General features: G+C 56.3%; 56 protein-coding genes (1 of these 56 only partly in view). 15 read left to right on the top strand and 41 right to left on the bottom strand.

Annotation, left to right across the window (positions count from 1 at the left end; genetic code table 11):
- The 11 genes from sseB to trmJ form a co-directional block, all read right to left on the bottom strand.
- Nucleotides 1-690: the 5' portion of an enhanced serine sensitivity protein SseB gene (gene sseB / locus E0L16_RS05435; RefSeq protein ID WP_131636477.1), read on the bottom strand. Its footprint begins 87 nt before the window's first position; 690 of the gene's 777 nt are visible here — the first part of the coding sequence; it begins with the start codon at nt 688-690; its stop codon lies off the left edge, out of view.
- Between the two features lie 97 nt (nt 691-787).
- The gene (pepB, locus tag E0L16_RS05430) at nt 788-2,074 is read right to left on the bottom strand and encodes an aminopeptidase PepB (RefSeq protein ID WP_063867996.1); all 1,287 of its coding nucleotides are present in this window, start codon (nt 2,072-2,074) and stop codon (nt 788-790) included.
- A gap of 60 nt (nt 2,075-2,134) precedes the next feature.
- The gene (gene iscX / locus E0L16_RS05425) at nt 2,135-2,335 is read right to left on the bottom strand and encodes a Fe-S cluster assembly protein IscX (protein ID WP_003860650.1); all 201 of its coding nucleotides are present in this window, start codon (nt 2,333-2,335) and stop codon (nt 2,135-2,137) included.
- A gap of 1 nt (nt 2,336) precedes the next feature.
- The gene (gene fdx, locus E0L16_RS05420) at nt 2,337-2,672 is read right to left on the bottom strand and encodes an ISC system 2Fe-2S type ferredoxin (protein WP_003860652.1); all 336 of its coding nucleotides are present in this window, start codon (nt 2,670-2,672) and stop codon (nt 2,337-2,339) included.
- Nucleotide 2,673: 1 nt separating this feature from the next.
- Complete coding sequence (gene hscA / locus E0L16_RS05415) at nt 2,674-4,524, bottom strand: Fe-S protein assembly chaperone HscA (RefSeq protein WP_131636476.1); 1,851 nt, start codon at nt 4,522-4,524, stop codon at nt 2,674-2,676.
- A 14-nt stretch (nt 4,525-4,538) separates the two neighbouring features.
- Nucleotides 4,539-5,054 carry a co-chaperone HscB gene (hscB, locus tag E0L16_RS05410; RefSeq protein WP_063867992.1) on the bottom strand — a complete coding sequence of 172 codons (516 nt, stop codon included), beginning with the start codon at nt 5,052-5,054 and terminating at the stop codon, nt 4,539-4,541.
- A gap of 76 nt (nt 5,055-5,130) precedes the next feature.
- Nucleotides 5,131-5,454 carry an iron-sulfur cluster assembly protein IscA gene (gene iscA / locus E0L16_RS05405; RefSeq protein WP_003860659.1) on the bottom strand — a complete coding sequence of 108 codons (324 nt, stop codon included), beginning with the start codon at nt 5,452-5,454 and terminating at the stop codon, nt 5,131-5,133.
- 13 nt (nt 5,455-5,467) lie between these two features.
- Nucleotides 5,468-5,854, bottom strand: coding sequence for a Fe-S cluster assembly scaffold IscU (iscU, locus tag E0L16_RS05400; RefSeq protein WP_015703172.1), 387 nt, complete (start codon nt 5,852-5,854; stop codon nt 5,468-5,470).
- A gap of 24 nt (nt 5,855-5,878) precedes the next feature.
- On the bottom strand, nt 5,879-7,093 hold the full coding sequence (gene iscS / locus E0L16_RS05395; RefSeq protein WP_003860663.1) for a cysteine desulfurase: 1,215 nt from the start codon (nt 7,091-7,093) through the stop codon (nt 5,879-5,881).
- Nucleotides 7,094-7,210: 117 nt separating this feature from the next.
- Nucleotides 7,211-7,702, bottom strand: a complete 492-nt coding sequence (gene iscR / locus E0L16_RS05390) for a Fe-S cluster assembly transcriptional regulator IscR (protein WP_022649018.1) — start codon at nt 7,700-7,702, stop codon at nt 7,211-7,213.
- Nucleotides 7,703-7,938: 236 nt separating this feature from the next.
- The gene (gene trmJ, locus E0L16_RS05385) at nt 7,939-8,664 is read right to left on the bottom strand and encodes a tRNA (cytosine(32)/uridine(32)-2'-O)-methyltransferase TrmJ (protein ID WP_063450562.1); all 726 of its coding nucleotides are present in this window, start codon (nt 8,662-8,664) and stop codon (nt 7,939-7,941) included.
- Nucleotides 8,665-8,796: 132 nt separating this feature from the next.
- Here trmJ and suhB point away from each other — a divergent pair, with 132 nt between their 5' ends.
- A complete protein-coding gene (suhB, locus tag E0L16_RS05380; RefSeq protein WP_003860668.1) occupies nt 8,797-9,600 on the top strand; it encodes an inositol-1-monophosphatase in 804 nt (267 codons plus the stop codon).
- Between the two features lie 60 nt (nt 9,601-9,660).
- Here suhB and E0L16_RS05375 read toward each other — a convergent pair whose 3' ends face one another.
- Nucleotides 9,661-10,641 (bottom strand): nickel/cobalt transporter, encoded by a 981-nt coding sequence (locus tag E0L16_RS05375; protein WP_131636475.1) that lies wholly within the window; start codon nt 10,639-10,641, stop codon nt 9,661-9,663.
- The gene (locus E0L16_RS05370) at nt 10,632-11,270 is read right to left on the bottom strand and encodes a DUF1007 family protein (RefSeq protein WP_107533530.1); all 639 of its coding nucleotides are present in this window, start codon (nt 11,268-11,270) and stop codon (nt 10,632-10,634) included. Before E0L16_RS05370 ends, E0L16_RS05375 begins: the two co-directional genes overlap by 10 nt.
- 128 nt (nt 11,271-11,398) lie before the next feature.
- Between E0L16_RS05370 and csiE the strand changes: the two genes are divergently transcribed.
- The gene (csiE, locus tag E0L16_RS05365) at nt 11,399-12,676 is read left to right on the top strand and encodes a stationary phase inducible protein CsiE (protein WP_107535612.1); all 1,278 of its coding nucleotides are present in this window, start codon (nt 11,399-11,401) and stop codon (nt 12,674-12,676) included.
- Here csiE and E0L16_RS05360 read toward each other — a convergent pair whose 3' ends face one another.
- On the bottom strand, nt 12,677-13,816 hold the full coding sequence (locus tag E0L16_RS05360; protein WP_131636474.1) for a 3-phenylpropionate MFS transporter: 1,140 nt from the start codon (nt 13,814-13,816) through the stop codon (nt 12,677-12,679).
- 172 nt (nt 13,817-13,988) lie between these two features.
- Between E0L16_RS05360 and E0L16_RS05355 the strand changes: the two genes are divergently transcribed.
- Nucleotides 13,989-14,411 (top strand): DoxX family protein, encoded by a 423-nt coding sequence (locus E0L16_RS05355; RefSeq protein ID WP_131636473.1) that lies wholly within the window; start codon nt 13,989-13,991, stop codon nt 14,409-14,411.
- A gap of 52 nt (nt 14,412-14,463) precedes the next feature.
- Here E0L16_RS05355 and glyA read toward each other — a convergent pair whose 3' ends face one another.
- Both glyA and E0L16_RS21995 read right to left on the bottom strand, forming a co-directional pair.
- Nucleotides 14,464-15,717 (bottom strand): serine hydroxymethyltransferase, encoded by a 1,254-nt coding sequence (gene glyA / locus E0L16_RS05350; protein ID WP_063450529.1) that lies wholly within the window; start codon nt 15,715-15,717, stop codon nt 14,464-14,466.
- Nucleotides 15,704-15,934, bottom strand: a complete 231-nt coding sequence (locus tag E0L16_RS21995; protein WP_139158016.1) for a hypothetical protein — start codon at nt 15,932-15,934, stop codon at nt 15,704-15,706. Before E0L16_RS21995 ends, glyA begins: the two co-directional genes overlap by 14 nt.
- 87 nt (nt 15,935-16,021) lie before the next feature.
- On the opposite strand from E0L16_RS21995, the gene hmpA reads away from it, so the two are divergent.
- A complete protein-coding gene (gene hmpA, locus E0L16_RS05345; protein WP_063450530.1) occupies nt 16,022-17,212 on the top strand; it encodes an NO-inducible flavohemoprotein in 1,191 nt (396 codons plus the stop codon).
- A gap of 80 nt (nt 17,213-17,292) precedes the next feature.
- Here hmpA and glnB read toward each other — a convergent pair whose 3' ends face one another.
- From glnB to purL, 5 genes are all read right to left on the bottom strand, one after another.
- Nucleotides 17,293-17,631 (bottom strand): nitrogen regulatory protein P-II, encoded by a 339-nt coding sequence (gene glnB / locus E0L16_RS05340; RefSeq protein ID WP_003860685.1) that lies wholly within the window; start codon nt 17,629-17,631, stop codon nt 17,293-17,295.
- An 80-nt stretch (nt 17,632-17,711) separates the two neighbouring features.
- Nucleotides 17,712-19,049, bottom strand: a complete 1,338-nt coding sequence (gene glrR, locus E0L16_RS05335) for a two-component system response regulator GlrR (RefSeq protein ID WP_063450531.1) — start codon at nt 19,047-19,049, stop codon at nt 17,712-17,714.
- Nucleotides 19,046-19,798 (bottom strand): two-component system QseEF-associated lipoprotein QseG, encoded by a 753-nt coding sequence (gene qseG, locus E0L16_RS05330; RefSeq protein WP_063867977.1) that lies wholly within the window; start codon nt 19,796-19,798, stop codon nt 19,046-19,048. Before qseG ends, glrR begins: the two co-directional genes overlap by 4 nt.
- Nucleotides 19,795-21,228: a two component system sensor histidine kinase QseE/GlrK gene (gene qseE / locus E0L16_RS05325; RefSeq protein ID WP_165498398.1), complete on the bottom strand. Its 1,434-nt coding sequence runs from the start codon at nt 21,226-21,228 to the stop codon at nt 19,795-19,797. The genes qseG and qseE overlap by 4 nt, the downstream gene beginning before the upstream one ends.
- Before the next feature lie 532 nt (nt 21,229-21,760).
- Nucleotides 21,761-25,648, bottom strand: a complete 3,888-nt coding sequence (purL, locus tag E0L16_RS05320) for a phosphoribosylformylglycinamidine synthase (RefSeq protein ID WP_131636472.1) — start codon at nt 25,646-25,648, stop codon at nt 21,761-21,763.
- A gap of 267 nt (nt 25,649-25,915) precedes the next feature.
- Between purL and mltF the strand changes: the two genes are divergently transcribed.
- Nucleotides 25,916-27,466, top strand: coding sequence for a membrane-bound lytic murein transglycosylase MltF (gene mltF / locus E0L16_RS05315; protein WP_131636471.1), 1,551 nt, complete (start codon nt 25,916-25,918; stop codon nt 27,464-27,466).
- Here mltF and tadA read toward each other — a convergent pair.
- Genes tadA through murQ form a run of 4 tightly spaced genes read right to left on the bottom strand, consistent with a single transcriptional unit; the run spans nt 27,354 to nt 30,827 of the window.
- Nucleotides 27,354-27,893 (bottom strand): tRNA adenosine(34) deaminase TadA, encoded by a 540-nt coding sequence (gene tadA / locus E0L16_RS05310; RefSeq protein ID WP_022651606.1) that lies wholly within the window; start codon nt 27,891-27,893, stop codon nt 27,354-27,356. The two genes, mltF and tadA, sit on opposite strands and share 113 nt — an antisense overlap.
- Before the next feature lie 24 nt (nt 27,894-27,917).
- Nucleotides 27,918-28,553 carry a phosphatidylglycerophosphatase C gene (gene yfhb / locus E0L16_RS05305; protein WP_063450537.1) on the bottom strand — a complete coding sequence of 212 codons (636 nt, stop codon included), beginning with the start codon at nt 28,551-28,553 and terminating at the stop codon, nt 27,918-27,920.
- Nucleotides 28,554-28,556: 3 nt separating this feature from the next.
- Nucleotides 28,557-29,921, bottom strand: coding sequence for a PTS transporter subunit EIIC (locus E0L16_RS05300; RefSeq protein ID WP_131636470.1), 1,365 nt, complete (start codon nt 29,919-29,921; stop codon nt 28,557-28,559).
- Nucleotides 29,922-29,930: 9 nt separating this feature from the next.
- Complete coding sequence (murQ, locus tag E0L16_RS05295) at nt 29,931-30,827, bottom strand: N-acetylmuramic acid 6-phosphate etherase (protein ID WP_131636469.1); 897 nt, start codon at nt 30,825-30,827, stop codon at nt 29,931-29,933.
- A gap of 118 nt (nt 30,828-30,945) precedes the next feature.
- Here murQ and E0L16_RS05290 point away from each other — a divergent pair, with 118 nt between their 5' ends.
- Together E0L16_RS05290 and E0L16_RS05285 are read left to right on the top strand one after the other, a co-directional pair.
- Complete coding sequence (locus tag E0L16_RS05290; protein WP_063450540.1) at nt 30,946-31,794, top strand: MurR/RpiR family transcriptional regulator; 849 nt, start codon at nt 30,946-30,948, stop codon at nt 31,792-31,794.
- 56 nt (nt 31,795-31,850) lie between these two features.
- Nucleotides 31,851-32,111, top strand: a complete 261-nt coding sequence (locus tag E0L16_RS05285) for a YfhL family 4Fe-4S dicluster ferredoxin (protein ID WP_023300734.1) — start codon at nt 31,851-31,853, stop codon at nt 32,109-32,111.
- Here the strand turns inward: E0L16_RS05285 and acpS are convergent.
- The 11 genes from acpS to rpoE all read right to left on the bottom strand — a co-directional run bounded on the left by acpS (nt 32,108) and on the right by rpoE (nt 41,448).
- Nucleotides 32,108-32,488, bottom strand: coding sequence for a holo-ACP synthase (gene acpS / locus E0L16_RS05280; RefSeq protein WP_063867967.1), 381 nt, complete (start codon nt 32,486-32,488; stop codon nt 32,108-32,110). The genes E0L16_RS05285 and acpS overlap by 4 nt on opposite strands.
- Nucleotides 32,488-33,219 carry a pyridoxine 5'-phosphate synthase gene (pdxJ, locus tag E0L16_RS05275; protein ID WP_107533537.1) on the bottom strand — a complete coding sequence of 244 codons (732 nt, stop codon included), beginning with the start codon at nt 33,217-33,219 and terminating at the stop codon, nt 32,488-32,490. Before pdxJ ends, acpS begins: the two co-directional genes overlap by 1 nt.
- 33 nt (nt 33,220-33,252) lie before the next feature.
- Complete coding sequence (gene recO / locus E0L16_RS05270; protein WP_063867962.1) at nt 33,253-33,960, bottom strand: DNA repair protein RecO; 708 nt, start codon at nt 33,958-33,960, stop codon at nt 33,253-33,255.
- A 17-nt stretch (nt 33,961-33,977) separates the two neighbouring features.
- Nucleotides 33,978-34,883: a GTPase Era gene (gene era / locus E0L16_RS05265; protein ID WP_003860709.1), complete on the bottom strand. Its 906-nt coding sequence runs from the start codon at nt 34,881-34,883 to the stop codon at nt 33,978-33,980.
- Nucleotides 34,880-35,560, bottom strand: coding sequence for a ribonuclease III (gene rnc, locus E0L16_RS05260; protein ID WP_003860711.1), 681 nt, complete (start codon nt 35,558-35,560; stop codon nt 34,880-34,882). Before rnc ends, era begins: the two co-directional genes overlap by 4 nt.
- 223 nt (nt 35,561-35,783) lie before the next feature.
- The gene (gene lepB / locus E0L16_RS05255; protein ID WP_063867958.1) at nt 35,784-36,758 is read right to left on the bottom strand and encodes a signal peptidase I; all 975 of its coding nucleotides are present in this window, start codon (nt 36,756-36,758) and stop codon (nt 35,784-35,786) included.
- 15 nt (nt 36,759-36,773) lie between these two features.
- Nucleotides 36,774-38,579 (bottom strand): translation elongation factor 4, encoded by a 1,806-nt coding sequence (gene lepA, locus E0L16_RS05250; RefSeq protein WP_131636468.1) that lies wholly within the window; start codon nt 38,577-38,579, stop codon nt 36,774-36,776.
- 185 nt (nt 38,580-38,764) lie between these two features.
- The gene (gene rseC, locus E0L16_RS05245) at nt 38,765-39,241 is read right to left on the bottom strand and encodes a SoxR-reducing system protein RseC (RefSeq protein ID WP_063450543.1); all 477 of its coding nucleotides are present in this window, start codon (nt 39,239-39,241) and stop codon (nt 38,765-38,767) included.
- Nucleotides 39,238-40,191: a sigma-E factor regulatory protein RseB gene (gene rseB / locus E0L16_RS05240; protein WP_131636467.1), complete on the bottom strand. Its 954-nt coding sequence runs from the start codon at nt 40,189-40,191 to the stop codon at nt 39,238-39,240. Before rseB ends, rseC begins: the two co-directional genes overlap by 4 nt.
- Complete coding sequence (rseA, locus tag E0L16_RS05235; RefSeq protein WP_063450544.1) at nt 40,191-40,841, bottom strand: anti-sigma-E factor RseA; 651 nt, start codon at nt 40,839-40,841, stop codon at nt 40,191-40,193. Before rseA ends, rseB begins: the two co-directional genes overlap by 1 nt.
- A 31-nt stretch (nt 40,842-40,872) precedes the next feature.
- Nucleotides 40,873-41,448, bottom strand: a complete 576-nt coding sequence (gene rpoE, locus E0L16_RS05230) for an RNA polymerase sigma factor RpoE (RefSeq protein ID WP_006176728.1) — start codon at nt 41,446-41,448, stop codon at nt 40,873-40,875.
- Nucleotides 41,449-41,873: 425 nt separating this feature from the next.
- On the opposite strand from rpoE, the gene nadB reads away from it, so the two are divergent.
- Nucleotides 41,874-43,493 (top strand): L-aspartate oxidase, encoded by a 1,620-nt coding sequence (nadB, locus tag E0L16_RS05225; RefSeq protein WP_131636466.1) that lies wholly within the window; start codon nt 41,874-41,876, stop codon nt 43,491-43,493.
- Here the strand turns inward: nadB and trmN are convergent.
- Nucleotides 43,478-44,215 carry a tRNA(1)(Val) (adenine(37)-N(6))-methyltransferase TrmN gene (gene trmN, locus E0L16_RS05220; RefSeq protein WP_063867952.1) on the bottom strand — a complete coding sequence of 246 codons (738 nt, stop codon included), beginning with the start codon at nt 44,213-44,215 and terminating at the stop codon, nt 43,478-43,480. The genes nadB and trmN overlap by 16 nt on opposite strands.
- Nucleotides 44,216-44,347: 132 nt before the next feature.
- Here trmN and srmB point away from each other — a divergent pair, with 132 nt between their 5' ends.
- Nucleotides 44,348-45,676 (top strand): ATP-dependent RNA helicase SrmB, encoded by a 1,329-nt coding sequence (srmB, locus tag E0L16_RS05215; protein WP_063450547.1) that lies wholly within the window; start codon nt 44,348-44,350, stop codon nt 45,674-45,676.
- A gap of 51 nt (nt 45,677-45,727) precedes the next feature.
- On the opposite strand, the gene grcA is transcribed toward srmB, so the two are convergent.
- A complete protein-coding gene (gene grcA / locus E0L16_RS05210) occupies nt 45,728-46,111 on the bottom strand; it encodes an autonomous glycyl radical cofactor GrcA (RefSeq protein ID WP_047652709.1) in 384 nt (127 codons plus the stop codon).
- Between the two features lie 315 nt (nt 46,112-46,426).
- On the opposite strand from grcA, the gene ung reads away from it, so the two are divergent.
- A complete protein-coding gene (gene ung, locus E0L16_RS05205) occupies nt 46,427-47,116 on the top strand; it encodes a uracil-DNA glycosylase (protein WP_003860729.1) in 690 nt (229 codons plus the stop codon).
- Nucleotides 47,117-47,164: 48 nt separating this feature from the next.
- Here the strand turns inward: ung and E0L16_RS05200 are convergent, their stop codons facing one another.
- A complete protein-coding gene (locus E0L16_RS05200) occupies nt 47,165-48,250 on the bottom strand; it encodes a tRNA/rRNA methyltransferase (protein ID WP_017383555.1) in 1,086 nt (361 codons plus the stop codon).
- 204 nt (nt 48,251-48,454) lie between these two features.
- On the opposite strand from E0L16_RS05200, the gene trxC reads away from it, so the two are divergent.
- From trxC to E0L16_RS05175, 5 genes are all read left to right on the top strand, one after another.
- Nucleotides 48,455-48,874: a thioredoxin TrxC gene (gene trxC, locus E0L16_RS05195; RefSeq protein WP_003860733.1), complete on the top strand. Its 420-nt coding sequence runs from the start codon at nt 48,455-48,457 to the stop codon at nt 48,872-48,874.
- Nucleotides 48,875-48,944: 70 nt separating this feature from the next.
- Nucleotides 48,945-49,643, top strand: a complete 699-nt coding sequence (tapT, locus tag E0L16_RS05190) for a tRNA-uridine aminocarboxypropyltransferase (protein WP_131636465.1) — start codon at nt 48,945-48,947, stop codon at nt 49,641-49,643.
- Nucleotides 49,644-49,678: 35 nt separating this feature from the next.
- Nucleotides 49,679-52,342 (top strand): bifunctional acetate--CoA ligase family protein/GNAT family N-acetyltransferase, encoded by a 2,664-nt coding sequence (locus tag E0L16_RS05185; RefSeq protein WP_131636464.1) that lies wholly within the window; start codon nt 49,679-49,681, stop codon nt 52,340-52,342.
- Between the two features lie 109 nt (nt 52,343-52,451).
- Nucleotides 52,452-53,807, top strand: a complete 1,356-nt coding sequence (gene pssA, locus E0L16_RS05180; RefSeq protein WP_063450550.1) for a CDP-diacylglycerol--serine O-phosphatidyltransferase — start codon at nt 52,452-52,454, stop codon at nt 53,805-53,807.
- A 45-nt stretch (nt 53,808-53,852) separates the two neighbouring features.
- On the top strand, nt 53,853-54,176 hold the full coding sequence (locus E0L16_RS05175) for a YfiM family lipoprotein (RefSeq protein ID WP_063450551.1): 324 nt from the start codon (nt 53,853-53,855) through the stop codon (nt 54,174-54,176).
- Here E0L16_RS05175 and E0L16_RS05170 read toward each other — a convergent pair.
- Complete coding sequence (locus E0L16_RS05170; RefSeq protein WP_131636463.1) at nt 54,173-55,480, bottom strand: MFS transporter; 1,308 nt, start codon at nt 55,478-55,480, stop codon at nt 54,173-54,175. The genes E0L16_RS05175 and E0L16_RS05170 overlap by 4 nt on opposite strands.
- Nucleotides 55,481-55,631: 151 nt before the next feature.
- Nucleotides 55,632-56,084 carry a DUF4385 domain-containing protein gene (locus E0L16_RS05165; protein ID WP_131636462.1) on the bottom strand — a complete coding sequence of 151 codons (453 nt, stop codon included), beginning with the start codon at nt 56,082-56,084 and terminating at the stop codon, nt 55,632-55,634.
- Nucleotides 56,085-56,163 lie beyond the last annotated feature (79 nt).

The raw sequence follows: 56,163 nt of genomic DNA, 5'->3' as shown, positions 1-56,163 counted from the left end.
GCTGATCCCCTTCTCGCCCTTCTTCACCTGACAGATATCGATCGGCTCATCGCCCGGCAGCGTGTCGGTCGCTACGCTTCCCGCCGCCTGAATGATCTCCTCAATATCGCCGTCCGCTTCAATACCAATCAGCAGCACGGGCTGTTCATCAGCCCCCTCTTTGATGGAGCAGAGGAAAGCGCGTTTCACCGGCTTGATGGTACTAAACAGCGTGGTCAGGGAGTCAATCATCTGCGCGGGCGGCTCGGCCACTTCAGAGAGCAGCAGCGTTTCTCCCCCTTCCAGCACCTCCTGGGTGCTAAGCGGGTTGCCCTCCTCACCAATCAGGTGGCTGATTTCGCGCGGGGTGAACTCTTTCCCTGTTGGCAGTTTGGCGTTGAGGAAAAGCGTCTGCCCCAGCGTCATTTCGAACAGCGTGCGCACCGGCATCACCACGAACGCCTGTTCGTCTTCTACCGCTTCCTGCAAGGCTTCCAGTGAGGTAAAGAACGGGATCACCGAGGTGCCGTCATCTTTCTCCCAGTGCAGCAGATCCAGCGCGCTGTCTTCCACTACCTGCTCCCCTTCTGCCGCCGTTCCCGGCACCCAGACGGTAGATTCCAGCAGCGTGCGGAAAAAGGCCGGACGGTGAGCGGGCTCGGTCGCCGCCTGCTCCAGCAGGGTCTCTAATTCGTTTTTAGTATCTGACATAGTTTCGCTACTTCAAAAAAACGCCGGGTGGCGCTTCGCTTACCCGGCCTACAAAACCGTAGGCCCGTGCAAGCGCAGCGCCGCCGGGCAAAAAAGATCACTCAGCCGTCAGCAGGTTCGCCACGGTACGCACGCCCAGACCGGTCGCACCCGCAGACCACTGTTCAACCGCCGCTTTACGGTAGGTTGCAGAGCAGTCGATGTGCAGCCAGCCTTCATGATAGTTCTCAACGAAGTGCGACAGGAAGCCCGCTGCGGTGCTTGCACCCGCCGGATACGCCGCGCTCGCGGTGTTGTTCAGCTCGGCAAAGTTAGACGGCAACTGGCTGCGGTGGAACTCGGCCAGCGGCAGGCGCCAGAACGGCTCGTTTTCCGCCGCGGCGCTTGCCAGCAGGCGAGCGGCCAGCTTGTCGTCGAAGCTGAACAGCGCGTGGTAGTCGTTACCCAGGGCCGTTTTCGCCGCGCCGGTCAGGGTCGCCATGTCGATAATGAGCTCTGGCTTCTGGGCAGAGGCGTCGATCAGGCCATCGGCCAGCACCAGACGGCCTTCGGCATCGGTGTTCATCACTTCAACATTTTTACCGTTGCGGTAGCGAATGATGTCGCCCAGCTTGAAGGCGTTACCGCTCACCATGTTATCCGCGCAGCACAGGTACAGCTTGACGCGCTTGTTCAGACCACGTGTGATGGCGAACGCCAGCGCGCCGGTGATGGTTGCCGCGCCGCCCATGTCGGACTTCATGGAGTCCATGAATGCGCTCTGCTTCAGGCTGTAGCCGCCGGTGTCGAAGGTAATGCCTTTCCCGACCAGGCAGGCAAAGACCGGCGCTTCTTTATTGCCGGTTGGGTTGTAATCCAGCGCCAGCAGGACCGGAGGACGCTCAGAACCACGGCCCACGGTATGAATGCCCATGTAGTTCTGCTCGCGCAGATCTTCGCCCTTGGTGATGCGGTAGGACATGTTATCCCCCGCCACGCCGGACAGCAGGTCAACGGCGCGCTGCGCCAGCTGCTCAGGGCCAAGCTCTTCCGCCGGGGCGTTAATGGTGTCGCGCACCCAGTCGATAATTTTCAGGCGGCTTTCCAGCTCTTTCTGACCAGCTTCGTCGAGGTTCGCCCACTCAATTTTACGGGTGCCTTTCGGGCCTTTGTATCCCGCCCAGAACGCCCAGCTGCGGTCAGTATCCCAGCCTTCACCTTCCAGCGACACATGCTTAATGCCCAGGCCGTCAATTTTACGCGCGGCGCGCTGGATCAGACCTAAATCATCGTTGCCCGTCAGGTGCAGGGTGATACCGTCGTTGTTGATGCTGTACGTGGCTTTTTCGCCCCAGCGCGCGTCAGCAGGCTGTGTGGCGAGCGTAATCTTCATCGCTTCGGTCATTTTATTTATCCTTATTAGCAACTAGCAAACGGGCCGCCTGAAGGCAGCCCGTTTTGTTATTTATTCTGCTTCATCTAACCAGACTAACAGAATCGCCTCCAGAATTTTTTCATTGGATGCGTTAGGATCGTCGTCGAAATCCTCTAAATCGCAGATCCACTGGTGCATGTCGGTGAATCGTACGGTTTTCGGATCGAGATCCGGGTTCGCGTCGTAGAGCGCTTCGCCGATTTCACGGCTGTCTGTCCACTTCAGTCCCATATTAATGCTCGCGTGCGTGGTTGATGGTGTAGCGCGGGAACTCCACGACCAGATCTTCATCGGTCACCGCGGCCTGGCAGCTCAGGCGGCTGTCTGGCTCCAGACCCCATGCTTTATCCAGCATGTCGTCTTCGTCTTCGGTGCTCTCGGCGAGAGAGTCGAAACCTTCACGCACGATGCAGTGGCAGGTGGTGCAGGCACAGGATTTTTCACAGGCGTGTTCCACTTCGATACCTGCACGCAGGGCAACATCGAGAATGGTTTCACCGGTCTTCGCTTCCAGAACAGCACCATCCGGACAGAGGTCCGCATGAGGCAAAATAACAATCTTTGGCATATTAAACCTCGTCCACGGACTGGCCTTTCAGCGCGACGCGGACAGATTTGTCCATGCGGCGAGCGGCGAAGTCCTGGGTTTGTTTATCAACGTTTTTAATGGCTTCTTCTATTGCGTCAGCGTCATTGCCTTCGGCGACTGCGCGTAAGCGCGCGGCAGCCTCGTCAATCACCTGGCGCTCGGCGGCGCTTAACAGCGCGGCATCGGCAGCGAGCGCCCCGTTCAGGCTTTCCAGCACGCGTGCGGCTTCAACTTTCTGTTCAGCCAGCATACGCGCCTTCACGTCCTGCTCGGCGTAGCTCATTGAATCCTGGATCATGGAGGCGATTTCGCCATCGGTCAGGCCGTAGGACGGCTTCACCTGGATGGACGATTCCACGCCGGTGGATTTTTCCATCGCCGTCACGCTCAGCAGGCCGTCGGCGTCCACCTGGAAGGTCACGCGAATATGCGCCCCGCCCGCCGGCAGCGCCGGGATACCGCGCAGCGCAAAGCGCGCCAGAGAGCGGCAGTCCTGCACCAGTTCGCGCTCGCCCTGCATCACGTGGATGGACATCGCGGTCTGGCCGTCTTTGAAGGTGGTGAACTCCTGCGCGCGCGCCACCGGAATGGTGGTATTACGCGGGATCACTTTCTCCACCAGGCCGCCCATGGTTTCTAAACCGAGAGACAGCGGGATGACGTCCAGCAACAGCATTTCGCTGTCCGGCTTGTTGCCAACCAGAATATCGGCCTGGATAGCGGCGCCGACGGCAACCACTTTATCCGGGTCGATGGAGGTCAGCGGCGTGCGGCCAAAGAATTCGCCCACGCGCTCGCGCACCAGCGGCACGCGCGTTGAGCCGCCTACCATGACCACTTCCAGCACCTCGTCAGCCTCCACGCCCGCATCCTTCAATGCGCGACGGCAGGCCAGCAGGGTGCGTTTAACCAGAGGCGCAATCAGCTCGCTGAACCGATCGCGGGTGATTTCACCCTGCCAGCCTGCGACATTTACGCTGACCGACTGCGCATCGCTCAGCGCAATTTTGGCGTCGATGGCCGCATCCAGCAGTTCGCGCTGAACGCGCGCATCGCTGCGATCGCTGATGCCCGCCTGCTCGCGGATGTAGTCCGCCAGCAGATGGTCGAAATCATCGCCGCCGAGCGCGGAATCCCCGCCGGTCGCCAGCACTTCGAACACGCCGCGGCTCAGGCGCAGGATAGAAATATCAAAGGTGCCGCCGCCCAGATCGTAGACCGCAATCACCCCTTCCTGACCGGAGTCGAGGCCGTAGGCAATCGCCGCCGCCGTCGGTTCGTTCAGCAGGCGCAGCACGTGCAGGCCCGCCAGACGCGCGGCGTCTTTGGTGCCCTGACGCTGTGCGTCGTCAAAATAGGCCGGAACGGTGATCACTACGCCGTCCAGATCGCCGCCGAGCGTCGCCGTCGCGCGCGCCGCCAGCGCTTTGAGGATGTCAGCGGAAACACGAATTGGGTTCAGCAGGCCGGCCGCAGTGGCAATCATCGGCAGGCCGTTTTCACTGGCCTGAAGCTGATACGGCAGGTGCGGGTAGCGGGTCTGGATATCAGCCAGTGAGCGGCCCATCATGCGCTTTACGGAACTGATGGTGTTGGCCGGATCGCGCGCGGCGTTGGCGCGGGCGTCGTAGCCAACCGCGTGCCCCTGCGGCTGATAGTGGACCACGGAAGGCAGCAGATGGCGGCCCTGCTCGTCAGCCAGCGTTTCCGCCTGGCCGCTGCGCACGGTCGCCACGAGGGAATTGGTGGTGCCCAGGTCAATACCGACCGCCAGACGACGCTGGTGAGGTGCGGCGCTTAAGCCAGGCTCACTAATTTGTAATAAGGCCATAATTGCTTCCGAAATTAAAAATCGAGCAGCTTTTCTTCGAGTTGTTCAGCACTGCTTCGCAGTTTATCGAGAAAACGGAGTTTGCGCACAGTGTCTGCCGCGACGTCCCAGGTCTCGTTGTTCAGTTGCTCCACCATCTGCTGATGGCGGGTATCGAACATGCCCTTCACGCGCGTGATAAAACGTTCCAGACGCGCTTCATCTTTGGCCTGTTCAATCTCATCCAGCTCTTCGCGAAGCGTAAGCTGTTCCATCAGAAAGGCGGTGTCACGCACGGTATGCTGTTCGCTCGCCAGATCGAAGCCGTGGAGCGAAAGCAGATATTCGGCACGCGTCAGCGGATGACGCAGCGTTTGCCAGGCCTGATTGATGGTTGCGGAGTGCGATACCGCAGCCAGTTGCTCTGCCTGCGTCCCGCTGGCGAATTTATCCGGATGGTACTGACGCTGTAGATCCTGGAAACGGATCGTCAGTGCCTGAAGATCGATCGGGTATTGAGCGGGTAGTCCGAAGAGAGTGAAGTAATCCATAACAATCTCAGGGGTAGCCTGTTAGAACAAACCCCACGCGCAGCAAAGCCACGGTGGGGTTTCGGATGACGCGCGGTTAAACGTGGAAGCTTTCGCCGCAACCACACTCGTCTTTGACGTTCGGGTTCGTGAATTTGAACCCTTCGTTCAGGCCTTCTTTTACGAAGTCCAGCTGAGTGCCGTTGAGAAATTGCAGGCTTTTGCCATCGACCACCACCTTCACGCCCTTGTCTTCAAACACGGTATCATCAGACGCCGGCTCGTCAACAAACTCCAGTACGTAAGCCATACCAGAACAGCCGGAGGTACGTACGCCCAGTCGCAGGCCAAAGCCTTTACCACGGTTCGCCAGAAAAGAGCTTACTCGCGCGGCAGCGCTGTCGCTAAGGGTAATCGACATACTCAAACCTCAATTATTTTGCTTCACGTTTGCTTTTGTAATCCGCAATGGCGGCTTTGATCGCGTCTTCTGCCAGAATAGAACAGTGAATTTTCACCGGTGGCAGTTCGAGTTCTTCAGCAATATCCGTGTTCTTGATTGCCTGTGCTTCGTCCAGAGACTTGCCCTTCACCCACTCGGTGACCAGGGAGCTGGAGGCGATAGCAGAACCGCAGCCGTAGGTCTTGAAGCGCGCGTCTTCAATGATACCTTCATTGTTGACTTTAATCTGCAACTTCATCACGTCGCCACAAGCTGGCGCACCAACCATGCCGCTGCCGACAGAGTCGTCGCTGTTGTCAAAAGAGCCAACGTTGCGCGGGTTCTCGTAATGATCGATAACTTTTTCGCTGTATGCCATGATTGAATTCTCCTTATGTACCGATTAGTGATGTGACCATTCAATGCTGTTCAGATCCACGCCCTGCTTGAACATTTCCCACAGAGGAGAAAGGTCGCGCAGACGGCCAATGGAGTTACGAACAAGCTTGATGGTGTAGTCAATCTCTTCTTCGGTAGTGAAACGACCTAAAGAGAAACGGATTGAGCTGTGTGCCAGCTCGTCAGTCATGCCCAGCGCGCGCAGCACGTAGGATGGCTCCAGGCTTGCAGACGTACAGGCAGAGCCGGAAGAAACGGCCAGGTCTTTCAGCGCCATGATCAGCGATTCACCTTCAACATAGTTGAAGCTGACGTTGAGGATGTTTGGCGCGCCCTGCTCGAGATCGCCGTTCAGATACACTTCTTCCATATCTTTCACGCCGTCCCACAGACGGTTACGCAGCGTACGCAGGCGTGCCATCTCGGTTTCCATCTCTTCTTTCGCGATACGGTACGCTTCGCCCATGCCCACGATCTGGTGAACAGGCAGCGTACCGGAACGCATGCCGCGCTCGTGACCGCCGCCGTGCATCTGTGCTTCGATGCGGATGCGTGGCTTACGACGAACGTACAGCGCGCCGATACCTTTCGGGCCATAGATTTTGTGGCCGGAGAAGGACATCAGGTCCACCTTCAGCTGGCTCAGGTCGATAGGCAGTTTGCCCACGCTCTGGGTCGCATCCACGTGGTAGATGATGCCGCGCGCACGGCACATTTCGCCGATGGTCGCGATGTCCTGCACAACGCCGATTTCGTTGTTAACGTGCATGATGGAAACCAGAATGGTGTCGTCACGCATCGCCGCTTCGAGCTCTTTCAGGTCGATGATCCCGTTGCTCTGCGGCGCCAGGTAAGTCACCTCGAACCCTTCACGCTCCAGCTGACGGCAGGTGTCCAGCACGGCTTTGTGTTCGGTTTTGCTGGTGATGATGTGCTTGCCTTTTTTCTGATAAAAGTTGGCTGCACCTTTGATCGCCAGGTTGTCGGATTCGGTCGCACCGGAGGTGAAAACAATTTCACGCGGGTCGGCGCCAACCAGGTCAGCAATCTGATTACGGGCGATATCTACCGCCTCTTCAGCATGCCAGCCAAAACGGTGTGAACGGGAAGCTGGGTTACCAAAGTTTCCGTCCAGGGTCAGACACTGCATCATTTTCTCGGCAACACGCGGGTCCACCGGCGTGGTTGCGGAGTAATCGAGATAAATCGGTAATTTCATTGCTCTATAAACTCCGTACATCGCTTCAATGCAAGGAATCAGGCAACCGGCTGGATGTACGACCGAGTACGCGGGGTGTGACCACCCCGGCCTGATTCTGAATACTTATCTTTTTAATTACGCGCGCAGTTTAACGTCGATGGCGTCCTGCGAACGGGTGCTGCGTTGTGAATCCTGACTGTGCTGACGACCAGAAACGTCCAGAACTTCCTGGTTATTCACCAGTTCACCCAGGGTGATGTTGTTCAGGAAGCCGGTCAGACGGTCGCTCAGATCGCGCCACAGCGCGTGGGTCAGGCATTTATCGCCGCCCTGGCAGCCGCCTTTACCCTGGCAACGGGTTGCGTCAACGGATTCATCCACCGCGCTAATCACTTCGCCAACCGCAATACTGCCCGCGTCTTTACCCAGCAGATAACCGCCGCCCGGGCCACGAACGCTGGACACCAGTCCATTTTTACGCAGTCTGGAGAACAGCTGTTCCAGGTAAGAGAGGGAGATCCCTTGTCGTTCAGAAATATCAGCCAACGGAACCGGGCCCGCTTCGGAGTTGAGCGCAACGTCCAGCATCGCGGTCACGGCATAACGCCCTTTAGATGTCAGTCTCATGTCTTACTTAACCTCAAACTCGCCCCTGCCCGGGGTTTTTTATTGTAAAATGGGGGTATTGCATAGCAGGGCCAAGTCTGACATTCCTGACTAAATTGGTCAACTATTTACTTGACTGTTTTAGTCAGGTATTTAACCTTCTGTGCCGTATTTTTTGCCCGGCGGCGCTGCGCTTGCACGGGCCTACGGGCTTTGTAGGCCGGGTAAGCGAAGCGCCACCCGGCGAACACACGGCACTACTCTTTATTCTTCTGCTCAATCGACGCCAGGATCCCGCGCAGGATGTTAAGCTCCTGGCTTTCCGGACGGGCGCGGGTAAACATACGGCGCAGCTTGTTCATTACCTGGCCCGGGTGGCCTTCACGGATGAAGCCGGTAGAGAGCAGTGTCTGCTCCAGGTGGCCGTAGAAACGCTCAAGGTCGTCCACCAGCGGGTAGGCCGTCTCTTCTTTAGGTTCGACCTGTTTTTCCTGCGTCGCCAGCCATGCCATGCGCACTTCGTAGGCGATTACCTGCACCGCCATCGCCAGGTTAAGCGAGCTGTATTCCGGGTTGGCGGCAATCGCCACGTGGTAGTGGCACTTCTGTAGTTCCTCGTTGGTCAGGCCAACGCGTTCACGACCAAACACCAGCGCAACCGGCGCCTGCTCCGCTTCTGAGACGCTTTTCAGGCCGCATTCGCGCGGGTCCAGCATCGGCCACGGCAGCGTACGGGAGCGCGCACTGGTGCCCACCACCAGGCTGCAACCGGCCAGGGCTTCATCCAGCGTGTCCACGATCTGCGCATTACCGATCACGTCGCTGGCGCCGGCCGCCAGGGCAATAGCCTGAGAGTCTGGTTTCACCAGCGGATTAACCAGCCACAGGTTCGTTAAGCCCATGGTTTTCATAGCGCGGGCCACAGAGCCCATGTTGCCGGTGTGCGATGTTTCGACCAGCACGATTCGAATGTTTTGCAGCATAATTTTTAGATGTCTGGGTTCAGTGTCTGAAGAATATTCGGGCATATTATCATAAACGAGAGACATAATCCGATCCCGCTGCTATACTCTGCGCCGATTTTCCTGTTCTTTAACATCCAGTGAGAGAGACCGATGCATCCGATGCTGACCATCGCCGTGCGCGCAGCGCGCAAGGCGGGTAATGTAATTGCCAAACACTACGAAACTCCAGACTCCGTAGAAACCAGCCAGAAAGGCAGCAATGATTTCGTGACTAACGTCGATAAAGCCGCAGAAGCGATTATTATCGAAACGATCCGCAAATCTTACCCGCAGCACACCATCATCACCGAAGAAAGCGGTGAACATGAAGGTACCGATCAGGATGTTCAATGGGTTATCGATCCACTGGATGGCACAACCAACTTCGTTAAACGCCTGCCACACTTCTCAGTTTCTATCGCAGTACGCATCAAAGGCCGTACTGAAGTCGCCGTTGTCTACGATCCAATGCGTAACGAACTGTTCACCGCTACCCGCGGCCAGGGCGCGCAGCTGAACGGCTACCGTCTGCGTTGCAGCAATGCACGCGATCTGGACGGCACCATTCTGGCGACCGGCTTCCCGTTCAAGGCGAAGCAGCACGCAACCACCTATATGAATATCCTGGGCAAACTGTTCACCGAATGCGCGGACTTCCGTCGCACCGGCTCTGCTGCACTGGATCTGGCCTACGTGGCGACCGGACGCGTTGACGGTTACTTCGAGCTGTCCCTGAAGCCGTGGGACTTTGCAGCGGGCGAATTGATCGCACGTGAAGCAGGCGCCATCGTGTGCGACTTCACCGGCGGCCATAACTATATGTCTACCGGCAACATCGTTGCAGGTAACCCGCGCGTCGTTAAAGCCATGCTGGCAAACATGCGTGATGAACTGAGTGATGCGCTGAAGCGGTAATTCAGCATGTTAAGCCCGGTGGCGCTACGCTTACCGGGCCTACGAATCCCTCAGGTACGGCTAAAAAGGCCGCAGCCCCCTTCCCACTGGCACCGCGCTCATCCACATCGTGACCGCAGCCACCAGCAGAATCAACCCGCCCGCCAGCGCAAGCGTCGTCCAGCCAACCTGTCGCCACAGCACCGGCGTTTTATTGCCGCTGAGTTTTACCGCGAGCTGACGGAAGCTGTGCACCAGCAACGCTAACGAAGAGATAGTCAGAGATGTTCCCGCCGCCATCGCCAGCGCCGAGAGCATACCCCAGCCAAATACCCCAATCACTTTGCTGAACAACAGCACCATGATTGCTCCCGAGCACGGGCGCATCCCCATAGAGAGCACAATCATCAGCCGCGCGCGCCAGTCGTCACCGCTCTGTAATTGCGCCTGCGTCGGCAGATGCTGATGCCCACATCCGCAGTTTTCATGGTGAACGTGATGAGGCGTAAAGGCTCTGAATTTCGGTTTTTGCAGCAACGCGCGCAACTTTTTCAGCGCCCGCCAGCAGAGGATCAGCCCCAGCACGCCCACCAGCGCGTAACTCCCCTTCTCCAGCCAGAAGCTGCTCATATGCAGCTGACGGGCCGGCAGTTGCAACAGCGAAAGGACTATCACCACGAGCGCAATCGCCACAACGCCCTGAAGTAAAGAGGATGCCAGCGTCAGGCCAATGCTTGATTTCAGCTTCGACGGATGGGTGGCAAGCCAGGTGGTGATGACGATTTTGCCGTGCCCCGGCCCCAGCGCGTGCAGCACGCCATAGATAAAGCTGAACGCCAGAAGAGAACCGCCCGCTTTGGTCGGGTTCTCCGCCACGGCCTTCAGCAGCCCGCTCATCTGCTGGTTGACTTCACGCTGCCAGATAATGCTTTTTATTATCACCTGCGGCCAGGCCTGCCACAGCCAGAGCGCGCCGCAGATGGCTAACAGTAAAAAGAGCGCCAGAGGCCAGAGGTGCAGCCAGCGACGCGGCTTGCTGACGGGAGAGGAGATTACTGACATTGCAACGTCACCTCCTGCGCAAACTGTTTTCCTAATTCCATGTCTTCTGGGGGCGCATCTTCTTTATCAAGGGAAACGGCAAAATTCAGCGTCTCTTCGCTGGGCGTCGGCGTGTGCACGGCAATTTTGCAGTTTTTTTGCAAATTTTCCGGCAGCTGCACGTCGCTGTCCTGGGCGTAATGCATATCGACGTAGTAGGTTGGATCAAACGTAGAGAACGTGTACTTCTGCCCTGCCAGCGGCTGAGGGTGCGCCAGCGGAAGGATAAACGTCAGCACCGCCTGATGACCGTCGCGGGTCATGCCGTACTCCGTGGGACGATTAAGAAACTTCACCTTTTGTCCGTTGTGCCAGAACTCGGTGAAGTAGTGCTGACCCAGCACGTTGGCCATCACTTCTGCCGCCAGCTTTTTCCAGATCTCGTCGCCGGGCTTTGCGTTGCCGGCATCGTACAGCAGATCGGCGGAGGTGATTTCATCCATCGTCCAGCGCATTTTCAGGCCGCTGAGCTGCGTGCCGTCCGTCACCAGCTCGGTTTTCAGGCTGATAAAACTGTGAGGATGGGCGCCGGCGGCGAAAGTGAAAACCGCCAAAAATAACGCTACCGCGCTTTGTTTAACTATTTGCATCTGTTCCTCACGTCAAAAATTCTGTGATGTTCGCCAGCAATCCTGAGTGAAAGGCCTGCCGGCGCGCTTTTCAGCGCCCATCCTTTAGCTATTCTTATCAAACATTCACACTGGATACCCGACAGATGATGATGACGACGCTTGAAATTCCATCTGTGCTTTCCAGTTCGCAGCGCCGCTGCCAGGTGCTTTTGATGCTTTACCTGCCCGATGCTGCCGTCACCGCACAGAGCATAATCGCTGCCAACGGCGTGGACGACGCCCTGGCACGGCAAGATATAGCCGAGACGCGCGATGAAATCCAGCGCTATCATCGGCTTGATATCGTCACGCACCATGATGGCTGCTACCGAATTGAGGGTTCCGCCCTGAACCAGCGCTTGTGCCTGCTACACTGGCTGCGCAGGGCGCTCCGGTTGTGTCCGCATTTTGTCTCGCAACAGTTTACCCCGGCCTTAAAAACCGCGCTTAAACAGCACGGTATCGCCCGCCCTCTTTATGACGATGCGAATCTTCGGGCGCTTATCAGCTTTTGTTCGCGCAAGCTTCAGCGTCAGTTTGAGGCCCGCGACGTGCAGTTTTTACAGCTCTATCTGCAATACTGTCTGATTCAGCATCATCTGGGCAATACGCCACAGTTTTCTCCCGTTCAGCGCAGCTGGACGCAGTCGAGAGGGGAGTACTTTACGGCGCAGGAAATTGTTCGCCACTGGAAACGGCGCGTTCCACAGGGCACGCACGGCGATGAACAGCTGTTTCTGGCGCTGCTATTTATGATGCTCCGCACACCCGATCCGGTGCTGGATAAACATCAGCAGGATCAACGCCTGCGTCGCGCCATCGTGCGTATGATTGCCCGTTTCCGGACGCAAACCGGCATGAACTTCAGCGATGAGCAAGGGCTGACCGATCAGCTTTATGTTCATCTGGCTCAGGCGCTGGACCGCTCCTTATTTGACATTGGCATCGACAACAGCCTGCCGGAAGAGATCCACCGCCTTTACCCCCGGCTGCTGCGCACTACCAAAGAAGCGCTGTCTGAGCTGGAAGCCGAATTTGGCCTGCGATTCTCCGGTGAAGAGAGGGCTCTGGTGGCGGTGATTTTCGGTGCCTGGCTGATGCAGGAAACCGATCTGCATGAAAAACAGGTGGTGCTGTTAACGGGGGAAGATAAAGCCTGTGAGGAACTGATTGAGCAGCAGCTTCGCGAACTGACGCTGCTGCCGCTCAATATTCGATATCTCAGCCTGGAAGCGTTTAAGAAAGAGGGCGCTCCTCGCGAGGCAGCGCTGGTCATTACTCCCTATCCAACCGCCCTGCCGCTGTTCTCGCCGCCGCTCATTCATGCCGTTGAGACCCTGAACTCGCAGCAGCAGGAACATATTCGCGTTATGCTCGAATCATAGTCACGCGCGAGCAGCCACCTTCGGGCGGATGACGATGGCCGGTAAGGCCACCAGCGCCATCACCCAGAACACCCCGTGCCCGAGATGCTGATAGAGGAAACCGGCGAAGACGGTCATCACGGCGATACTGCCCCCCATCGCCACCGCTGAATAGACCGCCTGGAGACGAATAACGTCCCCACCCTCTCGCGCCGCGATGTAGCGCATCGCCGCCAGATGGCACACGGTGAAGGTTCCGCAGTGCAGAATTTGCGCCACAATCAGCCACGGCAGCTCCGTCGTCCAGCCCATGATGCCCCAGCGCGCCACGCCGCAGACGGCGGAAAGCAGCAGCAGATCCCGCGCACCGAAACGGCTGAACAGTTTTTTGCTGAGCGCAAAGATAATCACTTCAGCCACTACGCCAAGCGACCATAAATAGCCGACGGCGGAGGCGGAATATCCCGCGCCCTGCCAGTAGATGGCGCTGAAGCCGTAATAGGCCGCATGCGCGCCCTGAAGCAGGCAGACGCAGGCCAGAAAACGCCAGCTTTGCGCCACAAGGCTTCGCCAGGCGGGCCAGCCCGCGCTTTCCTGATGACGGCTTTCCCCTTGCGGCATTACCGACGGGCGCAGCAGCATCCCCAGAAGCATGGAGGCGATCCCGATACTCAGCAATGCCAGGATCGCGCGGTAATCGTAGAGGCTGACCAGTTTGCCCACCAGCGCAGAGCCGATGACGAAGGCAATCGATCCCCACAGGCGCACGCGGCCATAGTCCATGGTGATCTGCTTTTGCCAGGTGTTCGCCAGCGCATCCGTCAGCGGCACCAGCGGGGAGAAGAACAGGTTAAAGCCAACCATCACCACCATCAGCCAGGCAAACTGGTGGCTGACCCAGAAACAGGCCGCGAAGACCAGCGTCAGCAGGGCCAGAATGCGCACCGCTTTAATCAGTAAGGAGGGATCGCTGACGCGGGGGGCAATCAGCAGGCTACCGAGGAAACGCGCTACCAGCCCTGCGCCCAGCAGGATACCGATGGTTTCAGGCGTCAGACCAATTCCCTTGAGCCAGACGCTCCAGAAAGGCAAAAAAATACCGTAGCTAAAGAAATAGGTGAAATAGCTGAGCGCCAGCCAGCGCGTGGAATGCAAGACCATGAATCCCTCCCGAAATGGAGGCGATAGTCTGGCGTTTATCCTGTACTTTAGCAAGTCGTTAGCGCGCTATAAATTTACGAAAAATTAACATCATGCACAGCCGGTCGGCGTATGGCGAGAGCGGTAAAACTGTATTACGTTTAAAGGACATCGCCTGAAGAGGTCGTTTGCCATGAACAGCTTACGTTATTTTGATTTCGGCTCGTCCCGTTCGCTCCTGCTTTTAATTGCCCGCATTGCCATCGTGGTTCTGTTTATTATTTTCGGTTATCCAAAGCTGACGGGGTTTAGCAGCACCGTTCAGTACATGACGTCTCTCGGTGCGCCCATGCCCATGCTGGCGGCCATTATTGCCGTCGTGATGGAGATTCCCGCCGCGATACTGATTGTGCTTGGCTTTTTCACCCGCCCTCTCGCGGTCATCTTTGTCTTCTATACGCTGGGGACGGCGGTGATTGGTCATCACTACTGGGATATGACCGGGGATGCGGTCCTGCCCAATATGATTAACTTCTACAAAAATGTGAGTATCGCGGGCGCCTTTATTTTGCTGGCGATTACAGGGCCGGGGGCCATCTCCCTCGACCGACGTTAGCCCACAAAAAAGGCCGCATAAGCGGCCTTTTTCAGTTCTGCAACGCAGAGGATTAAGCGTACACCGGGAAGCGTGCGCAGATTTCCAGAACTTTACCCTTAACGCGCTCGATAACCGCGTCGTCATTGATGTTGTCCAGAACGTCACACATCCAGCCCGCCAGCTCTTTCACTTCCGCTTCTTTAAAGCCGCGACGCGTCACGGCCGGAGAACCGATACGGATACCGGAAGTCACGAACGGGCTCTTCGGATCGTTTGGCACGCTGTTTTTGTTCACGGTGATGTTGGCGCGGCCCAGGGCAGCGTCAGCTTCTTTACCGGTCAGGTTCTTATCAACCAGGTCCAGCAGGAACAGGTGGTTTTCCGTCCCGCCAGAAACCACTTTGTAGCCACGGTTCAGGAACACTTCCACCATCGCTTTGGCGTTCTTAGCAACCTGCTGCTGATAAACCTTAAACTCTGGCTCCATCGCTTCTTTCAGCGCCACCGCTTTAGCCGCGATAACGTGCATCAGCGGGCCGCCCTGCGCGCTTGGGAACACGGCAGAGTTCAGCTTTTTGTACAGCTCTTCGTCACCGCCTTTCGCCAGGATCAGGCCACCGCGTGGACCCGCCAGGGTTTTGTGGGTGGTGGTGGTCACAACGTGAGCGTGTGGAACCGGGTTCGGATAAACGCCTGCGGCAATCAGGCCAGCAACGTGCGCCATGTCGACAAACAGGTACGCGCCGATGCTGTCTGCGATTTCACGCATTTTGGCCCAGTCAACGATGCCGGAGTAAGCAGAGAAACCACCGATGATCATTTTCGGCTTGTGCTCTTTAGCCTGCTTCGCCATGTCTTCGTAGTCAATTTTACCGGACTCATCAATACCGTAAGGAATGATGTTGTACAGTTTACCGGAGAAGTTAACCGGGGAGCCGTGAGTCAGGTGGCCGCCCTGTGCCAGGTTCATACCCAGAACGGTATCGCCCGGCTGCAACAGCGCGGTGTAAACAGCGAAGTTAGCCTGAGAGCCAGAGTGCGGCTGGACGTTTGCGTAGTCAGCGCCAAAGAGTGCTTTCGCACGGTCAATTGCCAGCTGCTCAACGATATCAACGTACTCGCAGCCGCCGTAGTAGCGCTTGCCCGGGTAACCTTCAGCGTATTTGTTGGTCAGCTGAGAGCCCTGCGCCTGCATAACGCGCGGGCTGGTGTAGTTTTCGGAGGCGATCAGTTCGATGTGCTCTTCCTGACGTACTTTTTCCTGCTCCATAGCCTGCCACAGTTCGGCATCATAATCGGCAATGTTCATTTCACGCTTTAACATCCGCATCTCCTGACTCAGCTAACAAGTAAATTTTTGGCCTGAAAAGGCAGTCCTGTTGGACGACGGGCAACAGTATAACTGAATAGTTCTGCGATAACAGGTCTTGACAAACGATTTTACGCAAACGTTTACCTTCACGCCACGCAAGGGTTTGAGCGATAAAGCTCTCGCCATTTTCAACGGATTTCTTTTCAGCTTTGTGATGCATATTTTTCACGATGCAAAGAACCATTTACATTGCATGGGTATTTTTATAAGATGCATTTAAAATACATTATTAAAGTAACATCAGAAGGAAGCTGCTATGCTCGACGCTCAAACCATCGCTACCGTGAAGGCCACCATTCCCCTGCTGGTTGAAACGGGTCCTAAGCTGACCGCCCATTTCTACGATCGCATGTTCGCGCATAACCCGGAGCTCAAAGAAATTTTTAACATGAGCAACCAGCGTAACGGCGATCAGCGTGAAGCGCTGTTTAACGCTATCGCCGCGTATGCCAGCAACATCGAAAACCTGCCGGCTCTTCTGCCTGCGGTGGAAAAAATTGCCCAGAAGCACACCAGCTTCCAGATCAAACCTGAACAGTACAACATCGTCGGCAGCCATCTGCTGGCCACGCTGGACGAAATGTTCAGCCCGGGCCAGGAGGTGCTGGACGCGTGGGGTAAAGCCTACGGCGTACTGGCAAACGTGTTTATCAACCGTGAAGCGCAGATCTACAGCGAAAACGCCAGCAAGAACGGCGGCTGGGAAGGCACTCGCGCCTTCCGTATCGTTGAGAAAACCCCGCGCAGCGCGCTTATCACCAGTTTTGAATTTGAGCCGGTTGACGGCCAGCCGGTGGCGGATTATCAGCCTGGGCAGTATCTGGGCGTCTGGCTGAAGCCGGAAGGCTTCCCGCATCAGGAGATCCGCCAGTACTCCCTGACCCGCAAGCCAAACGGCAAAGGCTATCGCATTGCGGTTAAACGTGAGGAAGGCGGTCAGGTATCGACCTGGCTGCATAACGTCGCTAACGTGGGCGATATCGTTCATCTGGCCGCGCCGGCGGGTGACTTCTTTATGGCGGTGGAACCCGGCACGCCGGTGACGCTGATCTCCGCGGGCGTGGGTCAAACGCCAATGCTGGCGATGCTGGATACGCTGGCAAAATCCAGCCACAGCGCGCAGGTCAACTGGTTCCACGCGGCCGAAAACGGTGATGTCCACGCCTTTGCGGATGAAGTGAAAACGCTGGCGGCCAGTCTGCCGCACTTTACCGCGCATACCTGGTACCGTTTACCAACGGAAGCCGACCGCGCAGCGGCACGTTTTGACAGCGAAGGGCTGATGAATTTAGGGCAGCATGAAGGGGCGTTCAACGCACCGGGAATGCAGTTCTACGTTTGCGGACCGGTGGCGTTTATGCAGTATGCCGCGAAGCAGCTGGTAGACCTGGGTGTGGACAAGGACAACATTCATTACGAATGCTTCGGCCCGCATAAGGTGCTGTAATCGCCCGGCGGCGCTTCGCTTGTACGGGCCTACGAAGGATTTTGTAGGCCGGGTAAGCGCAGCGCCACCCGGCAAGCGTGTTAAATTGCCGCGTCGTCTTCTTCGCCGGTACGGATACGGATCACGCGCGCCACGTCAAAGACGAAGATTTTCCCGTCGCCAATTTTGCCGGTCTGTGCCGTGCGGATAATGGTATCCACACAGGTATCGACGATGTCATCGCTCACCACGATCTCGATTTTCACCTTCGGCAGAAAGTCCACCATGTACTCAGCGCCACGGTACAGCTCGGTGTGGCCCTTCTGACGACCAAAACCTTTCACTTCAGTTACGGTCATCCCGGTGATGCCCACTTCAGCCAGCGCTTCACGTACATCATCCAGTTTGAAAGGTTTAATAATCGCATCAATTTTTTTCATGGTCGGTCCTTAAACTCTTGCCTGTAAGCTGCCTCGTAATCGGTTGCTCACAGTATCATATTCAGGCGGATTTTGCGGTACTACTCTTTAAAATCGTTCGCTTCCAGCTCGTGGCGTGAGAGGAGTTTATAGAACTCGGTACGGTTACGCCCGGCCATGCGCGCCGCGTGGGTAACGTTGCCTTTGGTGATTTGCAGCAGCTTGCGCAGATAGTTCAGCTCGAACTGATTTCGCGCTTCCGCAAACGTCGGTAAGGCCGTGTTTTCCCCTTCCAGCGCCTGCTCCACCAGCGCATCGCTGATCACGGGCGATGAGGTCAGCGCCACGCACTGCTCAATCACGTTCACCAGCTGACGCACGTTGCCCGGCCAGCTTGCCGTCATCAGGCGCTTCATCGCATCGGTGGAGAACGCGCGCACAAACGGTTTGTGGCGGTCTGCGGCCTGTCGCAAAAGATGGTTTGCCAGCAGCGGAATATCTTCCGCGCGCTCGGCCAGCGCCGGAATTTTCAGGTTGACGACATTCAGTCGGTAGTAGAGATCTTCGCGGAACTCGTTGCGCGCCATCGCCTTGGGTAAATCACGGTGGGTGGCGGAAATAATACGCACGTTGATGTCAATATCGCGGTTGCTGCCGAGCGGACGCACTTTTCGCTCCTGCAACACGCGCAGCAGTTTGACCTGCAACGGCGCGGGCATATCGCCAATTTCATCGAGAAACAGCGTGCCGCCCTCAGCCGCCTGGAATAGCCCTTCACGGCTGCTCACCGCGCCGGTAAAGGCGCCGCGGGCGTGACCAAAGAGCTCAGACTCAAGCAGCTGTTCCGGCAACGCGCCACAGTTAATGGCAATGAAAGCATTTTTACTGCGCGGGCTGGCGTTGTGGATCGCCTGGGCGAGGATCTCTTTCCCGGTCCCGCTCTGGCCGTTGATCAACACGCTAACGTCTGATTGCGCCACCATCCGCGCCTGTTCCAGCAGGCGCAGCATAACCGGGCTTCGCGTTACGATGGATTCACGCCAGGCGTCGTCGCCAGAGGGCGCCGCGTGCTCAAGGGCGCTGTCGATCGCTTTGTAGAGGGCGTCTTTATCCACCGGTTTGGTGAGGAAGCTGAACACGCCCTGCTGCGTCGCGGCCACCGCATCCGGAATGGATCCGTGTGCGGTGAGGATAATGACCGGCATCCCGGGCTGCTGCTTCTGGATCTCCGCGAACAGTTGCAGGCCGTCCATTTCATCCATGCGTAAATCGCTGATCACCAGATCGATTTTCTCGCGGCTGAGCACTTTCAGCCCCTCCTGCCCGCTTTCAGCGGTGACCACGCTGTAGCCTTCGCTGACCAGACGCATCCCCAACAGCTTTAATAAACCGGGATCGTCATCCACCAGTAACAGATGGGCAGGTTTACGGCTTGTCATGGCTTCACATCCTCTTGTTTCGGCGTCTCACCGTCTGGCGTCGTGGCAGAGTTGCCTTTCGACCCGTCGGGCAGATAGCTGCCTGCCGGCTTACGCGTCGAGAGCTGTCTTTCGATATCGGTCAGATTCTCAAGCTTGCGCGTGGTGGTATCAAGCTGCTCGCGCAGCGACTCCTGCTGCTGGCGCAGCGCATCAAGCTCGCTGTCGCTCGACTGCTGCAATTTGCTGTAGCGGAAACGCTCTTCAGACAGCTGTAATTGCAGGGTTTGTCCGTCCCGCCAGAGCTGATAGACCGGGCGCACCTGCGAGGGAATATTGATTACGTAAGTATCGAGCCGCGTCACGTTGGCGCGGCGTTCGACGGGGGTGATTCTGGCATCGGCCATTACGATCCCACGTTTAAACGCGTCCTGCCAGGTGTCGTCCACCAGCATCGCCGCCTGCGCACGGGCCTCGGCGGGGGCCAGACGCTGGGCGCAGTCTATTCCCCGCAGCCAGAACAGCGGGTTGGATTCGACATCGTGTCCCGACAGGCTCCAGATATCATCGCAACGTGTTGAAAGGAAGTCGGCCAGCTGTTTTTGCGGCCATTTATCTTCCTGTTTGTGACTAATTGCACTTTTTGGTGCATGGGTGACACAGCCTGCCAGCAGCAGGCAGGGCAGGCTCAGGCGCATATTTTTGCTGGAAAACACCGCGCGCAGTGCGCGATAAAAGACGTGTGACATACTCACCAGGTTGTTATTCATTTCATTGATTTTTCCGGCTCAAGAGGCAGTTCGATACGAAAACAGACATCGGCGCGTTCATCACTCACGATGTTAAGCTCACCCTGCATGCGTCGTATGCAGTCGCGGGCAATACTCAGCCCCAGACCACTTCCTTTTACCGCACCTTTTCGCTGATGACTCCCCTGGAAGAAGGGTTCAAAGATCATCGTTTTTTCATCATCCGGAATCGGGCTTCCCGTATTCGCTACGTCAATAAATACCCGCGAACCGTTGTTATTGCTTCTGATATAAATGGTACCGGATTCAGTACCATAGTGCACCGCATTGGAATAAAGATTATCCAGCACGCTCATTAACAGCATCGGTTCTGCAAGACAGGCTGGCGCGTTGAGATCCACCTGGGTATGCATCATTTTAGCTCTTGCTGGCAGGCTATGGGCGGAGATAACCATATCCACCAGCGGTTCTATTTCAACCCTCTCGAGCACCACAGCACCATCCGCCAGCTTGCGGTTATAGTCCAGCAATTGTTCGATAAGTTTCTGTAAATTGCGGCTGCTGGCATCCAGAATCGCCACGATCTCTTTTTGCTCAGGCGTTAACGGCCCCGCCACTTCGTCGGCCAGCAGCTCCGTGCCTTCACGCATGCTGGCCAGCGGTGTTTTGAGTTCGTGTGAGATATGGCGCAGAAACTGGTGACGCTGGGATTCCAGCCACGCCAGACGCTCTGAGAGCCAGATAATGCGCTGGCCGACCGAGCGCAGCTCGCGCGGGCCTTTAAAAACGACGGTATCCCCGAGGGATTTTCCCTCTCCCAGGCGGTTAATCATCCGCTGGATCCCCTTCACGGGGCCGATGATCATGCGGGTAAAGAGCAGCACCAGCCCCAGGCTGACCAGAAACAGCACCAGCGCCTGCCAGCCAAAGAACTGGCCGCGCTCGGCAATCTCCTGCTGGAGCTGCTGTCCGCGGGAAAAGATTACCGTACGGGTGGACTGAACCATCTCCGTGTTGGCATTCGCGAAGGCTTCAAGCCGTGCGGCGGCGGCGGCATCAGGACCGCTGTTTTTGCACTGGAGCTGCGCCAGATCGTTCAGATCCTGACGCAGCGCCTGATAGAGTTTGTCATCCGGCAGCACCCCGGCATGGGCGTCCAGCATTTCGCTGTAGCGTTTACGCTGATTCTGATACACCCTTTCCAGCGTGCGGTCGTCCAGCACGCAGTACTGGCGATAGCTACGCTCCATCTCCAGCGCGGCGTTGGTCATCGCCTCGCTACGGCGCGCATCAATAAGCGTGGTGCGGTTAGTCAGCGCCGCCTGGGCGCTTAACGCGTTCAGGCTTTGCCAGGCCTGCCAGGCCAGCACCAGCAAAGGTAGCAGGATCAGCAGGAAGGCCATCATAACGAGCTGTCGCAGGGAGCGAGGGAAAGCGGGCCAGCGTTTCAACACATTACTCTCTTCATCCGGGTTTGAGGAGAGCGTAACTGAGTCTGCCCTTCAGATACAACAAAGCCGGGTAAAAACCCGGCTTTGTCATGGAAAAAGGCGGTGCCTAACTCGACGTTTCGCCCTGGCCTGATAAAGCATTGCAATAATCAGTAGTTGGACGGCAGGCACCTTTTTGTGCGTCATTCGAAGTTTATGTAGCACGTCCCGAAGGGGCTGACATAAGAAGGTGAATGAGCCACTGACTACTGTAATGCAACTCGCGTGCCAGAATGCAAAAAAATCGATTATCTTTATGATTACAAAAGATTTTATTACATAAGTGTATTGAAAGCGACGTGAATAGTTTTCAGCCTAAGTGTCGCTATTAAGCAACACCTTAACGGGAACCTGTCATGCCATATATAAATCAATAAGTTAAATGTCTCTTTTTGGAGACACTCAAACCAAAGGATTGTCGCGATTTTGCGACAGGTATAAAAAAGCCCGGTGGCGCTCACGCTCACCGGGCCTACAGGTAGTACGCTAAACCTTAACCCAACTGTTTACGCGCGTTGCGGAAAATGCGCATCCACGGGCTGTCCTCGCCCCAGTTTTCCGGGTGCCAGGAGTTGCTCACGGTACGGAAGACTCGCTCCGGGTGCGGCATCATGATCGTTACGCGACCGCTTTCGCTGGTGACCGCAGTAATACCATTTGCCGAACCGTTCGGGTTAGCCGGATAGGTTTCGGTGACCTTGCCGAAGTTATCAACGAAGCGCAGCGCCACCAGCCCTTTGCTTTCAAGCTGAGCCAGATGCGCCGCATCGCGCACTTCAACCTGACCTTCACCGTGCGACACCGCGATTGGCATCTGAGACCCCATCATCCCCTGCAACAGCAGAGACGGGCTCTGAGTCACCTCTACCAGGCTAAAGCGCGCTTCGAAGCGGTCAGACTGGTTGCGCACAAAGCGCGGCCAGGCTTCACTGCCCGGGATCAGCTCGCGCAGGTTAGACATCATCTGGCAGCCATTACAGACGCCCAGCGCCAGCGTCTGCGGGCGATGGAAGAAGGTCTCGAACTCGTCACGCACGCGGCTGTTGAACAGGATGGACTTCGCCCAGCCTTCGCCCGCGCCCAGCACGTCGCCGTAGGAGAAACCGCCACAGGCCACCAGCGCCTGGAAATCATCCAGCCCGGTACGTCCCGCCAGCAGGTCGCTCATGTGAACATCAATGGCGTCGAAGCCCGCCCGGTGGAAGGCAGCCGCCATCTCAACGTGGGAGTTAACGCCCTGCTCGCGCAGCACGGCCACTTTCGGACGCGCGCCGGTCGCAATGTACGGTGCGGCAATGTCTTCGTTGATGTCGAAGGAGAGCTTCACGTTCAGGCCTGGATCCTGGTCATTGGCCTTCGCGTTATGTTCCTGATCGGCGCATTCCGGGTTGTCGCGCAGGCGCTGCATCTGCCAGGTGGTTTCCGCCCACCACATACGCAGCGTGGTACGGCTTTCGCTGAACACCGCGTGGCCGTCGGCTTCAATCACGAAGCGGTCACCCTGCACTGCTTTCCCCAGGTAGTGCACGCAGTCTGCCAGACCGTGCTTCGCAAGGAGAGCTTCCACCGCCTCGCGGTCTGCGGCGCGGACCTGAATCACCGCGCCCAGCTCTTCGTTAAACAGCGCTGCCAGGCGGTCTTCGCCAAGAGCGCCAATGTTCGCTTCCACGCCGCAGTGGCCGGTGAAGGTCATCTCTGCCAGGGTGACCAGCAGGCCACCGTCGGAGCGGTCGTGGTAGGCCAGCAGCTTGCGCTGTGCCACCAGCGCCTGGATCGCGTCGTAGAAGCCTTTAAGCTGGACGACGTCACGCACGTCGGTTGGCTTATCGCCGAGCTGACGGTAAACCTGCGCCAGCGCGGTTGCGCCCAGTGCGTTATGGCCTTTGCCGAGGTCAATCAGCAGCAGGGCGTTATCTTCGGTCGCCAGCTGCGGCGTAACGGTATGGCGTACGTCTTCTACGCGGGCAAACGCGGTGATCACCAGCGACAGCGGAGAGGTCATCTCGCGCTGCTCGTTACCCTCCTGCCAGCGGGTTTTCATCGACATGGAGTCTTTACCCACCGGAATGGTCAGGCCGAGTGCAGGACACAGCTCTTCGCCCACCGCTTTCACCGCTTCATACAGGCCTGCATCTTCACCCGGGTGACCGGCAGCGGCCATCCAGTTCGCGGAAAGCTTGATGCGTTTAATATCACCAATCTGCGTGGCGGCAATGTTGGTCAGCGCTTCACCAACGGCCAGTCGCGCAGAGGCGGCGAAGTCCAGCAGCGCCACCGGCGTACGTTCGCCCAGCGCCATCGCTTCGCCGTAGTAGCTGTCGAGGCTCGCGGTGGTCACGGCGCAGTTAGCGACCGGGATCTGCCACGGGCCGACCATCTGATCGCGCGACACCATACCGGTTACGGTACGGTCGCCGATGGTGACCAGGAACGTTTTCTCTGCCACGGCCGGGAGGTGCAGTACGCGATTCACCGCGTCCGCAACGGTAATGCCCTGGCGGTCCAGCGCTTTGCCCGCCGCTTTGCGGGTGGTGACGTCGCGGGTCATCTTCGGCGTTTTGCCGAGCAGCACGTCCAGCGGCAGATCGATCGGCTGGTTGTCAAAGTGGGTATCGCTCAAGGAGAGGTGCTGCTCTTCGGTCGCTTCACCGATGACGGCATACGGCGCGCGCTCGCGACGGCACAGCTCGTCAAACAGCGGCAGCTGATCGGCGGCCACCGCCAGCACGTAGCGCTCCTGGGATTCGTTACACCAGATTTCCAGCGGGCTCATGCCCGGCTCATCGCTCAGGATGTCGCGCAGGTTGAAACGGCCACCGCGACCACCGTCGCTCACCAGCTCCGGCATGGCGTTGGACAGACCGCCCGCGCCCACGTCGTGGATGAACAGGATCGGGTTAGCATCGCCCAGCTGCCAGCAGCGGTCGATCACTTCCTGACAGCGACGCTCCATCTCCGGGTTGTCGCGCTGCACGGAGGCGAAATCGAGATCCGCATCAGACTGGCCGGAAGCCATAGACGAGGCTGCACCACCGCCCAGACCGATGTTCATGGCCGGACCGCCGAGCACGATCAGCTTCGCGCCGACGACGATCTCACCTTTCTGCACGTGATCGGCGCGAATGTTGCCGATCCCGCCCGCCAGCATGATCGGTTTGTGGTAACCGCGCAGCTCTTCACCGTTGTGGCTGTCCACTTTCTCTTCATAGGTACGGAAGTAGCCGTTCAGCGCCGGACGACCAAATTCGTTGTTGAACGCCGCGCCGCCCAGCGGGCCTTCGGTCATGATATCCAGCGCGGTCACGATGCGCTCTGGCTTGCCGAAATCTTCTTCCCACGGCTGTTCAAAGCCCGGGATACGCAGGTTGGAAACGGAGAAACCGACCAGACCCGCTTTTGGTTTAGCGCCGCGCCCCGTCGCACCTTCGTCACGGATTTCACCGCCGGAACCCGTCGCCGCACCCGGCCACGGCGAGATTGCCGTCGGGTGGTTGTGGGTTTCCACTTTCATCAGGATATGCGCAGGCTCCTGATGGAAGTCATAACGCCCTGCCTCGCGGTCGGCGAAGAAGCGGCCCACCTCGGAACCTTCCATTACCGCGGCGTTGTCCTTATAGGCAGACAGCACATGGTCAGGGGTTTGCTCCATGGTGTTTTTGATCATTTTGAACAGCGACTTCGGCTGCAGTTCGCCGTCGATAATCCAGTCGGCGTTGAAAATCTTGTGGCGGCAGTGCTCAGAGTTGGCCTGCGCGAACATATACAGTTCGATGTCGTTCGGGTTGCGGTTCAGCTTAACAAATGCATCCTGAAGGTAGTCAATTTCATCTTCTGCGAGTGCCAGACCCAGACGCAGGTTTGCGTCGATCAGCGCCTGACGCCCCTGCCCCAGCAGGTCTACGCTCTGTACCGGCGCAGGCTGATGGTGGGAAAACAGCTTCTGCGCCTCATCCAGAGAGGCAAACACGCTCTCCATCATGCGGTCGTGCAGCTCTGCCGCAACGGCCTGCCACTGCGCGTCGCTCAGGGTCGACGCTTCCACATAGTACGCTACGCCGCGCTCCAGACGGTTAATCTGGCTCAGGCCGCAGTTGTGGGCGATATCCGTTGCTTTGGAAGACCAGGGGGAGATGGTGCCCGGACGTGGCGTGGCAAGGATCAGTTTGCCGGTCGGCGTATGGCTGCTCAGGCTTGGGCCATATTTAAGCAGGCGTTCCAGCTGTACGCGCTCCTCTGCATTCAGAGGGGCATTCAGGTCAGCAAAATGGACATACTCAGCGTAAATATTGCTTACCGGAAGGTCGGCCGCCTGAAAACGTGCCAGCAGTTTGTTAATACGGAAGGCAGACAGTGCAGGCGAACCACGCAGAATTTCCATCATAAGTCTCTCGTCTTCGAAGCGCCGGGGCGCTTACAGTGTGCGCAAGGGGGGAAAACGGGCGTCATTATAGAGAATCCTGAGCGCCGACGAAACCGTTTGCGTCGAAATAAAATCATCCATTATGTTTAACAATAGATGTGACCTGTCTCTCTAATTGGTTGCCAACTGGCGCTACTTTGCGCAAAATGCCGCTCAATCAATGGCAAACCCTATTCATAACATGACTACAGCACACTGAGGCATCCGGCGTCGCAGAGAATTAACTAATTGAAAAAATTAAAGATTAATTATCTGCTCATCGGCATTGTTACGTTGCTGCTGGCAGTGGCCCTCTGGCCTTCTATCCCCTGGTTCGGCAAAGCCGAGAACCGTATCGCCGCCATTCAGGAGCGGGGGGAGCTGCGCGTCAGTACCCTCTCTTCCCCGCTTATTTATGACGATATCAACGGTAAAACCATTGGGCTTGATTACGAACTCGCACGGCTGTTTGCAGACTATCTGGGCGTAAAGCTGAAGGTCACCGTGCGACAAAACATTAACCAGCTGTTTGACGACCTGGATCATAACCGCGCCGATATCCTTGCCGCCGGACTGGTATACAACACCGAGCGGAGCAAAAACTATCAGCCGGGCCCAACCTATTATTCCGTGTCGCAGCAGGTGGTTTACCGTGTGGGTAGCCTGCGCCCGCGCTCGCTGGCCGACATCACCGAACAGCAGTTAACCATCGCCCCCGGCCACGTGGTGATTGACGATCTGCGGGAATTAAAAGAGAAAAAATACCCGAACCTCAGCTGGAAGGTTGACCCGAAACTGGGCACCAACGCATTGCTGGAGCAGGTAAAGGATAAAAAGCTGGCCTATACCATTGCTGATTCGGTAGCGATCAGCCTCTTCCAGCGCGTTCATCCTGAAATCGCCGTGGCGCTGGATGTGACCGACGAACAGCCGGTAACCTGGTTTACCCCGCTAGACGACGATCAGACCGTTTCTGCGGCCATGCTCGATTTCTTTAATTCCATCAATGAAGACGGCACCCTGGCGCGTCTGGAAGAGAAATATCTCGGTCACGGTGACGATTTTGATTACGTGGACACCCGCACCTTCCTGCGCGCGGTGGACAGCGTGCTGCCGGAGCTGCAACCGCTGTTTGAGAAATACGCACAGGAAATTGACTGGAAGCTGCTGGCGGCGATTTCCTACCAGGAATCACACTGGGATGCTCAGGCCACCTCCCCGACGGGCGTGCGCGGGTTGATGATGCTGACCAAAAATACCGCCCAGAGCCTCGGCATCAGCGACCGGACCGATGCGGAACAGAGCATCAGCGGCGGCGCGCAATATTTGCAGGATATGATGGCAAAAGTGCCGGAGACGGTCCCGGAAGGCGAGCGGATCTGGTTTGCGCTGGCCGCCTATAACATGGGCTATGCGCATATGCTCGACGCGCGCGCGCTGACGGCGAAAACAAAAGGTAATCCGGACAGCTGGTCTGATGTAAAACAGCGCCTGCCGCTGCTTAGCCAGAAACAGTGGTATAAAAAGCTGACGTACGGCTATGCGCGCGGGCATGAAGCGTATGCCTACGTGGAGAATATTCGTAAGTATCAGATAAGCCTGGTGGGGTATTTGCTGGAGAAAGAAAAAGAGGCAACCGAGGCACAACAGCTGGCTGAAAGCTATCCGGTGGTCGCACCGGACGAGCTTAATCACCCTGCGGCTTCAATTCTGCCTTTTGTTGCTTTTTCTGCTGCCGACGCATTCGAAAAAAGTCACTTAACAGACCCGAACATTCTGGTGCAAGTACCCCACCGATAGTTTTCACCTGGTGGTTCATACCCGGATGCCCAAGCACGTCCATCAGCGAGCCGGCAGCGCCCGTCTTTTCATCCCGCGCGCCAAATACCAGCGTGCCGATTCGGCTGTGCACCATTGCCCCGGAGCACATCACGCACGGTTCAAGGGTGACGTAGAGTGTGGTATCAAGCAGACGATAGTTTTGCAGTACCAGTCCGCCCTGACGAAGCGCCATGATTTCAGCATGCGCGGTAGGATCGTGGCGGCCAATAGGACGGTTCCACCCTTCTCCAATCACCTGATTGTTATGGACCAGCACCGCGCCCACGGGCACTTCGCCCTCTTCCCAGGCGCGCTGAGCCAGCGCCAGCGCGTGGCGCATCCAGTATTCATGATTGTGTTCAGGGTTGGACAAGGGCTGATACTCCAGTCGAAAAGCGGGCGGCATTATACACAGCCGTTATAGATAAGACTATTCGAGTTGCTGAAGTTCACCCAGAGGCGTGACGCGCCAGCGGTGCTGGCAAAAATAGAGCAGCGGGTTATCCTGCTTGCTGTCGCTGTAGCCGCTGTACAAACGCAGCGGTGTGCCGATGCGTTTTTCCAGCTGGACCACTTTTTCATGCCCCAGGCAGCGCATCGTCAGGACCCAGCCGCCGTAGCCGCGTGAGATTTGCGTAGCGATAAGATTCACGCGCGGCAGCCAGGGGGTATCAAAATAGACCTGCTCCACCAGCGTCTGCGGGGAGCCGGTAATCAGCCAGATATCGGCGTCGTTGGCGTCGAGGTAGCTGGTGAGGCGCGCCTGTACCACGGGAAACGCGGCCACGTGCCCGCGAAACCAGTGGGCAAAATCCTGCTCAAGCTGCTTAAGACGCGCTTCGCTATGACCAAACGTACATCCCCAGAGCAGCAGGCTCATCGGCCAGCGCGCTGCACGGCCTTTCACCAGCAGCGCGATGCCAATAACGGGTAAAAGAGGCAATACCAGCAGCGCGTTAAGGGGCTGGCGCCGCAGCAGGTAGCGCATAAACGTGCCGAACATATCCTGCTGGTGCAGCGTTCCATCCAGATCGAAAAAAACAACGCGACGCTCGTGATTGGCCAAACCTTACTCCTCTGGGTCGTTGAATCCTAACAGCCAGGTAAACAGGAACCCGGCGATCACCGCTACCAGATAGCCTAACAGATAGAGCATGACTTTTCCGGTCACGATGGTTAATGCCAGCGGTAAACCGGAGATCCCAAAGGTGATAACGGTCGCCACTTTCCAGTAGCTGATCAGCGCCCCGCCCACCGCACCGCCGAGGCAGGCGGCCAGGAACGGTTTACCCAGCGGCAGCGTAACGCCGAAAATCAGCGGCTCGCCGATACCGAGTAACCCGACCGGCAGCGCCCCTTTAATGACCTTTTTCAGACGTGCGTTGCGGGTTTTCATCAGTATCGCGATGGCCGCACCGACCTGCCCAACGCCCGCCATCGACAGGATCGGCAGCAGCGCGTTATAGCCGTGCGCCTGCACCAGTTCGACGTGGATCGGCACCATCCCCTGATGCAGACCGGTCAGGACTAACGGCAGGAAGGTTCCGGACAGTACGGCGCCTACCAGCAACCCGCCGCGATCGATAGCCAGAGACGCGCCGTGGGCGATGGCTTCCGAGATCCAGCCGCCCAGCGGTTGCAGAGCCACAATCGCCACGCTTCCGGTAATCAGCGTGGTCAGCAATGGATTGAGAATCAGCTCAATCGAGCCGGGCAGTACCGCGCGCAGCCTTTTCTCGATCCAGCACATCAGGATCACCACCAGCAGCACGGCAATCACCCCACCTCGGCCAGGCTGAAGCGCCTCGCCAAACAGCGTAATTTGCGCCAGCTGCGGGCTGGAGAGGATCCCGGCCATCACGCCGCCCATCGCCAGCGAGCCGCCGAACACTTTGGCGGTATTCACCCCCACCAGAATGTTCATGATGGCAAACACCGCGCTGCCGAAAATGGCGAGAATGCCCAGCAGGTTCGGATACTGCGTGGCAAAATCCCCGACAATATCCGGACGCTTAAGGATATTGATAATCCCGGTGATCAGCCCCGACGCAATAAACGCCGGGATCAGCGGAATAAAGACGTTGGCCAGCTGGCGCAGCGCGTCGCTCATAGGGGCTTTATACCTGGCTTTCGCCTGCGCTTTGGTGCGCTCCGCGTCGTCAACGGCATGAGCCGTTTCCCCGCCCGTCATCAGAGCGCGCATGGCGTCAACCACCTGCGCCGCTTTGCCCGGGCCGACAATCAGCTGATGCTGTTGCCCCTGCTTAACGTACCCGCTCACGCCGGGAAGCTGCTTCAGGCGCGTGACATCGAGCTTGTCGTCGTTATGCACCTCGACGCGCACGCGCGTCATGCAGTTTTCCAGACGCTGAATATTGTTTTCCCCACCGATCCCGAGCAGGATGTCGCTGGCGAGCGCTGCTGTTTTGTCCATACACGCCTCTTATTCGTGTTCTAATGCCGCCCGTAAAAACCCGTGATGGGCATCGAGTCTGGCTCTGGCCGCGGCTGCATCCAGCCCGGTTAATATCATCAGAATGGCCGGTTTGACGTCGTGATCGGTCTGCTGAAGCACCTTTTCCGCCTCTTCACGCGCGGCGCCCGTCGCTTCCATCACCATGCGGCACGCTCTGTCCACCAGCTTGACGTTGGTCGCCTGCATGTCCACCATCAGGTTTTGGTAGACCTTGCCGAATTTCACCATCGCGCCGGTGGAGATCATATTGAGCACCAGCTTCTGCGCGGTACCCGACTTCAGACGCGTCGAGCCGGTTAACGCCTCGGGCCCAACGACAGGCGAGATGGCAATGTCCGCTACCTGCGCTATCGGCGAGCCGGGGTTGCAGGAGATGGCGACCGTGGTGCACCCGATCTTCCGGGCATATTCCAGCCCGCCAATGACGTACGGCGTACGCCCGGAAGCCGCCAGCCCGACCACCAGATCCTGCGCGGTCAGGTTCAGCATCCTGAGGTCATCTTCCCCAAGCTGTTTATTATCTTCTGCTCCTTCCACCGCTTTCAGCAGCGCGCCAGGGCCGCCGGCAATCAGGCCCACGACCAGGCCGTGCGGAACGCCAAAGGTCGGCGGACACTCGGAAGCATCCAGCACACCGAGGCGCCCGCTGGTTCCCGCCCCCATATAAATAATGCGTCCTCCGGCTTTCAGCGCGTCGGCAGCGGCGTCCACGGCTTTTGCTACCTCAGGCAATGTCTCTTTGACTGCCAGCGCGACGAGGGTATCCTGTTGATTAAAGCGGTTTACCAGCTCAAGCGTGGAGAGCGCGTCAAGATCCATGGTTTGCGGGTTACGCGTTTCAGAAACAAGAGAGCCTAGATTCATGTTATGTACCTCTGGAATTTTTAATTCATAATAAACGCACTATAATGGAATATAAAATTCATTCAGGCGAGCAAAATCCGTATTTGCGCAGGCAATCACATTTTCGCCAGGAGATCGTATGAACTGTTTAATTCGCATTCGTCAGCGCTACGCAGGCTTTGCCCAGAGTGACAAAAAGCTCGCGGATTTTTTACTCTCTCAACCCGATCGCGCGCGGCACCTGAGTTCGCAGCAGCTGGCAGGCGAAGCCGGGGTGAGCCAGTCAAGCGTGGTGAAGTTTGCCCAGAAGATTGGGTTTAAGGGCTTTCCGGCGCTGAAGCTGGCCATCAGCGAAGCGCTGGTGAGCAACCCTAACCCGCAGTCTATGCCGGTGCATAACCAGATCCGCGGCGACGATCCGATGCGTCTGGTCGGTGAAAAGCTGATTAAGGAGAACGTGGCGGCAATGCATGCCACGCTGGACGTGAACACCGAAGAGAAGCTGCTGGAAAGCGTCGCCATGCTTCGCGACGCGCGGCGCATTGTATTGACCGGGATTGGGGCATCCGGGCTGGTGGCGCGTAACTTTGGCTGGAAGCTGACCAAAATCGGCTATAACGCCATCGTTGAGCAGGATATGCACGCGCTGCTGGCAACCGTTCAGGCGATGGATCCTGACGATGTGCTGCTGGCCATCTCCTATTCCGGCGAGCGCCGGGAGATAAATATGGCCACCGACGAGGCCCTGCGCGTGGGGGGGAAAATTTTGGCCATTACCGGCTTTAGCCCCAATGCGCTCCAGCAGCGGGCAACGCGCTGTCTCTATACCATTGCCGAGGAACAGGCCACTCGCAGCGCGGCTATTTCCTCAACAAGTGCGCAAATGATGCTGACGGATCTGCTGTTTATGGCGCTGGTTCAGCAGGATCTGGAGCGTGCGCCAGAGCGAATTCGCCACAGCGAAGAGCTGGTAAAAAAACTGGTCTGAGCACAAAATGCGCGTATAATGCCCGCCCTGTTTGTGATGTTTCTGAGAATTTCCCGATGGCGCTGTTAATCACTAAAAAATGCATCAACTGCGATATGTGCGAACCCGAATGCCCTAACCAGGCGATTTCGATGGGCGACAGCATTTATGAGATTAACAGCGACCGCTGCACCGAGTGCATCGGCCACTATGAAACGCCGACCTGCCAGAAGGTGTGCCCAATCCCCAATACGATCTTAAAAGATCCGGCACACGTCGAGAACGAAGAACAGCTGTGGGATAAGTTTGTCCTGATGCACCATGCGGACAAAATTTAACTCTCGATAATTACCGTTGCACAGGCATAGTGGCGTTCATCTGCCAGCGTTACGTGCATGTGCGCCACGCCCAGCGTTTCCGCCAGCTTAAGCGCCTCGCCCCATAAGCGCAGACGTGGTTTACCCAGCTCATCGTTAAAGACTTCAAACTGGTTAAACGCCAGGCCGTTACGAATGCCCGTGCCGAACGCTTTCGCCGCCGCCTCTTTTACCGCAAAACGCTTTGCCAGAAAGCGCACCGGCTGTTGATGCGCCTCCCAGATGGCCCATTCGTTATCGCTCAGCACGCGTCTTGCCAGGCGATCGCCGCTGCGGGCGATCACCGCTTCGATGCGGGCTATTTCAACGATATCGGTACCTAAGCCCAGAATGGCCATTACTGACGTGCTTCCAGCATCAGGCGCTTCATCTCTGAAACTGCCTCTTTCAGGCCGCTCATTACCGCCCGGCCAATAATCGCGTGGCCGATGTTCAGCTCGTGCATTTCCGGCAGAGCAGCAATGGCCTTCACGTTGTGATAGGTCAGGCCGTGTCCGGCGTTAACCTTCAGGCCCAGACTGGCCGCGTAGGTTGCCGCTTTGGCAATACGCTCCAGCTCTTTAGCCTGTTCAGCGTCATTTTCAGCATCAGCATAGCAGCCGGTGTGAATTTCAATGTACGGCGCGCCCGCGTCGGCCGCGGCTTTAATCTGGCTGAAATCGGCGTCGATAAACAGGGAAACCAGGATACCGGCATCCGCCAGGCGTTTGCAGGCGTCGCGCATTTTGTCGAGCTGCCCCGCCACGTCCAGACCGCCTTCGGTCGTCACTTCCTGACGCTTTTCCGGCACCAGACAGCAGAAGTGCGGCTTCGTATCGCAGGCAATCGTCAGCATCTCTTCCGTTACCGCCATCTCCAGGTTCATGCGGGTATCCAGCGTCTGGCGCAGGATGCGCACGTCGCGATCGGTGATGTGGCGACGGTCTTCACGCAGGTGGACGGTAATGCCGTCCGCCCCAGCCTGTTCAGCGATAAATGCCGCCTGAACCGGATCCGGATACGCGGTGCCGCGCGCGTTGCGCAGAGTGGCGATATGGTCGATGTTGACGCCTAACAGTAATTCAGCCATGACAATCCTCGGTTTTCTTTCTGATGCTGTGGTCTAACGTTTCGGCATAAACTGCCTGAATAATTCGCGGCTCTTTAAGGGCTTGCCACCAAGATACGGCTTGAGCGCAATTCGGGTAAAGCGTTTTGCGGCGCGCAGGGTGTCGGCGTCCGGGAACTCGCGTTCATACAGTGCTCTGAGCTGGCGTCCGGTAAAGGTGCTGTTATCAACGACGACGCTGGCAATAAAGCCCTTTTCCTCACGATAGCGATAGGTCATGGTATCTTCTACCTCGTCCCCACTCCCCGCACAGTGCAGAAAATCGACGCCGTATCCAAGGTGACCGAGCAGCGCCAGCTCGAAACGACGCAGCGTAGGCTCAGGGGTGCCGGTTGCGCCAGCGAGCGACTGAATACAGTGCAGGTAATCAAAGAAAAGTTCAGAGAAGCGGGTCTCATGTTCAAGCACCCGTGAGATAAGTTCGTTGACGTACAAACCGCTGTAGAGCGTGATGCCAGAAAGAGGAAGCGCGAGGGAGACGGCTTCAGCACTGCGCAGGGTTTTGACTTCCCCTCGCCCGCCAAAGCGGACCAGCAGCGGGGTAAAAGGCTGTAAGGCACCTTTGAGATTAGAACGTTTGGAACGTGCGCCTTTGGCAACAAGGCGCACGCGACCGGACTCTTCCGTGAAGACGTCCAGCATCAGGCTGGTTTCGCTCCAGGGACGACTGTGCAGGACAAAGGCGCGCTGCCATCCATCCATATGCTCGCCGTCTTTGTTTACTGGTCTTCGCCGTAACCGAGGCTGCGCAGCGCACGCTCATCATCGGCCCAGCCAGATTTCACTTTCACCCACAGTTCCAGGTGAACCGGTGCTTCAAACATGTCCTGCATGTCTTTACGGGCTTCGATTCCGATAGTTTTGATCTTGGCGCCTTTATTGCCGATCACCATCTTCTTCTGACCTTCACGCTCAACGAGGATCAGACCATTGATATCGTAACCGCCGCGCTCGTTCGACTGGAAACGCTCGATCTCAACCGTGACCGAGTACGGCAGCTCTGCGCCCAGGAAACGCATCAGCTTCTCGCGGATGATTTCAGAGGCCATAAAGCGCTGCGAGCGATCGGTGATGTAATCTTCCGGGAAGTGATGAGTCGCTTCTGGCAAGTGCTTACGTACGATGCCGGCAATGGTATCAACGTTCAGACCGGTTTCCGCAGACAGCGGAACGATGTCCAGGAAGTTCATCTGGCTGCCCAGCCACTGTAGGTGTGGCAGCAGATCGGCTTTTTCCTGCACGTTGTCCACTTTATTGACCGCGAGGATCACCGGCGTTTTGCCGTCGCGCAGCTTGTTCAGGACCATTTCGTCGTCCGGCGTCCAGCGGGTGCCTTCCACAACGAAAATCACCAGCTCTACGTCGCCAATGGAGCTGCTCGCCGCCTTGTTCATCAGACGGTTGATGGCGCGCTTCTCCTCCATGTGCAGGCCCGGGGTATCGACGTAAATCGCCTGATACGCGCCTTCAGTATGGATACCGACGATGCGGTGACGCGTGGTCTGCGCCTTACGCGAGGTGATAGAAATCTTCTGCCCAAGCAGATTATTCAGCAGGGTGGATTTGCCAACGTTCGGACGTCCGACGATGGCAATAAATCCGCAATAGGTTTTGTCGATGCTCATTCCAGCTCCAGCATTTTTAACGCCTGTTCGGCGGCAGCCTGTTCAGCCTTACGACGGCTTGAACCCGTGCCGACCACCGGTTCACTCAGGCCACTGACCTGGCAATGGATGGTAAATTCCTGATCGTGCGCTTCGCCACGCACCTGCACCACCAGATAGGATGGCAGCGGGAGGTGACGACCCTGCAAATATTCTTGCAGACGCGTTTTCGGATCTTTTTGCTTATCGCCCGGGCTGATTTCGTCCAGACGGGTCTGATACCAGTTCAGGATCAGCTTTTCTACGGTCTGGATATCGCTGTCCAGGAACACGCCACCGATTAAGGCCTCGACCGTATCGGCAAGAATGGATTCACGACGGAATCCACCACTTTTCAGCTCACCCGGCCCCAGACGCAGACATTCACCCAGCTCAAACTCGCGTGCGATTTCAGCGAGGGTGTTGCCGCGCACCAGCGTGGCGCGCATGCGGCTCATATCACCTTCGTCCACACGCGGAAAACGATGATAAAGCGCATTCGCAATCACGAAGCTTAAAATAGAGTCGCCCAAAAACTCGAGACGCTCATTATGTTTGCTGCTGGCACTGCGATGGGTTAATGCCTGTTGCAACAACTCCTGATGATGAAAAGTGTAGCCCAGCTTCCGTTGAAGCCGATTAATTACGATGGGGTTCATGCGATACCAATAAATGAATGCGTCAAAAATGCAGCACACGAAACCGACCTGAGAAAACCAACGCGGTTTCGTGTGCCGTGGCACCCTTGCAGGGCCAACCTTAAACTTCGGGGGAATATTCTATACACAACGACAGGGGATGTCGTTAGTTCAAAGAGATTTATCGCTGAAATAATTCACGTAGCGGCTAATAAAAGCCGCTACGCGTTATTTTTCACGAAAATTAATGGATTCCGCCAATACGATTCAGGCGAACGCCGGTCGGCCACTCGCCTTCCTGCTTCTCGAAGCTCATCCAGATAGCGGTTGCTTTACCGACCAGATTCGCTTCCGGCACGAAGCCCCAGTAACGGCTGTCCGCGGAGTTATCGCGGTTATCACCCATCATGAAGTAGTGTCCCGGCGGCACAATCCAGGTCGCCAGCTGCTGGCCCGGCTGCTGGTAGTACATTGCCAGCTGGTCCTGCGCGATTGGTACGGTCAGAATGCGGTGAGTGACATCGCCCAGCGTCTCTTTGCGCTCAACCAGACGAATGCCGTTCTCTTTGGTTTCACCTTTTGGCACCTGGAAGAAACCGCTGGTCGCTTCACCGCCGTTACGACGGGCGAAGGTCTGCACAAAATCACTTGGCTCGACGTTGGAGTAAGTGATTGGCAGCGCATTTTCGCATGCAGTACCAGAGCGACAGCCAGGCTGAACGGTGACCTCTTTCGCCACCGGATCGTAGGTCACTTTATCGCCCGGTAAACCTACCGCGCGCTTAATATAGTCCAGGCGCGGATCGTCGGGATATTTAAACACCACGATATCGCCACGTTTCGGATGACCCGTTTCGATCAGCGTTTTCTGGTAGATCGGATCTTTAATGCCATAGGCAAACTTCTCAACCAGAATAAAATCACCAATCAGCAGCGTTGGCATCATCGATCCTGACGGGATCTGGAACGGTTCATAGATAAATGAACGTACCACCAGCACAATCGCCAGCACCGGGAATACCGATGCCCCCGTTTCCAGCCAGCCCGGTTTAGGGCCAACTTTCTTCAGGGTTTTCGCGTCCAGCGCATCGTCAGTGGCTGCCTGCGCGGCAGCCTGACGTTCACGGCGTTTTGGGGCGAAGATAAACTTATCCAGGCACCACAGCAGGCCTGTCACCAGGGTAGCGATGACCAGGATCAGGGCAAACATGTTCGCCATGCCAACTCCTTAAGGTTATTTACCGTTACCGTCTTTACCAACATGAAGGATGGCAAGGAATGCTTCCTGCGGCAGCTCTACGTTACCGACCTGCTTCATACGCTTCTTACCTTCTTTCTGCTTCTGCAACAGCTTTTTCTTACGGCTGACGTCACCGCCATAGCATTTCGCCAGAACGTTTTTACGCAGCTGCTTCACGGTTGAGCGGGCAATGATGTGGTTACCGATGGCCGCCTGAATCGCAATGTCAAACTGCTGACGCGGGATCAGATCTTTCATCTTCTCAACCAGCTCGCGACCGCGGTACGGTGCGTTATCGTTGTGGGTGATGAGCGCCAGGGCATCAACGCGTTCGCCGTTGATCAGCACGTCCACGCGGACCATGTTCGAGGCCTGGAAGCGTTTGAAGTTGTAGTCCAGCGACGCATAGCCGCGGGAGGTGGACTTCAGACGGTCGAAGAAGTCGAGCACCACTTCCGCCATCGGAATTTCATAGGTCAGCGCCACCTGGTTACCGTGGTAAACCATGTTGGTCTGCACGCCACGCTTCTCAATACACAAGGTGATCACGTTGCCGAGGAACTCCTGTGGCAGCAGCATGTGACACTCTGCGATAGGCTCACGCAGTTCCTGAATGTTATTCAGCGGCGGGAGCTTGGACGGGCTATCAACGTAGATCACCTCTTTCGACGTGGTTTCTACTTCGTAAACAACCGTCGGGGCGGTGGTGATCAGATCCAGATCGTATTCACGCTCCAGACGTTCCTGAATGATCTCCATGTGCAGCAGGCCGAGGAAGCCACAACGGAAGCCGAAGCCCAGCGCCGTAGAGCTTTCTGGCTCGTAGAACAGGGAGGCATCGTTGAGGCTCAGCTTACCGAGCGCATCGCGGAAGTTTTCGTAATCATCGGAGCTGACCGGGAACAGACCCGCATAGACCTGCGGTTTCACTTTCTTGAAGCCGGGCAGCGCTTTATCTGCCGGGTTACGTGCACCGGTCAGGGTATCACCCACCGGCGCGCCGAGGATGTCTTTAATGGCACAGACCAGCCAACCCACTTCGCCGCATTTCAGCTCGGTACGGTCAACCTGTTTTGGCGTGAAGATGCCCAGACGGTCAGCGTTGTAAACCTGTCCGGTGCTCATGACCTTGATTTTGTCGCCTTTACGCATGGTGCCGTTTTTAATACGCACCAGCGAGACAACGCCGAGGTAGTTATCAAACCAGGAGTCGATGATCAGCGCCTGCAACGGCGCATCCGGGTCGCCTTCCGGCGGCGGAATGTCACGCACCAGACGTTCCAGTACGTCCGGAACGCCGACGCCGGTTTTTGCCGAGCAACGTACGGCATCGGTCGCATCAATACCGACGATATCTTCAATCTCTTCCGCTACGCGCTCAGGATCGGCGGCTGGCAGGTCGATTTTATTCAGAACCGGCACCACTTCGAGATCCATTTCCATGGCGGTGTAGCAGTTTGCCAGCGTCTGGGCCTCTACGCCCTGCCCGGCATCCACCACCAGCAGCGCGCCTTCGCAGGCCGCCAGCGAGCGTGATACTTCATAAGAGAAGTCAACGTGCCCTGGGGTGTCGATAAAGTTCAGCTGGTAGGTTTCACCATCGGTAGCCTTATAGTCGAGCGTTACGCTCTGCGCTTTGATGGTAATACCGCGTTCGCGTTCCAGGTCCATGGAGTCCAGAACCTGGGCTGCCATTTCACGATCAGACAGGCCACCGCAAATCTGGATAATACGGTCAGACAGCGTCGACTTACCGTGGTCAATGTGAGCTATGATCGAAAAGTTACGTATGTTCTTCATATAGTTAAATAATTATGCCTTACGAATTCCTGGAGGCCGCTGTTCTTAGCCTGACGTTTTTCAGTGCGAAAACGCAGCATTCTACACTACATCCTCGTCTGCTGGAAATGCACTTAGAGCCAGGTATAGCGCGAAGAGACGACGTTTTCTTTATTGCGGTGTAAATAATAATAAAGCCCGGCAGATCACCGGGCCTCAGAAGAGAGCGTCTCAACACGAAGTTGGTCGGGTGCCAGCGCAACGCTGAGGATAACGGGCTGCCAGGCTTCCCGGGCGGTAAGTCTCGGGGAGAGGCCTTTAGCAAGCCAGAATCCGCCCACGCCGCCTAAAGCGGCTCCGCACATGGCAGCCAAATCCGTGCCAAACAGCATCTGGAAAACCCCGCCCATCACGAACAAACCTGCCAGCGGAGAAAGGTAAACCAGCATGGCCGAGGTGAGCAGGCTACCTTCAGCGATGCCCAGCTCCACTTTCTGCCCTGCCACCAGCGGCTGGTCACTTGGCACCGCAATAGTATGCGACGTCTGCGGCCCCAGCTTATTCAACACGCGGCTGCCGCAGCCGGCTCGGGAGGCGCAGCTGCTGCATGATGCTTTAACATCACAGCTGACGAGCGCTACGCCATCCTGCCAGGAAACGACCGTGGCCCACTCTTTAATCATTGTGCCGCCCTGAATTTGATGCTGTCTGAAATGCGTTTTGCCGTTGGCGGCGGTAATTCACCGACAATGGTGATTTCTGCGTTATCGCGCACCGTGGTACTAACCGTCCGGCGGCCGGTTCGGAGCATCTGTTCGGAACTGTTCGCCGTTGCGCGATTGATGTTCACAGAGAAGCTAAACAGACCATCGGAGTAGAGTCGTGACTCAACCGGCGTTTCGATGGTAGGCAGCTGGCGACGGCTGCTGGAAACTTCGCTGAACCCTTGCGGGATCCAGGAAGGTACCCAGTTGAAATTAACAGAATCGCCGGCAGGAACGGAAAGCAAAGGCGGCAGACTGGCTTTGGCCAGATTTTGCATGCTGTTGCCAACCTGGCTGTTCACGTCGAAGGAGATCACGCGGAATTGTTCAAGCGTTTCACCGTCGCGATCGAGCAGATCAACGCGCATCGGCAGCTTCGTCTCTGCGTCAATCCAGACGATATAGCTGTAACGTGTGCCATCCCGCGCGACAACGCGGATCACTTCGCACAGTCTGTCGGCAATACGTGTTCGCCCCACAGAGATAAAATCATAGTAGGGAGCGAGACGTTTAAAATCGGTATAAATGAGCGACGGCAGAGAATCAACGATGTAGTCGCCATTAAGCGTAAACGGCTCAAGGCCAGGCTCGAAATAGCTGATTTCGTTCCCACGCTGGACCACTTCCCGACGCGGGCCATCCATCTGTAAAAGCTGGGCGAGCGGCTGATTATCAAGGCGGGCGTGGCGATAGCGTAACGATTCGACACCCTGCTTATTGATGCTGATAAATGCCAACTCATAATTGAGTGACTGGCTGGCCAGATTCATTTGCTGCAACAACGCCCCGGATGAAACATCAGCCGAGGCGTTAGCAGAGAAGAACAGGCTACCCGTCATCAAAGACATGGCGAACCAAAGTTGCTTCATTACTGCGATTGCGTTCCTAAAGTTTGGTTTCCTGGCACCTGCACAGCAGCCTGCTGGGTTTGGGCCTGCTCAAACTGAAGCTGCTCGGAGTGCAGACGACGCTGCAACTCGTAATCCTGCAACATCGCATTAATGCGACGACGCTGCTCCTGTACCTGCTGTTGCTGTCCGCCGCTTGCGGAGGCATCTGCCGGTACGCCCAGGCTCACCGGGCTGGCTTTACCCATCATCGGCAGCGTATTGAACACTGGCGCTTCAGGCTGCTGGCTGGCTTCAGACTGAGTATTATAGTGCTGGACCCCAACGATAACTGCAAGCGATACGCACGCAGCGACACCCATCTGGGTGAGCTGGCTCGCCCACGGACGCACCTTGTGCCAGAACGGCATTTTCTGCCACTGGTGAGGTGCAGGCTGCGCTTCAGGAATCAGCGGCGTGGTCTGATGAACAGGTTCGTTCTCAATGGCCGCCATAACGCGAGCTGAGATATCGAAATGGAGAACCTCGCTGGTATCACCGCGCATCGTGTCGCGGATGAGGTGATAGTTCTCCCAGGTCTGTTGCATTTCGGGAGAATGAGACAGCTCATCAAGCAGCTCACTATCCAGCGTTTCACCATCCATTAAAGCGGAAAGTTTTTCTTTCTGCATGCCTAATACCTTTTCCAGTATCCCGCTATCGTCAACGCCTGATAAGCGGTTGAACTTTATTATCAATGGCTTCTCGCGCACGGAAAATTCGTGAACGAACCGTGCCGACCGGACAATCCATGATGGCGGCTATCTCTTCATAGCTTAGGCCATCCAGCTCCCGTAACGTAATTGCCATGCGTAAATCTTCCGGGAGCGACTCGATCGTGCGAAAAACGATTTGTCTCAGTTCTTCTGACAACATTAAGTTCTCAGGGTTCGAAATTTCTTTCAGCGCGCCGCCACTTTCGAAGTTTTCCGCGTCGATAGCATCGACATCACTTGAAGGCGGACGACGCCCCTGAGCAACCAAATAATTTTTAGCCGTATTGACTGCAATGCGATACAGCCAGGTATAAAAAGCACTATCCCCCCGGAAGGAATCCAGCGCGCGATAGGCCTTAATAAAAGACTCTTGTACGACATCAGGCACATCGCCTGACGGTACATAGCGGGAAACCAGACTCGCTACCTTATGCTGGTAGCGCACCACCAGTAGGTTAAAAGCTTTCTGATCTCCCTTCTGGACCCGTTCAACCAGGACCTGGTCCGTTAACTGCTCGCTCATCCGAGGTAATGTCTCCCCAAACCAAATTCCACGCGTTATCGAAACGCCACTCTACCAACAATGCACTTTGAGCAAGCACCGAGTTAGAGCGTCTGTTCTTCAATAAGTTCCGTAACGCCTTTGTTTTTGTTCATCGCGCCGCAGACCGTTCATTTTCTCTCATTATAAGTCTGTTCACGATACGCACCCGCTTTCTGACAAGAATCATCAACTTTATCGTCAGAAGAGTAACGCAACACAGGCTTTATTTCACCACAAAATCTGAAGCTAACGATCTGCTTCGCAAAATATTTCCCGTCATTTAGCGATGATTTAACTTCTGGCCTTTCGTTTAGTCATTGCAACACGCATCAAAAAAAACGTGCGATAACTCGCATCAGAATGCTATTCTCCCGATACCATGTTTAGTAAATTAAACAAACATCATGAACACGACGCCTGAACTTCATTGTGATGTACTGATCATCGGTAGCGGTGCTGCCGGCCTTTCCCTCGCGCTGCGCCTGGCAAAACATCAGAACGTCATCGTGCTGAGTAAAGGGCCGATGAGCGAAGGTTCCACCTTCTATGCACAAGGCGGCATTGCCGCCGTGTTTGATGAAACGGACAGCATTGCCTCACATGTAGAAGATACTCTGATTGCCGGTGCCGGGATCGTGGATGAGCATGCCGCAGAATTTGTCGCCAGCAATGCCCGCCACTGTGTGCAATGGCTTATCGACCAGGGTGTGCTGTTTGATACACACGTTCAGCCCAATGGTGAAGAGAGTTATCACCTGACCCGTGAGGGCGGGCACAGCCACCGCCGTATTCTGCACGCTGCTGATGCGACCGGAAAGGCGGTTGAAACTACGCTGGTCAGCAAAGCCCTCAGCCATCCCAATATTCAGGTGCTGGAGCGCAGCAACGCCGTCGACCTGATTATTTCCGACAAGATTGGCCTGCCCGGCACGCGCCGCGTTGTCGGCGCATGGGTGTGGAACCGGAATAAAGAGAAGGTGGAAACCTGCCAGGCAAAAGCCGTTGTGCTGGCGACCGGCGGAGCCTCCAAGGTTTACCAGTACACGACGAACCCGGATATCGCGTCCGGAGACGGTATCGCCATGGCCTGGCGCGCCGGCTGCCGCGTGGCGAATCTGGAGTTTAATCAGTTCCATCCCACCGCCCTGTTCCATCCGCAGGCGCGAAACTTTCTGCTGACGGAAGCGCTGCGCGGTGAAGGCGCCTGTCTTAAGCGCCCGGACGGCTCCAGGTTTATGCCGGACTTCGACCCCAGAGGTGAACTGGCGCCGCGGGATATCGTGGCCCGCGCCATCGACCACGAAATGAAGCGGCTTGGCGTGGACTGCATGTATCTGGACATTAGCCATAAGTCGGCAGAATTTATTCGCCAGCACTTCCCGATGATTTACGAAAAGCTGCTGAGTCTGGGTATCGATTTAACCCGCGATCCGGTACCAATTGTGCCTGCCGCCCACTATACCTGTGGCGGCGTGATGGTTGACGATCACGGTCGTACCGACGTGGATGGCCTCTATGCGATCGGCGAGGTCAGTTATACCGGCCTGCATGGCGCCAACCGCATGGCATCAAACTCGCTGCTGGAGTGTCTGGTATATGGATGGTCTGCTGCGGAAGATATTGCCAAACGCATGCCCTACGCGCGTGCGACAACGCGCCTGCCGGCGTGGGATGAAAGCCGGGTGGATAACCCTGACGAACGGGTGGTAATCCAGCATAACTGGCACGAGCTGCGGCTGCTCATGTGGGATTATGTCGGGATTGTACGCACAACGAAGCGTCTGGAGCGCGCGTTACGCCGCATTATGATGTTGCAGCAGGAAATTGATGACTATTACGCCAATTTCCGCGTTTCCAATAACCTGCTGGAGCTTCGCAACCTGGTGCAGGTTGCCGAGCTGATTGTGCGCTGCGCAATGATGCGCAAAGAGAGTCGTGGTCTGCATTATACGCTGGACTATCCCGACACGCTGGAAACATCCGGCCCGTCGGTGCTGACGCCGCAGGTTCACATAAACAGGTAAAAGGCCTGGGTCAGGGCAGTGTAGTCTTCGGAATAACGCTGGTCTGGCCCGCGAATGACCATCCTGTCGATAAAGCACTCCCCCTCTTTCGGCGAGAGCGCCAGCAGCACGCGGTGCGGTAAGCGCCCTTCCGTATCGGAGATATCGGTACGAAGACGCAACTTCCAGCCGATCTCACGAGCGATCTCAATAAAGGTGTTGCCCGTGCTTTCAGGCAGGACCACGCAGAAAAATCCCTCTTCCGAGATAAGTTCCGCCGCACTGGTCAGGAGTGACGGGTGATCGAGCGAACGGGTGTATCGCGCCTGCTCGCGTTCCGGCGTTCCACACTCCACGCCGGGCACGAAATACGGCGGGTTGCTGACGATCAAATCGTAACGCGCGGTCTGCTCTGGTGCCCAGGTCAGGACATCTGCGCATTCCACCCTGACGCGTTCTGCCCACGGGGATTCAGCAGCGTTTTCACGCGCCTGCTGCGCCGCCTGAGGATCAAGCTCAACGGCATCGATCGTGACGTGTTCTTCCGTTCGCTGCGCCAGCATCAGCGCCTGTAGCCCGGTGCCCGTCCCGATATCCAGAATGCGTTTTACACCTGCGACAGGCGCCCATGCACCCAGTAAAATACCGTCTGTACCGACTTTCATCGCACAACGATCGTGCGCCACAAAAAACTGTTTAAACGTAAAACCATCGCGGCGCAGCTGCGCTTTGAGTTGAGACATGTCAGGGCAACCTTCTGTGTGAAACTGGAGTAGCATAGGGGAAAGCGAAGTGGCCGAAAAGCGATATCCATACAAACAGATGAAGATTACAGCCGTAACGTCTATAATCAGCGCCCCACACAGAGGTAGAACATGACTGTAACGACTTTTTCCGAACTTGAACTCGATGAAAGCCTGCTCAATGCTCTTGAGAGCAAAGGCTTTACACGCCCGACCGCCATTCAGGCCGCGGCCATTCCGCCTGCGCTTGAGGGCCGCGATGTGCTCGGTTCTGCGCCAACCGGCACGGGGAAGACAGCAGCCTACTTGCTGCCTGTGTTGCAGCATTTGCTCGATTTTCCGCGTAAAAAATCAGGCCCGCCGCGTATTTTGATCCTGACCCCGACCCGTGAGCTGGCGATGCAGGTTGCCGAACACGCGCGTGAGCTGGCGGCGAACACCCATCTGGATATCGCTACCATCACCGGCGGCGTAGCGTATATGAACCACGCGGAAGTGTTCAGCGAAAACCAGGATATCGTTGTTGCGACGACAGGCCGTCTGCTGCAATACATTAAAGAAGAGAACTTCGACTGCCGCGCGGTGGAAACGCTCATTCTCGATGAAGCTGACCGCATGCTGGACATGGGCTTTGCCCAGGATATCGAACACATTGCGGGTGAAACGCGCTGGCGTAACCAGACCATGCTGTTCTCGGCAACCCTTGAAGGGGATGCCATCAAAGATTTCGCCGAACGTCTGCTGGAAGATCCGGTGGAAGTGTCCGCCACGCCATCCACGCGCGAGCGTAAGAAGATCCACCAGTGGTACTACCGCGCAGATAACCTTGAGCATAAGGTTGAGTTGCTGAAACACCTGCTGAAGCAGGAAGATGCAACCCGTACCATCGTCTTCGTTCGCAAACGCGAGCGCGTGCATGAGCTGGCAGAAATGCTGCGCAACGCCGGCATCAATAACTGCTATCTCGAAGGTGAAATGGCGCAGGTTAAGCGTACCGAAGGGATTAAGCGTCTGACCGATGGCCGCGTGAATGTGCTGGTTGCCACCGACGTTGCCGCGCGCGGGATCGACATCCCTGACGTGAGCCACGTGATCAACTTTGATATGCCACGCAGCGGTGATACTTATCTCCACCGCATTGGCCGTACCGGCCGTGCGGGCCGTAAAGGTATTGCTATCTCTCTGGTAGAAGCGCACGACCATCTGCTGCTTCAGAAAATTGGCCGCTACGTTGATGAGCCGCTTAAAGCTCGCGTTATCGACGGACTTCGTCCGACCACACGTGCACCGAGTGAAAAAATGACGGGTAAACCGTCCAAGAAAGCGCTCGCGAAACGTGCCGAGAGAAAAGAGAAAGAAAAAGAGAAACCGCGCGTTAAGCAGCGACATCGCGACACCAAAAACATTGGTAAGCGCCGTAAGCCAAGCTCTGCTGCGCCAGAGACAAAAACTGAAGAGTAAAAAAAAGCCGGGACATTCCCGGCTTTTTTATTCCCCCCCGTGGCTGAAACCTTACAGGCTTTCAGTAAAGGTACGAGCAATAACGTCGCGCTGCTGTTCCGGGGTCAGAGAGTTGAAGCGTACCGCATAGCCAGACACGCGGATGGTCAGCTGCGGGTATTTTTCCGGGTGCTCAACGGCGTCCATCAGGGTTTCGCGACGCAGAACGTTAACGTTCAGGTGCTGACCGCCTTCCACGCGGACTTCTGGCTTCACTTCCATTGGAATTTCACGGTATTCAATTTCGCCCAGCTTGTTCACCGGAACGATTTCGTCTTCCGCAAAACCTGCTTTCGCTACGACACAGCGCGCTTCGTTTTTTTCGCTGTCCAGCAGCCAGAAAGAGTTCAGCAGATCGTCGTTTGCTGCTTTAGTAATCTGGATACCTGTAATCATGTGTTGCCTCCCTTAGGCTACATTAACTGATGCTGGCCTTTCGCGGCCAATTGGTAAAACCATTGTTTCTTGTGTGTATATATAACATTCAGACCCCGGTGATTTATTGATTTAAATCAACAAAACCACTAACCACACAAAGAGTGTGGTCTTCATTTGTTGCTCCAGATCAATTTCTTCGTCTTACCCATTCAACTTATCCCGCATCTTTTCCAAAATAAATTTAGCGACTTAGCCCACTTTTCAGCGTGCTATTTTGCTCACCGGGCTTTAGCAGGTAAGCTAGGGAGAGAATGAAATTCGCAGGAGAGCGAGATGACGACACCTTTAACCTGGCATGACGTGCTGGCAGAAGAGAAGCAGCAGCCCTACTTTATTAATACCCTCAGCACCGTTGCGGCTGAACGGCAGGCTGGCCAGACGATTTATCCGCCGCAGAAAGATGTGTTTAACGCCTTTCGCTATACCGAACTGAGCGACGTGAAGGTGGTTATTCTGGGACAGGATCCCTACCACGGCCCTGGTCAGGCTCACGGACTGGCGTTCTCCGTGCGTCCGGGCGTGGCTATCCCCCCTTCTCTGCTGAATATGTATAAAGAGCTTGAAGGAACGATCCCCGGCTTTACTCGCCCTAATCACGGCTATCTGGAAAGCTGGGCGCGCCAGGGCGTGCTGTTGCTGAACACCGTGTTGACGGTTCGTGCAGGCCAGGCGCACTCCCACGCCAGCCTCGGCTGGGAAACCTTTACCGATAAGGTCATCAGCCTGATTAATGAGCACCGTGAAGGCGTCGTATTTTTACTCTGGGGTTCGCATGCACAAAAGAAAGGGGCGATTATCGATCGTCAGCGTCATCACGTACTGAAAGCACCGCACCCGTCGCCGCTGTCTGCTCACCGCGGTTTCTTTGGCAGTAATCATTTTGTTCTGACAAATGAATGGCTGGAAAAGCGTGGCGAAAAGCCAATTGACTGGATGCCTGTATTACCGGCAGAGAGTGAGTAGTTTGAGCCTGAATGCCCGGTGGACCGGGCATTCAAAATGCACAAAGGCTTATGCTTTATTCTGACGCCACCATTCCGCCAGCAGTACGCCGGTCGCAACGGAGACGTTCAGGCTTTCAACGTTGCCTGTACCGTCGATAGAGACGCTCAGGTCAGCGCTGGAGAGTGCCGCATCAGACAGACCATCACGCTCCTGGCCTAACACCAGCACCATTTTGCGTGGCAGCGTCGCTTTGAACAGCGGCGTTGCGGCACGGCTTGAGGTAGTGACAATGGTGTAGCCCGCTTTACGGAACTGCTCAAGGGCTTCCAGCACGCTGTCGCCGGTGATCGGCTGAACGTGCTCTGCACCGCCTTCCGCAGTACGGATTGCCGCACCGGACTCCAGCAGCGCGGCATCCTGTAACAGCACGCCTTTCACGCCAAAGTGCGCGCAGCTACGCATCATCGCACCCAGATTATGCGGGTTACCCACATCTTCCAGCGCCAGCACGCAGTCATCGGCATCCGCCTGGCTGACCCACTGCTGCACGGTAGTACCGTTACGTTTTTTGATCAGGAAGCAGACGCCGCCGTGGTGTTCAGTACCGGACGCTTTAGTCAGCTCGGCATCGTCAACCACGTGGTAGGCTTTGCGGTTCGCCGCCATCCAGCGCAGCGCTTCTTTAAAGCGCGGGGTCACGCTCTGGATAAACCATGCGCGAACGATACACTCCGGGCGGCTCTGGAACAGGGCCTGACAGGCGTTCTCGCCGTATACACGGGTCTCTTCCGCACGCTGACGACGCAGCACTTCGGGATCGATAAAGCTTTTTCCGCTGATACCGCCGTGATCGGCCTTTTCAGTCGCCTCTTCACCCGGCGCGCGCGAAACGGTACGCCATGGCGATCCACCGTCGCGGACAACATCGTCGCGTTTGCGATCGTCACGCTTACGGTCATCACGTTTGCGGTCATCGCCGCGGTTATTTCTGTCATCGCGGGCGGGGCGACGGCCACCGTCTGCACGAGAAGACGCTGGACGCCCACCACCCTTTCCGGTACGCGGATTTTGGGTGCGTTTATCAGAGTCATCATCACTGCGGACATACATCACTTTGACCTTGCCGCTTTTGTTTTTCATTTCGTCGTTCATGCTTTTCTCCACCAGCGCTGCGCGAAGCGCGCAGATTACCCGATGTGCAAGCTCATAGCCATAATTTCGTACAAAAGCCTGTGACTATTGTTCCCATTGAATAAAACGCGTTGTCGTTTCATACAGGCTCACTGATAATATGTAACATATCAGAAACATTATTGGCGTTCTGCCGTTGTTCCACGGCTCTATCAGAGGTTAGTTATGAATACCGTATGTGCCAACTGTCAGGCTTTAAACCGCATTCCGGACGATCGGATGGATGACGGTGCGAAATGCGGGCGTTGTGGCCACGAATTATTTGATGGCGATGTCATTAACGCGACGGGTGCTACGCTGGACAAACTCCTCAAGGACGATCTGCCTGTTGTGGTCGATTTCTGGGCGCCGTGGTGCGGCCCTTGCCGCAACTTTGCGCCAATTTTCGAAGACGTGGCGGAAGAGCGCAGCGGGAAAATGCGTTTTGTGAAAGTGAATACCGAAGCCGAACGTGAGCTCAGCGCCCGTTTTCGCATTCGCAGCATTCCCACCATTATGATTTTCAAAAATGGTGAAGTGATCGACATGCTCAACGGTGCCGTGCCAAAAGCGCCTTTCGACAGCTGGTTAAACGAATCCCTGTAACATTCACGGGGCACATCTTGTGCCCCGTTCTCTCCTCTGCGAAAATGGGGTTTTTCCTGCCTTTTCGCCCATGACTGATAACGCTGTACTTCAATTACGTGCCGAGCGCCTTGCGCGCGCCACCCGCCCGTTTCTGGCCCGAGGCAATCGTATTCGCCGCTGCCAGCGCTGCCTTTTACCGCTGAAGGTGTGCCTGTGCGAAACGCTTGCGCCGAGCGAGGCAAAAAGCCGCTTTTGTCTGGTCATGTTTGATACCGAACCGATGAAGCCCAGCAATACGGGGCGCCTGATCGCCGATATTCTGCCAGACACAGCGGCGTTTCAGTGGTCGCGCACTGAGCCACCTCAGGCACTGCTCGACCTGGTGGCAAGCCCGGACTATCAGCCAATGGTCGTTTTCCCTGCATCGTATGCAGGCGAACATCGTCAGGTGATTTCGGCGCCGCCATCCGGTAAACCGCCGCTGTTTATTATGCTTGACGGCACCTGGACGGAAGCCAGAAAGATGTTTCGCAAAAGCCCGTATCTTGATGCGCTGCCGGTGATTTCCGTCGATCTGTCGCGCGTTTCGGCCTACCGCCTGCGCGAAGCTCATGCCGACGGCCAGTACTGCACCGCGGAGGTCGCGATTGCGCTACTGGATCTGGCGGGCGATACCCAGGCAGCCGGCGCGCTGGGCAGTCACTTCTCCTGCTTCCGCGAACGTTATCTTGCGGGAAAAACCGTTCATAAGGGTAGCGTCACAGCAACTGAGACAGAAAGCGTTTAAAATCATCAGGTCGCTTGCATTCACGGGAGGCCTGCATGAGCCAGAGAGGGTTAGAAGCGCTACTTCGTCCGAAATCCATTGCCGTTATTGGCGCCTCGATGAAACCGGACCGCGCAGGGTATCTGATGATGCGCAATCTGCTGGCTGGCGGGTTTAATGGCCCGGTCATGCCCGTTACGCCCGCCTATAAGGCGGTTCAGGGGGTGCTGGCGTGGCCGGACGTGAAAAGTTTACCGTTCGTTCCCGACCTCGCCGTGCTCTGTACGCATGCGAAACGAAACCTCGAACTGCTTGAGTCGCTCGGCCAGAAAGGCTGTAAAACCTGTATTATTCTCTCGTCTCCTCCTGAGCAGCAGCCTGAGCTGCTGGCCTGCGCCAGTCGCTACCAGATGCGTATTCTTGGTCCAAACAGCCTGGGTCTGCTTGCGCCCTGGCAAGGGCTGAATGCCAGCTTCTCCCCGGTTCCAATCCGTAAAGGTAAGCTGGCCTTTATTTCGCAGTCGGCTGCGGTATCCAATACGATCCTCGACTGGGCGCAACAGCGTGAGATGGGCTTTTCCTTCTTCATCGCCCTGGGTGACAGCCTGGACATTGATGTTGATGAACTGCTGGATTTCCTGGCGCGTGACAGCAAAACCAGCGCGATCCTGCTCTATCTTGAACACCTGAGCGACGCCCGTCGTTTTGTGTCGGCGTCGCGTAGCGCATCGCGTAATAAACCGATTCTGGTCATCAAAAGCGGGCGCAGCCCGGCGGCGCAGCGCCTGCTGCATTCCCATTCCGGGATGGATCCCGCCTGGGATGCCGCGATCCAGCGCGCCGGTCTGCTGCGGGTTCAGGATACGCACGAGCTTTTTTCTGCCGTCGAAACGTTGAGCCACATGCGCCCCCTGCGCGGTGAAAAGCTGATGATTGTCAGCAACGGTGCCGCTCCCGCCGCACTGGCGCTGGACGAACTGTGGCTGCGCAACGGCAAGCTGGCAACGCTGGGCGAAGCGACGCTTCAGCGCCTGCGGGAGGTGCTGCCGGGCAGCGTTACTCCCGGTAATCCGCTCGATTTACGCGATGATGCCACAAGCGAGCGCTACATCAGGGCGATCTCCCTCCTGCTCGACAGTCAGGATTTCGATGCGCTGATGATCATTCATTCACCCAGCGCCGCTGCGCCCGGCAGTGAAAGCGCACGCGCGCTGATTGAGGCTGTCCGAAACCATCCGCGCGGCAAATACGTCACCCTGCTGACCAACTGGTGCGGCGAGTTCTCCTCACAGGAAGCGCGGCGTCTGTTCAGTGAAGCCGGGCTGCCAACCTACCGCACGCCGGAGGGCACCATTACCGCGTTTATGCATATGGTTGAATACCGCCGCAACCAGAAGCAGCTGCGTGAAACGCCAGCCCTGCCGGGCAACCTCACAGCAAATTCGGTGGACGTGCACAGGCTATTGCAGCAGGCCATTGAAGAGGGCGCCACGTCGCTTGATACGCATGAAGTGCAACCCATTCTTGGCAGCTATGGGATGCAAACGCTGCCCACCTGGATTGCCGGCGACAGCGCCGAGGCGGTACATATCGCTGAGCAGATTGGCTATCCGGTCGCGCTGAAGCTGCGCTCCCCCGATATTCCGCACAAATCAGATGTGCAGGGTGTCATGCTCTATCTGCGCACCGCGACAGAAGTGCAACAGGCCGCGGATGCCATTATCGATCGCGTTAAAATGACGTGGCCACAGGCCAGGATCCACGGCCTGCTGGTGCAGAGCATGGCTAACCGTGCGGGCGCGCAGGAGCTGCGCGTGGTGGTCGAACACGATCCGGTTTTTGGTCCGCTCATTATGCTGGGTGAAGGCGGCGTTGAATGGCGGCCTGAAGAACAGGCGGCTGTCGCGCTTCCGCCACTAAACATGAACCTGGCGCGTTATTTAATTATTCAGGCCATTAAAAGTAAAAAAATCCGCGGGAGAAGCGCTCTGAGGCCGCTTGATATCGCCGGATTAAGCCAGTTTCTGGTGAAGGTCTCTAACCTCATTGTTGACTGTGCGGAGATCCAGCGCCTGGATATCCACCCGCTCCTCGCTTCCGGAAATGAATTTACGGCCCTCGACGTGACGCTGGAAATTGCGCCATTTGTCGGTGACCGGGAAAGCCGTCTCGCCATTCGTCCTTATCCGCTTCATCTGGAAGAGTGGGTGGAGATGAAAAATGGAGAGCGGGCGCTGTTTCGCCCTATCCTGCCGGAAGACGAGCCGCTGCTGCGAGCGTTCATCTCGCAGGTGACGAAGGAAGACTTATACTATCGCTATTTCAGCGAAATCAACGAATTTACCCACGACGATTTAGCCAATATGACCCAGATCGACTACGATCGAGAAATGGCGATTGTGGCGGTTCGCCGTTCCGGAGAGGGAGAGGAGATCCTCGGCGTGACGCGCGCCATTTCCGACCCGGATAACGTGGATGCGGAGTTTGCCGTGCTGGTGCGTTCCGATCTTAAAGGTTTGGGGTTGGGCAGAAGGCTGCTCGAAAAACTCATTGGATATACGCGCGATCACGGATTGTCACGCCTGAACGGCATTACTATGCCAAATAATCGGGGTATGGTGACCCTGGCGCGGAAGCTCGGTTTTGACGTTGATATCCAGCTGGATGAAGGCATTGTCTCCCTGTCCCTCAGCCTGACATCAACGGATAAACACGAGTAAGCTTCTGGAAATGTTACCCACTTTTCTCATCACTGGGGTATCATTGTCCGCTTATGTTGTTTGCCTGGTACAGACAACCCTTCAATGAACAGAGAAGAAACGCACTGTGATGTTGTCAAAATTTAAGCGTAATAAACATCAACAACACCTTGCTCAACTACCGAAGATTTCTCAGTCAGTTGATGATGTAGAGTTCTTTTATGCTCCCGCTCGTTTCCGGGAGACGCTTCTGGAAAAGATTGCCAGCGCGACGCGACGTATCTGCATTGTGGCGCTCTATCTTGAACAGGATGAAGGTGGGCGTGCTGTCCTGAACGCGCTCTATGAAGCGAAACGCCAACGTCCGGAACTGGACGTTCGTGTGCTGGTTGACTGGCACCGCGCGCAGCGTGGCCGTATTGGCGCGGCCGCCTCGAACACTAACGCTGACTGGTATTGCCGCACGGCCCAGGAGAACCCGGGGATCGATATTCCGGTGTATGGCGTGCCCGTGAATACCCGTGAAGCGCTTGGCGTTCTTCATTTCAAAGGATTTATCATCGATGACAGCGTCCTTTACAGCGGCGCCAGCCTGAATGATGTTTATCTCCATCAGCTCGATAAATACCGTTACGATCGCTACCATCTGATCCGCAATCCGCAGATGGCCGACATCATGTTCAACTGGGTGGATAAAAACCTGGTTCATGGCCGGGGTGTCCACCGTCTTGACGATCCTCATCGCCCGAAAAGCCCGGAAATCAAAAACGACGTTCGCTCCTTCCGCCAGGAGCTGCGCGATGCGGTTTATCGTTTCCAGGGTGACGCCAGTAATGAAGAGCTGTCCGTTACGCCGCTGGTAGGCCTGGGAAAAACCAGCCTGCTGAACAAGACGATTTTCCATTTGATGCCGTGCGCGGAGCATAAGCTCACTATCTGCACCCCATACTTCAACCTTCCCGCCGTTCTGGTGCGCAATATTATTCAGCTGCTGCGTGAGGGTAAAAAGGTGGAAATCATCGTCGGGGATAAAACGGCAAACGACTTTTTCATTCCGGAAGATCAGCCTTTCAAGATCATCGGCGCACTGCCTTATCTTTATGAGATTAACCTGCGTCGCTTCCTGAGCCGTTTACAGTACTACGTGAACACGGACCAGCTGGTCGTGCGTCTCTGGAAAGATGAAGATAACAGCTATCATCTCAAAGGGATGTGGGTCGATGATGAGTGGATGCTGCTGACCGGTAATAACCTGAACCCGCGCGCCTGGCGTCTGGATCTGGAGAATGCCATCCTGATTCACGATCCTCAGCATGCATTAGCCGCGAAACGCGATCGTGAGCTGGAGCTTATACGCACGCATACCACAGTGGTTCGTCATTACCGCGATCTGCAAAGCATCGCGGATTATCCGGTAAAAGTTCGCAAGCTGATTCGCCGTCTACGTCGGATCCGTATCGATCGCCTCATTAGCCGTATTCTGTAATTCCCGGGCCCTGTCACTGACGGGGCTTTTTTATGGAGCCTGTTAATGCGTACCCCTTTCCTGATAATCCCTCTTTTCCTGACCGGTTGCAGCCATATGGCGAATGATAGCTGGTCGGGTCAGGACAAAGCTCAACACTTTCTGGCGTCTGCAATGTTGTCCGCTGCGGGCAATGAGTATGCGCTGCACCAGGGATATAGCCGGGATCGAAGTGCCACAATGGGCCTGATGTTCTCCATAAGCCTGGGGGCATCGAAAGAGCTTTGGGATAGCCGCCCCTCAGGAAGCGGCTGGAGCTGGAAAGATTTTGCGTGGGACGTAGCCGGCGCAACAACCGGCTACGCCGTCTGGCAGATGGCACATTATTAAAGGCGGATACCTTTTCCTTTGCGATGCAGCATCAGCGAGACAATAAACGCCAGCGCTCCCATTACGGTGACATACCAGAAGAAGGTCGTTTCACTGCCCCACGACTTAAGTGTTAGCGCGACATATTCCGCCGAACCGCCGAACAGGGCATTCGCGACCGCATAAGAGAGGCCTACACCCAGCGCCCTCACCTGTGCGGGAAACATTTCCGCCTTCAAAATGCCGCTGATTGCCGTGTAAAAACTGATAATGATGAGTGCCACCATGATCAGCGCGAAAGCGGCATACGGCGACGTTGTCTGCTGTAGCGCAGTCAAAAGCGGAACGGTACCCAGGGTGAGCATGCCGCCAAAGATCAGCATGGAGGTGCGGCGACCTATTTTGTCCGACAGCGCGCCGACAATCGGCTGGATAAGCATAAAGACCAGTAACGCCACCGTCATGACGACACTCGCAACGTTTGCATGCATGCCCGTGGTGTTAACCAGATATTTTTGCATATAGGTGGTGAAGGTATAGAAGCTTAGCGAGCCCGCGGCGGTAAAACCTAACACCATCAAAAATGCTTTGCGGTTTCGCCAGAGCCCCTTCATTGAGCCCGCCTCCTTCAGCGCCCTGACCTCCTGTTGAGAGGTTTCATCAAGCTGACGGCGTAGCCACAGGGCGACAACCGCCAGGGCTGCGCCCATGGCAAACGGGATACGCCAGCCCCAGGCGCGCAAATCTTCATCGCTAAGGATTTGTTGCAGGATCACCACAACCAGTAACGCCAGCAACTGTCCGCCAATGAGGGTCACATACTGGAATGATGCATAGAAACCTTTTCGGCCTTCAACCGCCACTTCGCTCATGTATGTCGCACTGGTGCCGTATTCGCCACCGACTGACAGCCCCTGGAACAGACGAGCCAGCAGCAGCAATGCGGGTGCCCATGTTCCGATAGTGTCATATCCGGGCAGGCAGGCAATCACCAGAGAGCCGACGCACATCATGCATACGGAGATGAGCATGGAGGTCTTACGCCCTTTTCTGTCTGCGATCCTGCCGAACAGCCATCCACCGATAGGGCGCATCAGGAACCCGGCGGCAAAAACGCCTGCGGTTTGCAGAAGCTGAGTGGTGGTATTCCCGGACGGGAAAAAGATATGCGCAAAGTAGAGTGAACAGAATGAATAGACGTAAAAGTCAAACCACTCTACGAGGTTCCCCGATGAGGCCCCAACGATTGCCCAAACCCGACGACGGGTATCCTTATTTGCCAAATTGGTGTTATCCGTATCTGCACTGGCTACGGTTTCTGTCATTTTAAAATCCCCTGTCTCACATTGCGGGCCATTGCCCACAAACAGTAAAACCGGATTTAAAACGAATCGTTAGGTAAATAAAATGTTTCTAATATGTTTCATTACGTTTTGTGAACTCGATCAGGTATCGAATTATTAGCGGACGTAGTAATTATCCCCACTTCTGCTGATGCGCCTTTTTTCGCTGCAAATAATCTTCATCTGCCCGAATTTTATCCCACCACTTTTTGAAGACCGCGGCGGCTTCGGCTTTTACAGGATCGCAATCCAGCGGTTTGACCTGGCGCTTCTCATCGTACTTTTTACCGCCTTTATGATTGGCGTATCGCCTGGCGCGGGTATAGCCCATCTGAATGAATTTACGCGCCATATCCATACCCACAAAGTCGTTTTGCTGACGATATTCTTCAAACAGGGCGTAAATTTCTTTCGCCGATCGCGTTGCAACTTCAGCATTTTTGTATCGCCAGTGCGGAAGTATCTCGCTTTTGTAAGGTTCCACCATGAGCACACCCTGCTCTCCCCGCCCCACCTGATACAGCTCTGGATGGTCACGGAAATTAATGTTGGCAAAATCTTGTTGGTAATCAAAGGGACGTATCAAAGCGGCACCATTGTTAAAATCGTTTTAACAATTGTAGGCACGGTCAGACGGTGCCGCCACCCGGCATTTTCTGGCGCAC

The organism is Enterobacter quasihormaechei (assembly GCF_004331385.1).
GTDB classification, from domain to species: Bacteria; Pseudomonadota; Gammaproteobacteria; order Enterobacterales; family Enterobacteriaceae; genus Enterobacter; species Enterobacter quasihormaechei.
Note: the sequence above shows the minus strand (reverse complement) of the source record. Positions and strands in the feature narration are given on the sequence as shown.

Excerpts from the sequence above, each read along its gene's own strand:
- pepB (WP_063867996.1), bottom strand. The coding sequence starts at position 2,074 with ATGACCGAAGCGATGAAGATTACGCTCGCCACACAGCCTGCTGACGCG.
- iscX (WP_003860650.1), bottom strand. The coding sequence starts at position 2,335 with ATGGGACTGAAGTGGACAGACAGCCGTGAAATCGGCGAAGCGCTCTAC.
- fdx (WP_003860652.1), bottom strand. The coding sequence starts at position 2,672 with ATGCCAAAGATTGTTATTTTGCCTCATGCGGACCTCTGTCCGGATGGT.
- hscA (WP_131636476.1), bottom strand. The coding sequence starts at position 4,524 with ATGGCCTTATTACAAATTAGTGAGCCTGGCTTAAGCGCCGCACCTCAC.
- hscB (WP_063867992.1), bottom strand. The coding sequence starts at position 5,054 with ATGGATTACTTCACTCTCTTCGGACTACCCGCTCAATACCCGATCGAT.
- iscA (WP_003860659.1), bottom strand. The coding sequence starts at position 5,454 with ATGTCGATTACCCTTAGCGACAGCGCTGCCGCGCGAGTAAGCTCTTTT.
- iscU (WP_015703172.1), bottom strand. The coding sequence starts at position 5,854 with ATGGCATACAGCGAAAAAGTTATCGATCATTACGAGAACCCGCGCAAC.
- iscS (WP_003860663.1), bottom strand. The coding sequence starts at position 7,093 with ATGAAATTACCGATTTATCTCGATTACTCCGCAACCACGCCGGTGGAC.
- iscR (WP_022649018.1), bottom strand. The coding sequence starts at position 7,702 with ATGAGACTGACATCTAAAGGGCGTTATGCCGTGACCGCGATGCTGGAC.
- trmJ (WP_063450562.1), bottom strand. The coding sequence starts at position 8,664 with ATGCTGCAAAACATTCGAATCGTGCTGGTCGAAACATCGCACACCGGC.
- suhB (WP_003860668.1), top strand. The coding sequence starts at position 8,797 with ATGCATCCGATGCTGACCATCGCCGTGCGCGCAGCGCGCAAGGCGGGT.
- E0L16_RS05375 (WP_131636475.1), bottom strand. The coding sequence starts at position 10,641 with ATGTCAGTAATCTCCTCTCCCGTCAGCAAGCCGCGTCGCTGGCTGCAC.
- E0L16_RS05370 (WP_107533530.1), bottom strand. The coding sequence starts at position 11,270 with ATGCAAATAGTTAAACAAAGCGCGGTAGCGTTATTTTTGGCGGTTTTC.
- csiE (WP_107535612.1), top strand. The coding sequence starts at position 11,399 with ATGATGACGACGCTTGAAATTCCATCTGTGCTTTCCAGTTCGCAGCGC.
- E0L16_RS05360 (WP_131636474.1), bottom strand. The coding sequence starts at position 13,816 with ATGGTCTTGCATTCCACGCGCTGGCTGGCGCTCAGCTATTTCACCTAT.
- E0L16_RS05355 (WP_131636473.1), top strand. The coding sequence starts at position 13,989 with ATGAACAGCTTACGTTATTTTGATTTCGGCTCGTCCCGTTCGCTCCTG.
- glyA (WP_063450529.1), bottom strand. The coding sequence starts at position 15,717 with ATGTTAAAGCGTGAAATGAACATTGCCGATTATGATGCCGAACTGTGG.
- hmpA (WP_063450530.1), top strand. The coding sequence starts at position 16,022 with ATGCTCGACGCTCAAACCATCGCTACCGTGAAGGCCACCATTCCCCTG.
- glnB (WP_003860685.1), bottom strand. The coding sequence starts at position 17,631 with ATGAAAAAAATTGATGCGATTATTAAACCTTTCAAACTGGATGATGTA.
- glrR (WP_063450531.1), bottom strand. The coding sequence starts at position 19,049 with ATGACAAGCCGTAAACCTGCCCATCTGTTACTGGTGGATGACGATCCC.
- qseG (WP_063867977.1), bottom strand. The coding sequence starts at position 19,798 with ATGAATAACAACCTGGTGAGTATGTCACACGTCTTTTATCGCGCACTG.
- purL (WP_131636472.1), bottom strand. The coding sequence starts at position 25,648 with ATGATGGAAATTCTGCGTGGTTCGCCTGCACTGTCTGCCTTCCGTATT.
- tadA (WP_022651606.1), bottom strand. The coding sequence starts at position 27,893 with ATGCCGCCCGCTTTTCGACTGGAGTATCAGCCCTTGTCCAACCCTGAA.
- E0L16_RS05300 (WP_131636470.1), bottom strand. The coding sequence starts at position 29,921 with ATGGACAAAACAGCAGCGCTCGCCAGCGACATCCTGCTCGGGATCGGT.
- murQ (WP_131636469.1), bottom strand. The coding sequence starts at position 30,827 with ATGAATCTAGGCTCTCTTGTTTCTGAAACGCGTAACCCGCAAACCATG.
- E0L16_RS05290 (WP_063450540.1), top strand. The coding sequence starts at position 30,946 with ATGAACTGTTTAATTCGCATTCGTCAGCGCTACGCAGGCTTTGCCCAG.
- E0L16_RS05285 (WP_023300734.1), top strand. The coding sequence starts at position 31,851 with ATGGCGCTGTTAATCACTAAAAAATGCATCAACTGCGATATGTGCGAA.
- acpS (WP_063867967.1), bottom strand. The coding sequence starts at position 32,488 with ATGGCCATTCTGGGCTTAGGTACCGATATCGTTGAAATAGCCCGCATC.
- pdxJ (WP_107533537.1), bottom strand. The coding sequence starts at position 33,219 with ATGGCTGAATTACTGTTAGGCGTCAACATCGACCATATCGCCACTCTG.
- recO (WP_063867962.1), bottom strand. The coding sequence starts at position 33,960 with ATGGATGGATGGCAGCGCGCCTTTGTCCTGCACAGTCGTCCCTGGAGC.
- era (WP_003860709.1), bottom strand. The coding sequence starts at position 34,883 with ATGAGCATCGACAAAACCTATTGCGGATTTATTGCCATCGTCGGACGT.
- rnc (WP_003860711.1), bottom strand. The coding sequence starts at position 35,560 with ATGAACCCCATCGTAATTAATCGGCTTCAACGGAAGCTGGGCTACACT.
- lepB (WP_063867958.1), bottom strand. The coding sequence starts at position 36,758 with ATGGCGAACATGTTTGCCCTGATCCTGGTCATCGCTACCCTGGTGACA.
- lepA (WP_131636468.1), bottom strand. The coding sequence starts at position 38,579 with ATGAAGAACATACGTAACTTTTCGATCATAGCTCACATTGACCACGGT.
- rseC (WP_063450543.1), bottom strand. The coding sequence starts at position 39,241 with ATGATTAAAGAGTGGGCCACGGTCGTTTCCTGGCAGGATGGCGTAGCG.
- rseB (WP_131636467.1), bottom strand. The coding sequence starts at position 40,191 with ATGAAGCAACTTTGGTTCGCCATGTCTTTGATGACGGGTAGCCTGTTC.
- rseA (WP_063450544.1), bottom strand. The coding sequence starts at position 40,841 with ATGCAGAAAGAAAAACTTTCCGCTTTAATGGATGGTGAAACGCTGGAT.
- rpoE (WP_006176728.1), bottom strand. The coding sequence starts at position 41,448 with ATGAGCGAGCAGTTAACGGACCAGGTCCTGGTTGAACGGGTCCAGAAG.
- nadB (WP_131636466.1), top strand. The coding sequence starts at position 41,874 with ATGAACACGACGCCTGAACTTCATTGTGATGTACTGATCATCGGTAGC.
- trmN (WP_063867952.1), bottom strand. The coding sequence starts at position 44,215 with ATGTCTCAACTCAAAGCGCAGCTGCGCCGCGATGGTTTTACGTTTAAA.
- srmB (WP_063450547.1), top strand. The coding sequence starts at position 44,348 with ATGACTGTAACGACTTTTTCCGAACTTGAACTCGATGAAAGCCTGCTC.
- grcA (WP_047652709.1), bottom strand. The coding sequence starts at position 46,111 with ATGATTACAGGTATCCAGATTACTAAAGCAGCAAACGACGATCTGCTG.
- ung (WP_003860729.1), top strand. The coding sequence starts at position 46,427 with ATGACGACACCTTTAACCTGGCATGACGTGCTGGCAGAAGAGAAGCAG.
- E0L16_RS05200 (WP_017383555.1), bottom strand. The coding sequence starts at position 48,250 with ATGAACGACGAAATGAAAAACAAAAGCGGCAAGGTCAAAGTGATGTAT.
- trxC (WP_003860733.1), top strand. The coding sequence starts at position 48,455 with ATGAATACCGTATGTGCCAACTGTCAGGCTTTAAACCGCATTCCGGAC.
- tapT (WP_131636465.1), top strand. The coding sequence starts at position 48,945 with ATGACTGATAACGCTGTACTTCAATTACGTGCCGAGCGCCTTGCGCGC.
- E0L16_RS05185 (WP_131636464.1), top strand. The coding sequence starts at position 49,679 with ATGAGCCAGAGAGGGTTAGAAGCGCTACTTCGTCCGAAATCCATTGCC.
- pssA (WP_063450550.1), top strand. The coding sequence starts at position 52,452 with ATGTTGTCAAAATTTAAGCGTAATAAACATCAACAACACCTTGCTCAA.
- E0L16_RS05175 (WP_063450551.1), top strand. The coding sequence starts at position 53,853 with ATGCGTACCCCTTTCCTGATAATCCCTCTTTTCCTGACCGGTTGCAGC.
- E0L16_RS05170 (WP_131636463.1), bottom strand. The coding sequence starts at position 55,480 with ATGACAGAAACCGTAGCCAGTGCAGATACGGATAACACCAATTTGGCA.